This window comes from Sphingobacterium faecale, from assembly GCF_016746095.1.
In the GTDB taxonomy this organism is placed as follows: domain Bacteria; phylum Bacteroidota; class Bacteroidia; order Sphingobacteriales; family Sphingobacteriaceae; genus Sphingobacterium; species Sphingobacterium faecale.
This window is the reverse complement of sequence record NZ_JAERTY010000010.1, coordinates 1-57671: the sequence shown is the minus strand read 5'-3', so window position 1 is coordinate 57671 and position 57671 is coordinate 1. Positions and strand designations below refer to the sequence as shown.

44 protein-coding genes (1 of these 44 running past the window's edge) are annotated in these 57671 nt (G+C 39.2%); 28 read left to right on the top strand and 16 right to left on the bottom strand.

Annotated elements, in window-relative coordinates; translation table 11 throughout:
* From JKG61_RS17720 to JKG61_RS17700, 5 genes are all read right to left on the bottom strand, one after another.
* A protein-coding gene (locus JKG61_RS17720) for a DNA repair ATPase (RefSeq protein WP_202104294.1) crosses the window boundary here: on the bottom strand, positions 1-750 show its 5' end (the start). It extends 4092 nt beyond the left edge of the window; only the first 750 of its 4842 coding nucleotides appear in the window; it begins with the start codon at positions 748-750; its stop codon lies off the left edge, out of view.
* A gap of 48 nt (positions 751-798) precedes the next feature.
* Positions 799-2814 (bottom strand): flotillin family protein, encoded by a 2016-nt coding sequence (locus JKG61_RS17715; protein WP_237249534.1) that lies wholly within the window; start codon positions 2812-2814, stop codon positions 799-801.
* Between the two features lie 127 nt (positions 2815-2941).
* Entirely contained in the window at positions 2942-3625 is a 684-nt protein-coding gene (locus tag JKG61_RS17710) for an OB-fold-containig protein (RefSeq protein WP_202104292.1), read from the bottom strand.
* Between the two features lie 12 nt (positions 3626-3637).
* The gene (locus JKG61_RS17705; protein ID WP_202104291.1) at positions 3638-4336 is read right to left on the bottom strand and encodes a PspA/IM30 family protein; all 699 of its coding nucleotides are present in this window, start codon (positions 4334-4336) and stop codon (positions 3638-3640) included.
* Between the two features lie 8 nt (positions 4337-4344).
* Entirely contained in the window at positions 4345-4734 is a 390-nt protein-coding gene (locus JKG61_RS17700; RefSeq protein WP_202104290.1) for a type III secretion system chaperone family protein, read from the bottom strand.
* Between the two features lie 182 nt (positions 4735-4916).
* Between JKG61_RS17700 and JKG61_RS17695 the strand changes: the two genes are divergently transcribed.
* Positions 4917-5576, top strand: a complete 660-nt coding sequence (locus tag JKG61_RS17695; protein ID WP_202104289.1) for a helix-turn-helix domain-containing protein — start codon at positions 4917-4919, stop codon at positions 5574-5576.
* 49 nt (positions 5577-5625) lie between these two features.
* Here the strand turns inward: JKG61_RS17695 and JKG61_RS17690 are convergent, their stop codons facing one another.
* The 3 genes from JKG61_RS17690 to JKG61_RS17680 form a co-directional block, all read right to left on the bottom strand.
* Entirely contained in the window at positions 5626-5952 is a 327-nt protein-coding gene (locus tag JKG61_RS17690; RefSeq protein WP_202104288.1) for a c-type cytochrome, read from the bottom strand.
* A gap of 68 nt (positions 5953-6020) precedes the next feature.
* A complete protein-coding gene (locus JKG61_RS17685; RefSeq protein ID WP_202104287.1) occupies positions 6021-7037 on the bottom strand; it encodes an asparaginase in 1017 nt (338 codons plus the stop codon).
* 6 nt (positions 7038-7043) lie between these two features.
* Complete coding sequence (locus JKG61_RS17680) at positions 7044-7823, bottom strand: TatD family hydrolase (RefSeq protein ID WP_202104286.1); 780 nt, start codon at positions 7821-7823, stop codon at positions 7044-7046.
* A 319-nt stretch (positions 7824-8142) separates the two neighbouring features.
* Between JKG61_RS17680 and JKG61_RS17675 the strand changes: the two genes are divergently transcribed.
* The 10 genes from JKG61_RS17675 to JKG61_RS17630 all read left to right on the top strand — a co-directional run bounded on the left by JKG61_RS17675 (position 8143) and on the right by JKG61_RS17630 (position 23314).
* On the top strand, positions 8143-8736 hold the full coding sequence (locus JKG61_RS17675; protein WP_202104285.1) for an RNA polymerase sigma factor: 594 nt from the start codon (positions 8143-8145) through the stop codon (positions 8734-8736).
* 82 nt (positions 8737-8818) lie between these two features.
* Positions 8819-9991, top strand: coding sequence for a FecR domain-containing protein (locus JKG61_RS17670; RefSeq protein WP_202104284.1), 1173 nt, complete (start codon positions 8819-8821; stop codon positions 9989-9991).
* 185 nt (positions 9992-10176) lie between these two features.
* Positions 10177-13578, top strand: coding sequence for a SusC/RagA family TonB-linked outer membrane protein (locus JKG61_RS17665; RefSeq protein ID WP_202104283.1), 3402 nt, complete (start codon positions 10177-10179; stop codon positions 13576-13578).
* Between the two features lie 11 nt (positions 13579-13589).
* Positions 13590-15017 (top strand): RagB/SusD family nutrient uptake outer membrane protein, encoded by a 1428-nt coding sequence (locus tag JKG61_RS17660; RefSeq protein WP_202104282.1) that lies wholly within the window; start codon positions 13590-13592, stop codon positions 15015-15017.
* Positions 15018-15025: 8 nt separating this feature from the next.
* Positions 15026-15802 carry a DUF4843 domain-containing protein gene (locus JKG61_RS17655; protein ID WP_202104281.1) on the top strand — a complete coding sequence of 259 codons (777 nt, stop codon included), beginning with the start codon at positions 15026-15028 and terminating at the stop codon, positions 15800-15802.
* 17 nt (positions 15803-15819) lie between these two features.
* Entirely contained in the window at positions 15820-17343 is a 1524-nt protein-coding gene (locus JKG61_RS17650; protein ID WP_202104280.1) for a PKD-like family lipoprotein, read from the top strand.
* 36 nt (positions 17344-17379) lie between these two features.
* On the top strand, positions 17380-18330 hold the full coding sequence (locus tag JKG61_RS17645) for an ABC transporter ATP-binding protein (RefSeq protein ID WP_202104279.1): 951 nt from the start codon (positions 17380-17382) through the stop codon (positions 18328-18330).
* Between the two features lie 4 nt (positions 18331-18334).
* Positions 18335-20635: a Gldg family protein gene (locus tag JKG61_RS17640; RefSeq protein ID WP_202104278.1), complete on the top strand. Its 2301-nt coding sequence runs from the start codon at positions 18335-18337 to the stop codon at positions 20633-20635.
* An 8-nt stretch (positions 20636-20643) separates the two neighbouring features.
* Positions 20644-21984, top strand: a complete 1341-nt coding sequence (locus JKG61_RS17635; RefSeq protein WP_202104277.1) for a MutS-related protein — start codon at positions 20644-20646, stop codon at positions 21982-21984.
* Between the two features lie 10 nt (positions 21985-21994).
* The gene (locus JKG61_RS17630) at positions 21995-23314 is read left to right on the top strand and encodes a MutS-related protein (RefSeq protein WP_202104276.1); all 1320 of its coding nucleotides are present in this window, start codon (positions 21995-21997) and stop codon (positions 23312-23314) included.
* Positions 23315-23371: 57 nt separating this feature from the next.
* Here the strand turns inward: JKG61_RS17630 and JKG61_RS17625 are convergent, their stop codons facing one another.
* The 3 genes from JKG61_RS17625 to JKG61_RS17615 all read right to left on the bottom strand — a co-directional run bounded on the left by JKG61_RS17625 (position 23372) and on the right by JKG61_RS17615 (position 28135).
* The gene (locus JKG61_RS17625) at positions 23372-24367 is read right to left on the bottom strand and encodes an FKBP-type peptidyl-prolyl cis-trans isomerase (protein WP_202104275.1); all 996 of its coding nucleotides are present in this window, start codon (positions 24365-24367) and stop codon (positions 23372-23374) included.
* Between the two features lie 19 nt (positions 24368-24386).
* Complete coding sequence (locus tag JKG61_RS17620; protein ID WP_202104274.1) at positions 24387-25397, bottom strand: DHH family phosphoesterase; 1011 nt, start codon at positions 25395-25397, stop codon at positions 24387-24389.
* 125 nt (positions 25398-25522) lie between these two features.
* Complete coding sequence (locus JKG61_RS17615) at positions 25523-28135, bottom strand: PQQ-binding-like beta-propeller repeat protein (RefSeq protein WP_202104273.1); 2613 nt, start codon at positions 28133-28135, stop codon at positions 25523-25525.
* A 253-nt stretch (positions 28136-28388) separates the two neighbouring features.
* On the opposite strand from JKG61_RS17615, the gene JKG61_RS17610 reads away from it, so the two are divergent.
* Together JKG61_RS17610 and priA are read left to right on the top strand one after the other, a co-directional pair.
* A complete protein-coding gene (locus JKG61_RS17610; protein WP_021068490.1) occupies positions 28389-28778 on the top strand; it encodes a DUF423 domain-containing protein in 390 nt (129 codons plus the stop codon).
* 76 nt (positions 28779-28854) lie between these two features.
* On the top strand, positions 28855-31332 hold the full coding sequence (priA, locus tag JKG61_RS17605; RefSeq protein WP_202104272.1) for a replication restart helicase PriA: 2478 nt from the start codon (positions 28855-28857) through the stop codon (positions 31330-31332).
* 11 nt (positions 31333-31343) lie between these two features.
* Here priA and JKG61_RS17600 read toward each other — a convergent pair whose 3' ends face one another.
* Together JKG61_RS17600 and blaOXA are read right to left on the bottom strand one after the other, a co-directional pair.
* Positions 31344-32186: a DUF4886 domain-containing protein gene (locus tag JKG61_RS17600; protein WP_202104271.1), complete on the bottom strand. Its 843-nt coding sequence runs from the start codon at positions 32184-32186 to the stop codon at positions 31344-31346.
* Between the two features lie 67 nt (positions 32187-32253).
* On the bottom strand, positions 32254-33069 hold the full coding sequence (blaOXA, locus tag JKG61_RS17595; RefSeq protein WP_202104270.1) for a class D beta-lactamase: 816 nt from the start codon (positions 33067-33069) through the stop codon (positions 32254-32256).
* A gap of 256 nt (positions 33070-33325) precedes the next feature.
* On the opposite strand from blaOXA, the gene JKG61_RS17590 reads away from it, so the two are divergent.
* Genes JKG61_RS17590 through JKG61_RS17580 form a run of 3 tightly spaced genes read left to right on the top strand, consistent with a single transcriptional unit; the run spans position 33326 to position 36241 of the window.
* Entirely contained in the window at positions 33326-33982 is a 657-nt protein-coding gene (locus JKG61_RS17590; protein ID WP_202104269.1) for a protein-L-isoaspartate(D-aspartate) O-methyltransferase, read from the top strand.
* A gap of 14 nt (positions 33983-33996) precedes the next feature.
* Positions 33997-35799 (top strand): MutS-related protein, encoded by a 1803-nt coding sequence (locus tag JKG61_RS17585; RefSeq protein ID WP_202104268.1) that lies wholly within the window; start codon positions 33997-33999, stop codon positions 35797-35799.
* A 34-nt stretch (positions 35800-35833) separates the two neighbouring features.
* Entirely contained in the window at positions 35834-36241 is a 408-nt protein-coding gene (locus JKG61_RS17580; RefSeq protein ID WP_202104267.1) for an acyl-CoA thioesterase, read from the top strand.
* A 27-nt stretch (positions 36242-36268) separates the two neighbouring features.
* Here the strand turns inward: JKG61_RS17580 and JKG61_RS17575 are convergent, their stop codons facing one another.
* Together JKG61_RS17575 and JKG61_RS17570 are read right to left on the bottom strand one after the other, a co-directional pair.
* A complete protein-coding gene (locus JKG61_RS17575) occupies positions 36269-36643 on the bottom strand; it encodes a DUF779 domain-containing protein (protein ID WP_202104266.1) in 375 nt (124 codons plus the stop codon).
* A gap of 81 nt (positions 36644-36724) precedes the next feature.
* Complete coding sequence (locus tag JKG61_RS17570; RefSeq protein WP_202104265.1) at positions 36725-38227, bottom strand: aldehyde dehydrogenase family protein; 1503 nt, start codon at positions 38225-38227, stop codon at positions 36725-36727.
* A 173-nt stretch (positions 38228-38400) separates the two neighbouring features.
* Between JKG61_RS17570 and JKG61_RS17565 the strand changes: the two genes are divergently transcribed.
* Positions 38401-39303: an AraC family transcriptional regulator gene (locus JKG61_RS17565; RefSeq protein ID WP_202104264.1), complete on the top strand. Its 903-nt coding sequence runs from the start codon at positions 38401-38403 to the stop codon at positions 39301-39303.
* A 1-nt stretch (position 39304) separates the two neighbouring features.
* On the opposite strand, the gene smpB is transcribed toward JKG61_RS17565, so the two are convergent.
* A complete protein-coding gene (gene smpB / locus JKG61_RS17560; RefSeq protein WP_202104263.1) occupies positions 39305-39760 on the bottom strand; it encodes an SsrA-binding protein SmpB in 456 nt (151 codons plus the stop codon).
* 331 nt (positions 39761-40091) lie between these two features.
* Between smpB and spt the strand changes: the two genes are divergently transcribed.
* The 11 genes from spt to JKG61_RS17505 all read left to right on the top strand — a co-directional run bounded on the left by spt (position 40092) and on the right by JKG61_RS17505 (position 56901).
* On the top strand, positions 40092-41306 hold the full coding sequence (gene spt / locus JKG61_RS17555) for a serine palmitoyltransferase (RefSeq protein WP_202104262.1): 1215 nt from the start codon (positions 40092-40094) through the stop codon (positions 41304-41306).
* 33 nt (positions 41307-41339) lie between these two features.
* The gene (locus JKG61_RS17550) at positions 41340-42461 is read left to right on the top strand and encodes a hypothetical protein (protein WP_202104261.1); all 1122 of its coding nucleotides are present in this window, start codon (positions 41340-41342) and stop codon (positions 42459-42461) included.
* The gene (locus JKG61_RS17545; RefSeq protein WP_202104260.1) at positions 42458-43456 is read left to right on the top strand and encodes an NAD-dependent epimerase/dehydratase family protein; all 999 of its coding nucleotides are present in this window, start codon (positions 42458-42460) and stop codon (positions 43454-43456) included. Before JKG61_RS17550 ends, JKG61_RS17545 begins: the two co-directional genes overlap by 4 nt.
* 11 nt (positions 43457-43467) lie before the next feature.
* Complete coding sequence (locus JKG61_RS17540) at positions 43468-44181, top strand: CDP-alcohol phosphatidyltransferase family protein (protein WP_202104259.1); 714 nt, start codon at positions 43468-43470, stop codon at positions 44179-44181.
* Entirely contained in the window at positions 44165-44551 is a 387-nt protein-coding gene (locus JKG61_RS17535) for a GtrA family protein (RefSeq protein ID WP_202104258.1), read from the top strand. The genes JKG61_RS17540 and JKG61_RS17535 overlap by 17 nt, the downstream gene beginning before the upstream one ends.
* Before the next feature lie 137 nt (positions 44552-44688).
* Complete coding sequence (locus JKG61_RS17530; RefSeq protein WP_202104257.1) at positions 44689-45054, top strand: hypothetical protein; 366 nt, start codon at positions 44689-44691, stop codon at positions 45052-45054.
* 112 nt (positions 45055-45166) lie between these two features.
* Positions 45167-46273 (top strand): efflux RND transporter periplasmic adaptor subunit, encoded by a 1107-nt coding sequence (locus JKG61_RS17525; protein ID WP_202104256.1) that lies wholly within the window; start codon positions 45167-45169, stop codon positions 46271-46273.
* A 16-nt stretch (positions 46274-46289) separates the two neighbouring features.
* On the top strand, positions 46290-50840 hold the full coding sequence (locus JKG61_RS17520; protein WP_202104255.1) for an efflux RND transporter permease subunit: 4551 nt from the start codon (positions 46290-46292) through the stop codon (positions 50838-50840).
* Between the two features lie 201 nt (positions 50841-51041).
* Positions 51042-52202, top strand: a complete 1161-nt coding sequence (locus JKG61_RS17515; protein WP_202104254.1) for an efflux RND transporter periplasmic adaptor subunit — start codon at positions 51042-51044, stop codon at positions 52200-52202.
* A gap of 77 nt (positions 52203-52279) precedes the next feature.
* On the top strand, positions 52280-55438 hold the full coding sequence (locus tag JKG61_RS17510) for an efflux RND transporter permease subunit (protein ID WP_202104253.1): 3159 nt from the start codon (positions 52280-52282) through the stop codon (positions 55436-55438).
* Positions 55439-55449: 11 nt separating this feature from the next.
* On the top strand, positions 55450-56901 hold the full coding sequence (locus tag JKG61_RS17505) for an efflux transporter outer membrane subunit (protein WP_237249533.1): 1452 nt from the start codon (positions 55450-55452) through the stop codon (positions 56899-56901).
* The last annotated feature ends 770 nt before the right edge of the window (positions 56902-57671 follow it).

The following is a 57671-nucleotide window of genomic DNA, read 5'->3' as shown; positions in this document are numbered from 1 at the left end:
ATCTAGCTGTTGGTCCGTATTAGCGACTTTCTCCGAATATATCCCTTTGCCTGACTCAGTATTGTTTTCTATTTTGAATGTGATATCTCCATGCAAGGCCTCGATAAATACCTTGTCCATGATGGAGATATGGGAGAATTTCCCTAAACGTCTGTCTTCCAGAGAAGTCTTCGTCCATTCAAACTCAAACTGAGCAGGAGGTTTTACCTCGTGTACACTTCTATCATCTTGATAGATTAATTGTTCCCCTTTTATTAACCATTTGAAGGCTTTGAGATCCTCGTTGTTCTTACTGGTCTGGAAAATCATGTACAGATAGTTTTCTGTACGTCTGAATTTAGAGAAAATAGAATCTCTATAATATTTGTAGAGATTCTGATAATCAGATACGAAAGTATCGTTATTTAATAGATCTAAAGGTTGCGGTACAAATTGGTTGTTTTCGAAACGATAAATGCTAAAAACATCTTCCAGTTTGATTTCTGTACGTAATCCAAAATGTACGTTGTAACCGAAAATACAGATGTTATCTACAGCAATAATCCCGCGGGCCACACAATTATTTTCTGTGCTGATCCGCTGATTTGCTTTGAGCACAAAATTTGTTGAATTGAATACCTCTCTACGAGCCTCGTTGAGGTCTCGTAGGTTTTTCATCAGTTCATCCTTTTGGACAATAAGTCTTTTGCGGATAATCTCGTAGGTCCCCGAATCTAGACTCGCATTTTGAAGTTCTGTTTTCTCTGTCATTAGATGCTGTTAAAACCTGCTAGTTTTTGTGTCGATTTAAAATTGGAGTTATAAAGTGATTTTTTTATTTGAAATGCCCAAATTTCTTGCTAATCCAAAAAGCGAATTGATAAAACCTGTATCTTCTTCATCTTCTTTTGCTGTTGCCGCTTGTTGTAGCTTGATGAGTGCTGCAGAAACCGTCAAGTTCTTGATGTCATTGGAGGAAATTCCGTATTTGTCGGCTAGGTTTCTTATCTTTTCGGCAATATCTCCGTTTCCTTCAGGGGATAATAAGGAGTTTTTGATAGCTGTAGCATGTTGTGAATTGTTGATTAAGTGATCAAAGCCTTTAGCGTTGGAAACTTGTTTCACAATGTTTTCGAAGAATAGTGTTTCTCCTCCTACAATGTCTATTTTAGCCGATTTTAAGGCCTCTGATAGGACTTGTGCCTGTGCGTGAGCAATGTCCTTTTGAATGCCGATATGCGCTAATTCAATGTCACGTTCTTTTTGAAGCTGAAGTTTGAACTCTTCGTGCTCTTTTCCTACACCATCCAGCTGTTTCATGGCGGCCGCTTTTTCTTCGATTCCTTTGGCTTCAGCAAGCGCTTTTTCTCGCACTACTTCAGCCTGTGCCAATCCCTCTTTACGTAGTGCTTCTGCTTTTATCTCGATAACAGAGGCTTCCTTAGTACCTTGAATTTCCTCTGCTTCCGCTTTTGCGACCATTACTTCCGCCTCGGACAAACCTATAGCTGCTTCTTCCTTGGCCTGTGCTTCAGCAATAATTTTGCGCGCTTCTGCCTCTCTAGCTGAGGCTTCTTTCTTAGCATCAGCTTCTATTAATAGCTCCAGGGCTTTCTTTTCAGCGATTTTGCGCGATGCTTCTGCATCTATTACTTTTTTCTCGGCTTCTTGTTCCGCCGCAATTTTAGCTGCCTCTGCAGCTTTAACGGTGGCAATCAAGCGCTCTTCTGCTTCTTGTGATGCTGCTATAACTCCAGCCTGTTTCTTACGTTCTACGTCACGGAACACTTCGATATCCTTGACCGCTTGTTGTTCTTCGATAACCCCCTTTTCAAGTTGTACACGTTCTTTGATGACGTTTTGTATACTTTTTTGTTCTGTTTCAATAGAACGTTGTTTGTCTATTTGAGCCAAGGTTACGATACGCTCGCGTTCAGTAGCTTCTAAAGCACGGTCTTTTTCAACACGTTCTGTCTCTACAGCATCTGTACGGAGCTTGTTTTTCTCTGCTATAATAATCTGACGGAGTTTATTTTCTTCCTGAATAGCCAATTGCTCTTCCGTAGAAATACGTACTGTTTCGGATTTGAGACGCTCTTCTTCACGAACTTTCGCTATTTCCGCTTCTTCACGAGCGCGAATATTATCAATCTCCCGTCTTTGCTTTTCTTCTTTTTCCGAGAGCTGACGTTCTAATTCCAAAATTGCTTCTCGTGCTTCTACATCTTGTTTTTTTATTACTTTTTCTTCTTCCCTACGGATTAGATTGGCATTCATGTTCTGTTTTGCCGTAAGTTCCGTAATCTTTTTTATCCCTTCAGAGTCTAAAATATTATCTCTACTTAAAAATTTGAGATCAGTTTGTTCTAGGTAATCAATGGCGCAATCATCTAAGATGTATCCATTTAGGTCAGTGCCGATAATGTTCAGAATCTCATCTCTAAACTCTCGTCTAGCCTCATACAATTCGATGAAGTCAAATTTTTTGCCGACAGTTTTTAAAGCTTCTGAAAATTTAGATTCAAAGATACTTTTTAGTGTCTCAGGTTCGCTGGCACGGTCACAACCAAGGTTCTGGGCGACATTGATGACATCATCTACTGATTTATTGACTCGCACAAAAAAGGCAACTTTGATGTCTGCACGGATATTGTCCTTGCAAATAAGCCCATCATGCTCCATACGAGCTATCTCTATCTTTTTTACAGAGATGTCCATGATCTCCATTTTATGGAACACAGGAACGACATACATTCCTTTATTAAAGGCAACTTTTGATCCGCCTACACCGGTGCGGACAATCGCTTTGCCCTGTGCAATTTTTTTGTAGAACATGCTTAGGACTACAAAAAACGCAAAAATTATAAAAACAATTACGCCTATACCGATGAGGACAATCCCTGTGATTCCATCGATAAATAAAAATGTGTTGCTAGTCATCTGGCTATTTATAAGATTAATATTAAAAACTATTTAAGTTGATTGTTTTTTGAACGAGGTGAATTTTTTTATCTTCTGTTTCGTTGATGATGACAACTTCATCACCATACGCTATTTTAGATCCATCAACACTCTGTACGTTGAGCCGGATCACATCTTTGTCGATAATGACTTCTACAGAACCGATACTTTGCCCTTGTATGGACGATTTCATCTTGCCTGTCCTACCCAGAAACTCATGTGCTTCTTCTCCGGAGTAACCTACATTTTTATAGAGTTTCGCAACGGGAATGGTTACGTAATGCATTAAAAAGTAGGTCAGAACAAAGACTGGTATGAGTATGATAACTGATTTCCAGCCGTAGGAAGAGAGGTTGAAAGTCATAGAAGTTATAAGGGTAATTATCCAACCTATAAATTTGAATAAAGTGACTAGAACCATTAGCGGAGCTTTACCGATGTTGATATAATCCATAGTTTTTGAAAGAAAAGAAGGTTCAGCATGCTCTATGTTGCTATCGGTGTCGCCTGGGGTATCTAGGTCTTGAATGTCTGCCCCTTCAAACTCTAATCCGGATTGGCTTCCAAAATCAAATCCGTCTCCCATTAATAGGGTAAAGAGCCAATAGACTAACGATAACCCTGTTAATAGTGTCATTATAGCATTGGGAAGGGGGTTGAAGAGTATGTTAAGTACTTCGTCCATATTGTTTTTGTTTTATTCTAGCCCTAATTGTTTCTTTAAGTTCTCAAGTTCGTTCTTTACGCTTTCTTCATCAGGAGTAATTTCGGCGAACTGACTTGTTTTAAGTTTGTCCTGTACAAATTCACGACGTGCCGCAGCAAGAGCGTCATCATCTTCAGATTTGGCTTTCATTTGCTCCAGTAACTGTATCGTGCTGTTATGTTCGATATTTGCCATCTGCTTATTCATTAATATGGAAGTTGCACTGATTTGCTGTTTTGTCTTTAAAGTTGTCAATTCTTTTTCCCATTTCGAGATATTAAATTTCAACACTTCAAGGTGGATGTTTATTTCTTCAATAAATTTAGCATTATCGTCAAGTTGTGAGCCAAGTTCTTGGGTATCTTGTAATAGTTCTTTTTTTGCTTTTAAAGCATCAAAGGCTAGTTTTTTAGCTATATCAGCAGGTATTTCTCCTGTTTTTGATTTTTCTAAGATAAGTCTTGCTTTGTTTTCTAAGGTATCTGCCGCCTCTTTCTTTTGCCGAAGCATATTTTCAATACGGATGCCTGTCGCTCTGGTTCGGATATAGTTTTCTTCAATTTTCGTCAACTCTTCCTTCATGTCGCTAAGGCCTTGTGCTATTAATGTAATAGGGTTTTCCATTTTATCAACAATAGCATGAATTTCTGCTTGCCCTATTTTTAAAAGTCTTTTAAATATATTCATCATATGCTGGATTATAGTTTTGAGAATTCTATTAATTGCTGGTAATATTCACTTAGTAATAACGAAAGCGAGTTGATGGCGGCATCAAATTCATGTCGATCTAGGCTATGTAATTGAAGTGTATAACGGAATATAACCCGATTCCCATCCTCCGTTAGAGCGAATGCACCATGTATAATGTCTCTGTTTTTGATTAAAAGAGATTTGAATATATGTAAATTGTCTCGTTTTAAGGTGAATAAATATTGCTCAAATAGGATAATAGGAGAACTTACGCCTATTATTAGGTTCCGTATCCCATCTTCTTCATTCTCCACTACGAAAAGTCCTTCTTGTTCGTTTCTGTGAAGAATGGTGAAGTTGGAGTGTATAATGTATTTTTCAATCGTTAGAAAACTCATAATGTTTCGTTTTGTTTATGTCTTAAACAGCTGTCGATGATGTTTAAGAGCGACTAAATATATTTTTTATTATCAGCCTGTGACTGAATTGTAAATAAATTTATTTAGGTTTGCTTATATTATTTGCATAAAGATAATGAATGCAAAAATATTTTGCAAAATAAAATTTAATTTTTCTGCTAATGAGTCAAATTGGTGTTAATATTAAGAAACTTAGGAAGGTTAAGGGGCTTAGTCAACAAGCTTTTGCTGATCTTTTTAATCTTACGAGGGGTAATATCTCGTCTTACGAGGAATTAAGAGCAGAGCCTAAGATTGAAGTTGTTTTGCATATTGCAAAATATTTTTGCATACCGGTGTCTGAACTTTTAGAAAAACAACTAACTGTAAATGAAATTCTGAATTTTGGAGACCATTTTGAAGATAGCATAAAAGTCGATCAGAATAGCGGATTGAATGCTATTCCGTTTATTGGACGGGAGTATTTTCAACAACCTAAGACAACAGACGATTGGTCAATACTTCCGAAGATTATTTTTCCAGTTTATCACAAACAGCAGCTGCTCGCCGTAGAGAATAGTTCTTTAATTCCGAATCCGTCTAATTTCCCTTTCGAAGAGCATGCGATTCTTTTTTTTGAATCTGTAGAGATTGAGATACTGCATACATTGGATCAGAGTTACGGATTCTATTGTAAAGGAGAGGATCTTTTTTTTGGGGAGTATGTTGTTAACGGAACACAAATTGACTTAGTGTTGAATGCTTGGAGAAAGATTGCCTTCAAGCCAGAGCATAAAGCTGGTTTCTGGAAGTTGTTCGCTAAGTTTGAACGTGTTATATAGTTGTTTTTCAATACCTGAACGCACTTCAGCTGTTTATGCAGATAAACTATCAAATGTTCTTCGAATTCGCGATTACATAGGCGCGTACTAACTTCCCTTCCTCATCGCTAAGCTTAGCTTTTGGAATCATCCTTTTTATTATGGAATTCCATTTTTCCGCTGTTTGTGTTTCTGGTTGTTTTAGTTTGTGGCAGCTGCCACAACTGTTTTTGAAGATAGCATTGCCTTCTGCAATTTGTTGCTGATTATACTGCGCCAAAATCTGTTCTTTATTCTCTACTGGAAGTGAACGGATTAACTGACTGGCTTTTGGGAAGCAGCTCACCATAGATAATATGGCGATAGTGCTAAATATGATGATAATTTCTTTTCGCATGTTCTCTTTCTTTTTGTTGAAAACAATTGTTTTTGAAATTTTGTTTTATTTGGAACAAAAAATACTGATTAATCATTTATAGTTAATTCTCCCCGAATATCTTTTTCCACCCAATAAGCTACACTTTGTTGGTCTTCAAATTCACCTTGTAAGTACATGAGTTTTGTTACTGCGGCTTCAAAGGTCATGTCATAGCCATTTAATACACCAATAGCTTTCAGTCCCTGACTCGTTTCATAACGTCCAAGTTCTACAGATCCGACTTTACACTGAGAGATGTTGAGTATATTTTTACCGTTTTTAATAGCTCCTTCTAACAAATCCAAAAACCAAGGATCTGTAGTGGTATTGCCAGAGCCGAAGGTTTCCATGACAATAGACCGTACATTGGAATCTAAAATAGCCTTGATGGTATCGGGACGGATTCCAGGAAATAACTTGAGTACTCCTACCTGATCGTCTAGCTTATCATGTAAGACGAGTTCTTTATCCGTATTATTGAGGAGAGCCTCAAAGTTATATTTAAGGTGTATGCCTGCTTCCACTAGAACGGGATAGTTGGGTGAGCGAAAGGCCTCAAACTTAGCCGAATTATATTTAAAGGCGCGATTGCCTCGGAACAGTTTGTTGTCGAATAATATACACACTTCTTGTATGACGGATACGCCATTATGCTTCGTTGATGCGATTTCTAGTGCAGTCATCATATTTTCTCTAGCATCCGTGCGTATTTCTCCGATAGGGAGTTGGGAACCGGAAAGGATCACCGGTTTTTGTAGGCCTTCTAATAAAAAGCTTAGAATGGACGCGCTGAAAGCCATCGTATCTGAACCGTGGAGAATAACAAAACCATCATATTTGTCATAGTTATCCTGGATCAATTCGGCCATTTTCAGCCAAATCTCAGGGTTCATGTTGGAAGAATCAATTATGGGATCAAAAGAGTGTACGGTGAGATTGTAGTCTACGCGGCTTAAATCAGGAAGATTGGTCTTTATTAGGTCGAAGTCGAAGGGTACAAATGTGCCAGATTCGTCCTGAACCATACCTATGGTTCCTCCAGTATATATGATGAATATGTTCATAGTTATTTAGATACCAAAAATTGTTTTCGAATTTAGTGTAGTTATACGTGCCACTTCTTCCAACGTAGTTTCATGTAAGTCGGCGACTTTCTCAGCGATATAATATAAGTAGGAGCTTTCATTTTCCTTTCCTCGAAAAGGTACCGGAGCGAGGTATGGGGCATCAGTCTCCAATACGAGATGTTCGAGATCGATTTGTTTGACGACAGCATCTAGGCCTGCTTTTTTGAAAGTTACCACACCACCAATTCCTAGCTTAAAGCCAAGACCGATTGCCCGATGCGCTTGTTCCAGGTTGCCCGTGAAACAGTGGAATATGCCGAATAACTTATCGTCATGCAACTCGTCCAACAGTTCAAATGTCTCATCAAAAGCCTCCCGACAGTGGATATCAATCGGTAGTCCCAGGTCCTTCGCCCAAGCTACCTGTGTTCGGAATGCATCTTGTTGCCAGGCTAAAGTACTTTTGTCCCAGTAAAGGTCTATTCCGATTTCTCCGATAGCGTAGATTTTATGTTTCGCTATTGCCTTTTCGATTGTGGCCAATTCCTCTTTGTAGTTCTCCTTCACACTACAAGGATGTAGGCCTAGCATGGGGAAGCAGTGCTCTGGATAGGCGGCTACCGTATCCATCACCGCTGCTATAGATTCGCTATCGACATTGGGCAGGAAGAGGCGCTCGATGTTGTGATCTAGACATCGTCGGATCTGTTCCACTATCTTTTCAGTGTGTATATTATAGTAAAAATGCGTATGCGTATCGGTTAGGGTATAGGGTGATTGCATGATCAGCTTAATTTGAATTGCTCAAAAATAGCAAATTGTTAATAATAAGACTAATCTAAGCTGTAAAAAGATGATTAATTAAAAGGAAGTATTCTTTTTTTTGAAAAATGATAAAGCGTGACGGGATATGATGACTTAACTGCAATGTTTAAGCTGTTGTTTTGCAGTTCGATGTTTTTATTCCTTGACGGCCTACTTTATTGTTATAGAGAAAATAAAACTATATTTGTTGTACAATTATGTTAAATCCTAACACTTTTTGGGGTATTTAATTAGAGGAAATTTACCTGTTTTTTAGCACTAATCATCTAGAAGAGGCATGGGGCAAACTGAAATTAAGCGGCTGATGCAACTCGTTGAGCAATCTCCTGTTGAGGCATTTAATCTCGTTTTTGAAAAGTATTGGGAAGGTCTTTACAGGGTTGCATGTCGAAAAGTAAATGATAATGAGATCGCAAAAGACGTGGTTCAGGAAGTATTTATCGCGTTTTGGGATTTTTTACCCAGACTGTCTCTGTGTGATAAGATCGAGGGATATCTCTATTCCGTGTTACGTAATCAGATATTTAAGCTGTATGAAAAAGACGAAGTACGGTTAAGATATGCCATGAACTATGTTAAGGAAGAGCATGCACTGGAAGAAAGTCCACAAGAGAAGTTTTTGAACAGGGAGCTTGAAGGGGTGGTGCATGAAGAGATACAGCGTATGCCAGAGCGTATGCAGCTGATCTATCAACTTAAAAGTAAAGAAGGATACACGGTCAAAAGAATAGCTGAAGAACTTGGTCTTTCTGAGCAAACTGTTAAAAATCAACTGTATAATGCTAACGAAAGGCTAAGACAGCGAATTACAAAGTATGGCATGTTGATGATTATAACTGGCAATCTTCTGCTCCTCTACCAATCAAATTAATTTTTTTTATTTCTTATAGTACCTTACCGTCTGTTATCGTATATACTAATAAAGGCTGCTCTGTACAGCAGTATAATAATGTATGATGACTAACCAAGAAGAACTGCGAGAATTAATTGCTCGATATAATAATAACCAAGTTACCGAAGAGGAAAGACAGGCGCTTGAGCATTGGTACGCCACTATAGATAATGACGCTGCTGTCCAGGAGGAAAACAAAGACAGCGTCCGTAATGATTTACGCTTACGTCTTGGCGAAAATATACCGGAATTATCTGTAGATTCTAAATCCATGTATGCGCATTGGAAAAACTGGATACCCTATGTTGCCGCTTTATTGATAATGGGAGTTGTCTTTTCAATATGGAAGATTGCGTTTAAAACTAGAGAAAATATTTCCATTGCTACGGTATCCATTCAGCCTGGTGGTTATTATGCTACATTGGAGATTGAGGGTGGCTCCCGTGTCAATCTTAAATCTAATCAATATGGAGTTCAAACCGGCAAAGCTGTGTTGTATGCAGATGGCTCGTCTGTAGAAGGACTTGAACCGATAGTTGGAATCGACCCGAAGGAAATGCCTATCTATGTCTTAACAACTCCCAAAGGAGGAACCTATAAAGTCGCTTTACCTGATGGTAGTCTTGTTTGGCTTAATGCAGAATCTTCATTGCGATATCCTGCCGAGTTTGCGGTCGATCAAAGGTCCGTTGAGCTAGACGGAGAAGCTTATTTTGAAATAAAAGAAGTTAAGAGTGGTTCCTATAAAAAGCCCTTTATTGTGAAAAGTCAGCAGCAAGTAATAGAAGTTTTAGGTACAAAATTTAATGTAGCTGCTTATTCAGAAGATTTAAAAACAACGACAACTTTGGTAGAGGGACGGGTTAAGGTAAAATCTTTGATGGGTGGTAAGATTGAAGAAAGTTCAATGATACTTCAACCAGGTTACCAATCTACGCTTGACGAGAATAGACTCACATTGTTCAAATCTGTTAATGTTGAAGAGGCAATGGCGTGGAAAAATGGATTTTTTATCTTCGACGATGTACCTCTCAAAGCGGTTATGAAACAAATAGAGCGTTGGTATGATATTGAAGTTGAATATAAGGGAGAAGTTTCGGATGAACATTTTAATGGAAAGGTCTATCGAAATACCAAGCTAATGGAGCTGTTGGATATTCTTTCTTTTTCCAAGGTTAACTTTAAAATGGAAGGTAGAAAGATGATCATTTATTCAAAAAAAGAAACTAACTAATAGGATAAGATAACCTAAAAATGAAAGCGTATGATGAAATAGAGAAATTATAACCATCTGGAACGAAAGACTAAGAAGCGCAGAAGTGGTGGAGCACTCCTGCGCGGATGTCTGAGTTCCGAATTCTATTGATATCAATAGAAAACAAATGAAATTATCGTTAACCAGATAACCCAAACAATCAAATGTATAAAAAAAAGGCGATAGATAGGGCTGTTCAATGGGATTTCCCCGTGGGCGTGTCTAAAATTTTGAGAGTCATGAAGCTGACCGTGTTATTAACCATTTTGGCACTCGTACAAGTGAGTGCAAAAAGTTTTGGCCAAATATCCCTGAATAAAACCAATATTCCATTAGAAAAAGTCTTCTCCGAAATTGAGAAGCAAAGTGGGTATGTTTTTTTCTATAAGGGAAATCTTAAGAATATTTTTTTGAATGTAAACTTTAAAGATCAAGATATTAATCAAGCATTAGCTATATGTTTTAAAGGTTTACCACTCGAATATAGGATCGTAGATAAGAATGTGGTCGTTCATTATAAGGCCAATGCTGGACTTGGAACTGCCGATAGGCCTAATCGGATAGACGAACAACAGAAGGTTATTAAAGGAACGGTCAGAGATGTCTCCAGCAAACCCATGGTTAGTGCTTCCGTGTCCGTAAAAGGAAGAAAAGAACTCGTTACTGTTACTGACGGCAATGGTGAGTTTGTATTAAAGGATATGGAATTACCCGTGACTTTAGTGGTCTCCTATATTGGGTTTAAGAGTTTGGAAATACCCGTAAAGTCTTATGCAACAAATGTCAATATTATCCTGGAGGTGATTGACAATAAGATGGATGAATTAGTGATAAGCACAGGGATCTTTAAGAAAGCAGATAAAAGCTTTACCGGATCTTCTATTACGGTTAGTGCAGAAGAACTTAAATCATTCGGAAATAGAAACATGATCGTTTCTTTAAGTAATATAGATCCATCTTTCCGTATTATTGAAAATAACAATATGGGCTCTAACCCGAACATGCTTCCTGACATACAGATCCGGGGAAATTCGAGTCTGCCTAATATAAATAACCTAGACGATATTGTGGGCTTAAATACACCATTAATCATTTTAGACGGTTTTCAATCCTCGTTGCAAAAAATGCTGGATATCAATATCAACGAAGTGGAATCTGTTACTATTTTGAAAGATGCATCTGCTACTTCTATTTACGGGTCTCGGGGCTCGAATGGTGTTATTGTTATTACGACCAAACTCCCGAAGCCTGGGGCATTGCGGATAAGTTATGCTACGGACCTCAATCTGGAGGTTGCAGATCTTAGTGGTTATCGACTTCTTGACGCAAGGGAAAAACTAGAGCTAGAGCGTAAAGCAGGTTTATACAACAGTGGAATTATTCAATATGATCTCGGACTTAAAAATTATTATAATTCTATTTTAAATGATATCAACTCGGGGGTTAATACGGATTGGTTGTCTATACCACTTCGCACTGGGGTAGGGCAACGGCACAACCTTAGCTTGTCAGGGGGAGTTCCCATATTTCGTTATAGCGCTTCAGTACAGTTCAACAATATTGAGGGAGTGATGAAAGGATCAGCCAGAAATACCTTTAATGGCACCGTGAATCTTGCTTATTCATTGAAGAATTTTCGTCTGAGTAATCAGGTTATTATTAGTGAGGGCCGATCTGCCGAATCAAAGTACGGTGCTTTTCGGGATTATGTCAAAATGAACCCCTATTGGAATCCTTATGATTCAGATGGAAATGTATTGAAGTTATTAGGAGCTCCTAAAAGTGATGATTACACACAGATTCTATGGCCCAGACTTCCTGGCAATCCCATGTATAATGCTACACTAAATGGTTTCGACAAATCCAAACTGTCCGAAGTAACGAATAATACATCTTTGGAATGGTCTGTTTTTACGGGATTAACAGTTCGTGCGCAGCTAGGACTGACAAAGCTCACAGAACAGGGGGACAAATTTAGACCCGCGGATCATACCGCATTTGCAAATTACGCAGAGAGTGATTTGTTTAGAAGGGGGGATTACAACTATCGTATTGGTAACGGATTTAAATATGACGGTGCCTTGAATGTACAGTTCTCTAGGGTCTTTAAAGAAAAGCATATCCTGTTCAGTGGGGTAGATTTCGGTGTCCGACAGGATAGAAATTCAAGATATGGTTTCTTGGCTGAAGGATTTACCAACCCCAATTTTGACTTTATCTCCATGGCCTTACAATATGCTAAAGATCAGAAACCATCAGGAGACGAAAGTTTGGTCAATGCAGTAGCGCTGACCGGGAACGTAAACTACAGCTATGACGATAGATATTTCACAGATATCTCCGTCAGATTCGACGGTTCATCTCAGTTTGGGGTAAATAACAGAATTGCGCCATTTTGGTCTGCAGGTTTAGGATGGAATATTCATAATGAGGATTTTATGAAAGATCAGACTTTTGTCAACAGACTGAAATTGAGAGGGTCCACGGGGATCACGGGTTCACAGAGCTTTAATGCTTACCAAGCGCTCTCTACCTACCGGTATTATACGGACAAAAGGTATCATAATCTCATAGGGGCATACTTACTGGGGATAGGCAACGAAGACTTAAAATGGCAACAGTCCTTAAAACATGATGTGGGATTCGATGCTGAATTCATAGAAGGACGTTTTCGGGTTACCGCCGATTATTATTTATCTACAACAAGAGACTTAGTATCGTCTATTTCATTACCTGCATCCAATGGGTTCACAAGCTATGTCGAGAATATCGGTCGTATGAGAAATACGGGCATTGAATTCAGAACTACAGGAATTTTAGTTCAACAGCCTTCGAACGGTTGGTATTGGAGTGTTACAGCTGCATTTTCACACAATAGAAACAAAATTTTAAATATTTCTGATGCACTTAAAGACGCACAAAGGAATAGGCAGATGGAGAGCAGTGCTGCACCATCCCCATTGTACTATGAAGGGTTCTCGACGAATGCAATATGGGTAGTTCCTTCTTTAGGAATTGATCCGAGTAATGGAAAAGAAGTATATCTGGACAGAAATGATAAAACAACTTATGTATGGAGTGGTAACGATCTGAGGGTTATGGGGAACTCCGAACCTAAAGTGCAGGGGAACTTTAGCACTCTGGTTAGTTATCGGAATATCTCATTAAATGCTTCTTTTGGTTATCGATTTGGTGGGCAGCAATATAATCAGACTTTGATAAATATGGTTGAAAATGCGGATTATAAGTATAACGTGGATCGTAGAGTATATGAGGAACGTTGGCAAAAGCCGGGAGATGTGTCCTTTTTTAAAGGCCTGATGGTTGGGGGGACAACCTATAAATCGTCGCGGTTTGTTCAGGATGAAAAAACACTGGTCTGTCAGAATATAAATCTACAGTATGTGTTAAGAGGGGAAGCCTTGAAAAGAAAGTTGAAGATGGAATATTTACAAATCACGGCCAATGTTGCAGAACCTTTTCGGATTTCTTCCATTAAACAAGAGCGGGGCTTAGATTACCCATTTTCTAAACAGTTTTCATTGGGGCTGCAAGTTACATTTTAAACGTTAAAGAAATGAAAAAGATAATACATGTTATAATTGCGGTCTTGATCATAGGTATTAGTCTGTCATGCGAAAAATTTTTGACGGTTAACCCGAAGACTGATGTCGCGAGAGATGAGCTGTTTGCTAGCGAAAGTGGCTTCAAAGATGCCATGGCGGGAGTCTATATCAGGTTAATTGATGCTTCATCGTATGGTAAAGCGCTGAGTACAGGTGCTATAGAAGACTTGGTGTCGAGTTGGGATGCGGTCTCTACTAGCCCAGCAGGCCAGTTGGGCCTGTTTAATTATGGGCATCAGCAGGTCGAGCCTATTTTGTCCAATATATTTGGATATCAATATCAGACGATAGCGAATATCAATGCGATCCTGGATAAAATCGATGAAAGAAAGGCTGTTTTTGCACCAGGTATTTATGAAATTATTAAAGGAGAATGTTTAGCGCTACGGGCATATATACATCTCGATTTGCTACGATTGTTTGGGCCAATGCCAGCCAATAGTCAAGTTGGTAATAAACTTTCTTACATTATAACTTTATCTAAAGTGCCCTCTCCTCCGCTCGATTTCAATTCTTTTAGTACTCTTTTATTGAAAGATTTACAGGAAGCCGAAGTTCTTTTGAAAGGGGTTGACCCTATTCGCTCATACAGTCTTCTTGATTTTAAAAACGGAAATTTCAAGTCGGAAGATGAGTTTATGAAATATCGGTACTTGCGCATGAATTATTATGCAGTGAAAGCACTGCAGGCACGAGCGTATTTATGGTTTAACCAACCACAGAACGCTTATGATGCAGCTAAGTCCTTGATAATAACTGAAAATTTAGGAGGCGGTAAAAAGTTTAGACTAGGCGAATCAACCGATTTTAACAATGAAGATAATGTACTTACATGTGAACATATATTTGGATTATATGATTTTGAATTATACTCTAAATATCGAAGTAATTCCTTGATAAAAGGTAGAGATGAAGTAGTTGTTAAAAACCAGTTGTATGGGTCTACTGGTTTGGATATTAGGGAATTGAGACTTTGGGTGGAGACGAAGTCAAACTATCAGTCAGATTATGTTTTTAAGAAATATTACAGCCCTACTGATGGAGGCTTGTTAAAGGACTTTAAACAAATACCGTTGCTGAGAATAAGTGAGATGTATCTTATCGCCGTGGAAACTGCTGGACAATCTGAAGCAGAATCCTTATGGCGAGAATTTCAAAAAGCTAGAGGATTAGATGAAGCCTATCTGCCGAACGATGCGCTTCAGAAGAAGAAGCTCCTGATCAAGGAATATAGAAAAGAGTTTTATGGAGAAGGACAGGCTTTCTATGCTTATAAGCGTTTTGACGCAGCCGAGGAAGATATTGTATTTGTTCCTGTAGAGGCCGTAGTAAATTATTTGCCCCCTCTTCCGAAAATAGAAGGTACAACTTTAAACTAACCTAAGCGATGAGAACTAAAAATTATACTATTATCCTGTTAGCGGCTTTCTGTTTGATGGCGTGTCAAAAATCGAAAGAGTTGCTTTACACCGATATTGCGAGAATACAATTTGGTCCGGAACCAGCTAGAATTCCAGAAGTTTCGGTGCCTACTGCCGACACACTTAAAACACAGACATTTGTATACTTGCCCAGCACGGTTTTGATCGATACTGTTTTTTTTGATATCTATACCATGGGACATTTATCAGATAGAGATCGGCCGTTTAAGATTAAGCAGGAGCAAGTTAAAAATGCGAATAATGCGATTGCAAATGTACATTACAAATCCTTTGATAATTCTGATGCTCTAGCGCAGTATGTGATTAAAGCTGGAACCTCACATTCGCGTGTACCTATTGTTCTCTTGAGGGACGCTAGTCTCCGAGAACGGGCTTATGTATTGAAATTTGTGCTGGAGGAAAATGAATATTTTAAAGAAGGGCAAAGTGATTTATTATGGCGAAAAATCATATTCTCAGATGAAATGGTGAGACCGGCAATTTGGAACGAAATGTACTCTGATCTCTATTTCGGCACCTACAGCAAGGTTAAACACCAATTTATGGTGGATGTTACGGGACAACGCTGGGATCAAGATTTTATGGTAAAGCTTATTCCAGATGTAGAACGACTATCTTATTGGATGAGCATGCTAAAGTCCGCATTGATCAAAGAAAATAAGGGCAAAGAAATAAAAGATCATAAAAGAGATGAGTTTGGTAATTTGATTACGTTCCCATAAAAACAAGTATTACACATATGAAAACTATAAAGATTTTAATAACTCTTATGCTATCCGTATTGTTCTATTCTTGTAATAAGGAATTAGAAAATAGTCGGTTAGACGAGAGGGAGGATATAACGATAAAAGGGTTGGAATCCCATTATTCGGTAGTTAGTGGATTGGATACATTAATAATAGACCCCGTTTCTTCTTCGAATAAAGAAGCTGATTTTGAATACCTATGGGGTATTTACGAAATCAATACACAAGGTAAGAACCCCGTTATGGATACCATTGGAAGAAATAGAAAGATCGTCTATCCTGTTAATAAGACGGCAAAAGACTGGTTCTTGTCACTGCGTGTCAAAAATAAGAAAACGGGATATTCCGCATATTTCAAAAGTACAGTGGAAGTCGCAACGGAGTATACGAGGGGATGGTATGTGCTGAAGCAAGAAGCGGACGAGACCGATATGGATTTTTTTACAACTCCTAATAGTATTTTTCCAGATCATAAAGTGGAAAACGTATATAGTTTGGTCAATGGCTCAAAGCTCAAAGGAAGAGCTATTATGATTCGATTCTTCAATGATTTCAAAGCGCCTGCAGATGGAACTTATGCCAATACAAGATCTCTTTGTGTGGTAACGGATAAAGAGGTAGGGATAGTGAACCTTAGTAATTTAAATATAATCAAAAACTTTAATACTCTTTTTCACGGTGAGCCGGCTAGAGCTAATATGCAGATGATAGGGAATGATTTTTTATCCTACTATTTGGTCAATGACGGGCAGTTGCATAGCTTAATTGCACAAGGCCCCAGTACAGGTACCTTTGGAGGAAGGAAAATAAAGGGGACACAAGATGCTCCTTATTTTCTCTCTCCCTATCATCTTATGAATACAGCAAGCTCATTCTTTTTTGATGAGTTAAGTAGTTCATTTTTTGCTGGTAATAATAGAAATATGAACCTTCTGCCCGTTGGGGATTTTCCTGGGTCGACGCTATCCGCCAATAACAATAATAAGAAGTTACTGTATATGGGATTGAAAAATACCGGTCCATTCCATGGATACGCCATATTTGAAGATAAGACCGATCCTTCAAACAAATCGATTGCCCAGATTAATCCAATGGGTAATCAATTAAGAATTACTAATACAACAATCAATCCCCATGAAAAGCTATATAATGGTATAAACTACACACTAGTGTTTCAAGATGAGGATATTATGTATTTTTCCTTGGGCAAAGAGATTTGGTCAAGGAACCTAACCAATAAAATAGAACGCCTTCAATATACGGTGACCGGCGATGAGGAAATCACGTTTATCAGGCATCGTAAGTTTTCTGGAACTGGACCCGAAGCAGGTTATTCTTATAATTATGTGATGATCGGGACAAAACAAGGAGAAAGGTATAAGATACGGATGTTTAATAAAGCTAGTGGTAATCTTTTGCCAGATCCGGTAATTATTATGGAAGGGAAAGGTCGTGCTAGTGATGCTCTGTTCGTTGGTCCGGCAATTAATTACTTCAGCTATCCGTATACATTTTAAAGTTATTCATTAAACCGTTATCACCTTATATTTTATATGAGTAAAACTATTATTTCCGTGGAAGGACTATCTCATCGATATTCTACCTCATGGGCTATACAAGATATTAACTTCGAAATCAATAAAACCGGTATTTTAGGCTTGTTGGGATCGAATGGAGCGGGCAAATCGACCACAATGAATATTATGTGTGGCGTATTAAACCAGACTGCAGGACGGGTTATCATCAACGGAACAGATCTTCAGAAACACCCAGAAAAAGCAAAACAGGATATTGGATTTCTACCACAACAAGCTCCTTTATATTTAGACCTTACTGTTGAGGAGTATTTGGTTCATTGTGCTTATCTAAGACAGGTTCCGACAAGCAAAGTAAAGACAGCTGTGGCAATGGCTAAAGAACGGTGCGGGTTAAGCCACTTCAGCCATCGGCTTATGAAAAATCTTTCTGGTGGATATCAGCAGCGGGTAGGGATTGCTCAGGCTATTATACATGAACCTATGCTTGTGGTACTAGATGAGCCTACCAACGGACTCGACCCCAATCAGATTTTAGAGGTACGTACACTGATTAAAGATATTGCAGAAGAGCGAGCAGTAATATTCTCTACACATATTTTGTCAGAGGTCGAGGTGTTGTGTAAGGATATTCGAATGATTGATCAGGGGAGGTTAGTCTTTGCTGATACTATAGAAGCATTTAATAATTATATCGCTCCGCACAGTTTGAGAGTAAATTTGGATAACCCGCCACTAAAAGAAGATATCCTTAAAATCGAAGGAGTCGCTACCGTGGATTTTTTAACTGAAAGATCCCTAAGAATATTTTTCGACGGTGATAAGGATGTGACCAATCGAATTGTCCGGAAGAGCGTACAGGAAGGATGGGCCTTACAGGAAATCTATTTAGATAAGACCTCACTGGATGAAATTTTTGCTCAGTTATCTGGTAAAACTAAAGCGGAATCGAACAAAATACAAGACTGAGTTTATGAAGACAATATTAAGAATAGCACGTGTAGAATTAAGTACTTTATTTTACTCGCCGATTGCCTGGTTTTTATTGATTATATTTTTTGTCCAGATTTCTATTGCTTATTTAGGACTAATCGAATCGAATATTACAGTTCAAGAATTAGGGACCAAACAGCGTGACTTTACTTATTTGCTATTTGCAGATCAACGAAGGGGAGGCCTCTTTATTTCTACCGTATTACAGAATATCTATCTCTATATCCCCTTAATAACTATGGGGCTCATTAGTCGGGAGATGCAGACTGGAACGATTAAGCTTTTGTATTCTTCACCGGTTAAACTATCCAGTATACTGCTTGGAAAACAGCTAGCGATGTTGGCTTTTAGCCTATGTATGTTATTTTTATTGGCTATTATCGTTTGCTTTGCTTGTTTCCATATCGAGAATATTGACCTTGGTTTGATTTTTAGTGGCTTCTTCGCACTATTTCTATTGCTTAGTGCATATTCTGCTATAGGTCTATTTATGTCCTGCCTGACAAGTTACCAGGTGGTTGCCGCACTATCTACATTTGCTGTATTCGCATTCTTAAGATATATCGGTACGGTTTGGCAAGACTATGATTTTTTACGGAATATAACCGGCTATCTATCCATAGGAAACCGCACAGAACTTATGATTTCTGGCCTTATAACATCAAGGGATATAATCTATTATGTCTTGATCACTATCATGTTTTTGATGTTTGCTTGGCTGAAATTGAACGGTAAGAGAAAGTCTCAGAAAGCAATAATCTCATTGGGACAGCATTCGGCAGTAATAGTGGGGGTTTTAATTATTGGTTATGTAACTTCATCAGTTAGTCATATTGTGTTTTTTGATGCCAGTAGACCAAATAGAAATACAATCAGTGTGGATACTCAAAAAAGACTTAAAGATTTGGGTGAAGAGCCTTTGAAAGTGACCATGTACGTCAACCTTTTGGACAACACCTATTTTAGTGGAATGCCTCGGTATCGTGCATTGGATGTGCGTCGTTGGGAAGCCTTTCGTCGGTTTAAATCGAACATTGAAGTAGACTACGTTTACTATTATGATAAAGTAAATAACCCCGCTCTGTATACTGGAAATCCCAATGCAACTTTTGAGGAAACGGCACAGAATAGGGCGAAAATCCTGAAAACAGACCTTAGTAAGTTTTTAAAGCCCGATGAAATCCAAAAAATCGTCGATCTAGCTCCAGAGAAGAATCGATTGGTGATGCTCCTAGAATATAAAGGAAAGAAAGAGTTCCTGCGCACTTTTGAAGACATGATGATATGGCCTTCTGAAATAGAATTGGCTGCGGTATTGAATAGCCTTACTGATGGGGCACCTAGGATAGCATTTTTACAGGGGCAAGAGGAAAGAAGCGTTGATAATTTGGATGAGCGTGGTTATCATTTGGCAACTAAGGCTCTTAATGATAGGGCATCGTTGATTAATCAGGGATTCAAAATCGAGAATTTAGATTTGAGTGGCCAAGAAATTCCTGCGGGATTGGCAGCATTGGTCGTTGCTGACCCTCGAGCAGATTTCTCTCCAACTGTAGTATCCAAAATCGAACAATATATGGATCAAGGAGGAAATATTTTGTTCGCTGGAGAGCCAGGAAAGCAGTCTGTGCTTAATCCGATCTTAAAAAGGATTGGTGTTCAAATGATAGAAGGTACCTTAGTCGAGCAAGATGAAAAGCTATCTGCGGATCAGGTAAAATCTTATATCACAAACAAAGGGCTTGAATTTGGTAAAAGCATCTCTTCTTTATATAAAAGACAGGTGCCTATAATGACTCGAGGAGTGGTAGGATTAACGTATGAACAGTATACGGATTTTGACGTGAGTCCATTGCTGGAGACAAAAGCGGATGCTTCTTGGAATAAAAAGGGCATTGTTGTGTTGGATTCGGCTAGACTGATCTATAATCCTCAAGAAGGAGATGAGTTGAAGTCGTATCCAACGGCTCTAGCTATAACGCGAAACATGAAGGATAGAGAGCAACGAATTCTAGTGATAGGAGATGCTGATTTTATGAGCAATGGTGAGCTAGAAAAAAGCTCTTCATTGGTCGGGAATACCGAGTTTTACAAAGGGTTTATTGGCTGGTTTACTTACGGTAAGTTGCCAATTGAGGTTACTATGCAAAAACCTATAGACGATAAAATCAATCTTTCGGGATCGCAAATAGGACCGCTTAAATGGATTTTCTTAGGGCTTATCCCAGGGATGATGGCTTTAATAGGAACAATTTTATTGATTAGGAGAAAACGTAAATAGTGAAGGGTATGTATTTTTCGACTGATCAGCAAACATGGAATGATCTGAAGGTCTTTGGTAAGAACGGAGAACGCTCTCTATTTAGTCTATTTGATAAAACGCTAACCCGAGGAGGAGCGGAACAGCTAGAAAATATGTTCCGCTACCCCCTTGCTGATGAAAATAAAATAAAGGATCGGCAGCAGATTTTAGCCTATTTCACTGCGAGTGAGCAAAAATTTCCATGTGATCCAGGCCTTTTAGAGGTCATTGAGCAATATTTGGCAAATAATGACGAACGCTCCAGGTTAAAGGAAAAGGAGGAAAGTTCTCTCGTTGAGAAGCTAAAAGGTTTTGTAGCTGCGGATCCTCAGGTGAAGACTATGGAAAGTGGCCTATACGCATTGCATGAACTTTCGATAGTGATATCCGGATTTTTAAATGAAAAACTCAAAAAAAGTATAGAAACTGATTCAGCATTTTATAAAACAGAATTGGAGCCTATGCAACAATGGGTGAATGATGAGGATCTGAGATCATTTCTTGAAGAGAAATCTATTCGAACAGCAACCTATAATACCTTGGTGGGATATGATTCACTTCTTCGCTTTAAAAAAAGAGACGCTGCATATCGACTGCTTAAGCGCGTTTATATGTGGGATGCTTATCTCTCGGTGACAAAGGTAGCCAAAGAACGTAATTTCTGTTATGCGGAGGTAAAGCCAGCATCGGCTCGAGAGTTTATGTTGGAGGGAGTATATCATCCCTATCTGGATAATCCAGTCGCGAATAATCTGATGATGGATTCGTCAGGAAACGTATTATTTCTGACCGGTGCGAATATGGCAGGTAAATCCACATTGATGAAAACTATTGGAATGGCCTTATATCTCGCACATATGGGATTTCCTATTCCAGCAAAAGCGATGTCTTTTTCTGTGAAGGAGGGGATTTTTACGAGTATCAATCTTCCAGATAGTCTAAATAAGGGAATCAGCCACTTTTATGCAGAAGTGTTACGTATTAAAAAAGTCGCTATGGAGGTAGGGCTAGGTAAGCATCTTCTGGTTATTGTTGACGAATTGTTTCGTGGTACCAATGTTAAAGATGCTTATGAGGCTACCGTAGCTATTACAGAAGCCTTTGCGAAGAAGACCAATTGTATGTTTGTGGTATCTACACATATTATGGAGGCGGGTACGATACTGAAAGAAGCTAATCTTCCTATACAATTTTGTTATTTGCCGACAGAGATGGAGGGTATGGCGCCGGTATATACATACAAGTTAAATGCAGGTATTACGGAGGATCGTCATGGGATGGTGATTGTAGAAAATTCAGGTATCCTTGATTTGTTAAAAATAAAATAGTTAGAAAAGCATGAGTTTCATTATTGACAAACAAAGTTTAGAAGACTTGAATTTACTCGGAAAGTACAAAACTAATTCTATTTATAGCATTTTTAATACCGTTACAACTTCTGGTGGCGAAAAGTTATTGGAATCCATGTTTCTTACTCCAATGCATGATCCTGAGGTTATTAATCAACGAGCTGCCACTTTCCAGTTTTTTCAAAAACAGGAATTGGCCTTTTCCTTCGACAAACAGAATGTGGCAGATTTTGAACAATATCTTACCTCAGGCAAACAGGGAAGTTGGTTTAATACAGCGACCGGTGTAATCCAAGAAAAAATAGCAGAAATAGCAATTCGATCGATTGGTTATAGTGAGATCTGTAAAGGGATAGAAGCAGCAATAAGATTTTTGAATGATTTTTCGATATTTTGGAAGCAATTGAAAATGATTGGAGCACATCCTTATCAAAAAGATTACAACTGGCTAGATGATCTGCTCGATGATCCTAAAGTCTTACAAGCGATGTCGACAGATTCCTCAAACTCGATATGGGATAATATTCGTTTTCACTTTTTATTTAAGAATACCATTTATTCTCATTTGAAGAGATTGCTACAAACATTCTATGAGCTAGATGTATATATTTCGGTAGCCGCTATGGCGAGAAGAAAGGGAATGGGATATGCTACCGCGTGTGCAGGTTCTAGCAATCGACTTAGGGCTGTAGGTTTAAGACATCCTGCTCTTGATAAAGCTGTCTGCAACTCGATCTCACTGCACCAATCGGAAAATGTCCTTTTTCTGACCGGAGCCAATATGGCAGGTAAATCTACATGGATGAAAACTATAGGAGTGACTATGTATCTCGCACATTTGGGCATGCCCGTTGCGGCAAGTGAGTTTGAATTCTCAGTGCGAGATGGGATATATTCATCGATAAATGTCCCCGATGATATTGATCAGGGATACAGCCATTTTTATGCGGAGGTACTTCGGGTGAAGACTGTAGCACAAAAGGTGAGTGATGGAAAGAATCTACTCATATTATTTGACGAGCTTTTTAAAGGAACGAATGTCAAAGATGCCTTCGATGCAACACTGGCCGTCACCAAAGCATTTGCTGTTCATAGCAATTGTCTGTTTGTTATTTCTACGCATATTTTAGAAGTTGGAGAGGAGTTGGCAAGGACAAGTGCAAATATTCAATTTAGATATTTACCAACGGTGTTGGAGGGAACTAGTCCTAGATATACTTATTATCTTACTGAGGGAATCTCTAGTGATAGGCAGGGAATGATGATTATTGAAAATGAAGGGATACTGGGTATTATAGCGGGAGAATGAGTAATTAAAAAAAGCGCCCGAGAAATAGGGCGCTTTATATTTATAATCTTTTTACTCTTAGTTTGTAGGCTCAGTTATTGTTGGAGCTGTGGCATTGGGAGTAGCTGGTGCTTGTGCTGGAGCTACGCCTTTAATTACGTCAACTAGTTCTACATCAAAGATCAACGGTGCATAAGGAGGAATCTTTTGTCCTGCAGGGCGATCTCCGTATGCCAACGATGATGGAATGATAAGTGTCGCTTTTGTTCCCTTACCAAACAATAAGAGACCCTCAGTCCACCCCTGAATAACAGGTTGATTTCCAATACTGAATTTTAATGGCTCAAAAGTGCGCATAGGATCCATTGGAAGCTTTGCTTTGATTGCATTCTCTTTAATCGAAGAATCAAAGACAGTACCGTTAGTCAGCATACCTGTGTAGTTAACGACTACTGTATCTCCTAATACCGGTTTAGCGCCTTTCCCTTCTTCAGTTACTACGTATTGTAAACCAGATGCCGTCTTTTTAGGTTCTAGTTTGTTGTCAGCAACATATTTTGAAATCTTTCCTTCTTCTGCTTTTTTCAAGCCTTCTAATTCTCCTTTGAAATAATTGTCGATTTCGGCGTATAAAGCAGAGTCCGTTAATTGACCTTTTTTGAAGTGCTTTCTGACCTTAACTGTAAACGTAACAAATTTGTCTGCGAATTCTGGTTTAGGTTGTCCAGTTTTAGCGGCCATGGTGTCCATATTCAATTTGAATACAGCAGAGTCACCTTCACCTAAAAATTTAAACATGGAATTGTAATCTCCTTTATAGGCTCCAGGAATAGTATCGGGTGCGATTTGTATAGGTTGAGGCATATTCAAATCATATGTACTATTTAAAACAGAGTCATTTCTGTCTGATCTGATCGTTAGATCGACCATTAAAAAGTCACCTGATTGCGCTTTCTCTTTGGCTACATCGTCTACTAGATTGTATTCTAGACCGCCTTCACCTTTTTTGAAGCTCTGGCATGAAGCAGCTAGTAACATTGCAGCTGCTGATAAAAATAAAACTGATTTCTTCATTTTATTGATTAATACTTATTTACTTTGTTAATATGTCGTTATATTCTGGTAATATAGATTTAAATGTATTTACAACAGAGGCTAAATCAGCTGTCGAACTACCTCCAGATGCATTCAAATGTCCGCCCCCGTTGAAATACTTTTTACATATCTCATTGCAAGGAATTTCGCCAATTGAGCGTAAAGATAATTTAATTAATTCAGTTCTGTCAATAATTAATGCAGCTAAACGAATACCTTTTATCGATAATGCATAATTTACTAGTCCCTCGGTATCACCAGTAGTGATTTCGAATTGTGCAAGGTCTTCCTTACTTATTGCAAAAAGAGCTGTGTTGTACTTCGGTACAACCTCGAGACAGTTGAGTAGGGCATAGCCTAAAAATTTTAACCGGCGTTCTGTCGAGCTGTTATAGATGTGTTCATGGATTTCCCAGTTCCGTGCTCCGGCCTCGATTAGATTGGCTATAATGTGATGCACAGCGGCGGTCGTAGAACGGAAGCGGAAAGAGCCGGTATCGGTCATAATACCTGCATATAAACAAGTCGCTATATCGGCATTTATTTCTTCGCGTGCGCCGATTACGTCTGTTATAAAAGTATAAATCAACTGCGCAGTTGCAGCAGCCGAAGAATCCCAATAAACCAACGATGCGAAATCTTCTGGGTCTAAATGATGGTCAATCATCCACTTTTGACCAGGAGATGCGGTAATAAACTGTTCGAGAATATTTGTTCGAGAAAGTGCACTGTAGTCCAGACAGAATACAATTTCAGCATTAGCCAATAGCTCCTTTGCAGACTTGGTCTGTTCGGGATAGATAATGACATCTGAACGTCCCGGCATCCAGTCCAAAAAAGAAGGGAAATCTGATGATAGTACTACAGAAACATCATGATTCCTTTTTTTTAGCCAATGATATAGCGCTAGGGATGAACCTAAAGCGTCTCCATCGGGCTTGTGATGTGTTGTGATGACAATACGTCTAGGTTGGGTCAGTAATGTTAAATTATTTTCTCCTCGTAACATAAAAAATATAAGAATACAAACGTACAAATTATTCGTTTGGCAAGAAAATTATTTTTAATGCAATTACACTGTGTTTTTGCAATGAAAAAAGAGACAATTGTCCTTTCTCTAACATCGAGTCTTAGCTATTTTTGATGTTTAAAAGCATATAGTTTATGGTCGCGTCGCATACATAATAAATAAGTGTCACTATTATAGTTTATTCGGCCATAATGGAACAATGGTTGTCCTTCCACTGGGAATCCATTTTCTAAACCACCCTCGCTATTAAAAAGATAAATAAGGTTTGTGGCCTTTGACGCAACTCCGATTCGGAATCCTCCGTTGTTGGGCAGTTGAAAATACTGTGGACGATCATTGATTGTCTTCGTAAAGTTGTACTCAAAAAGAAGACGTGTGCTGTCTGCAATGTCATAAACGCGCAGGAGATCATTGTTGATATTGACAAGTTCCGAGTGGGGCGACGTATTTATATTTACAAAGTCTGCTAGACTGGATGCAGCCATTCGATCCGGTAAAAAGGACTTGCTTGCTCCCTCAGTGGGTATTATGTACAAGCGACCTGTAGTATCTATTGCGAGAAAATCACTGTTAGGGCTATTCTCTTGTAGCAAGCCGATAGGATTTCGGAGTTGGATGTTATTTCCTATTCGAATTTCACTTGATTTTTGTCCGTTCTCATTGATAAGATATATTTTTCCGGAGGTAGTGCCTATAGCAATTTGATTATGGGCCTTGAACACAGGACCTAATATATCGCCTTCTATCTCCAAAGTCCCCCAATTATTCTGGTGGGTACCATCCATCTCAAAAGCATGGATCTTCTTTCGGGTAGGTACCAAGATTATTGTTTTTCCTTGTAGGGTCACCACAGAAGGTTGAGCTATGGGCTCATCCGGAATTTCCACAGAAAACCCTTTTAGCGGTTTTCCGTTTGTGTCAAAGCGATATAATCGATTGCGATCTGTTACTAACAGCATGCTGCGATCTTCCAGCTGTTGAATATCGCCGACAACTCGACCAGCGAATACTGTAGACCATAGTTTCTGGCCTTGCGGGCTGATTGCATGGACGGTGTGGTCCAGTTCTTGGATGAGTATAAACTGACTCGTGTCGGAATGCTCAAATATGTATGGTTTTGTGATGGCCTTGTTCTCAAAAGAGTAGGTCCATTCTGGCGTAGCTCCCAGGGCATTCTTGCTTTTGAATAGTGCATAAAGCTGTGAGGTGAATTTACCTGCATTACCAGACAATTGTACGGACCAGGAATAGAAATCCTGAAAACCAAAATTTTCTTTGTCTTTAAAGTTGTTTTGGAAAGGTTGGTTCAAGGAGTTTAATAGCTTAGAGTTTGCATTTCTGGTGTGTACAAAAAGTGTAACGTTGGCCTCATTTCCCTGTAATTTTTCAAAGTTTTTAAATCCTAACGTTCCTGTTAAGAAGTCTCTTCTTTCCACATCGTCTTTGTAATCTTTTAATGTCCTGCTACTGTTGGCTAGGACCAGCACATCGTCAATGCGTGTTACATAAGGGCGGGGTAGCTCTTTAAAAAGGTCGCCAAATTGCGCATACAGTAAGCCTGATGATTTAAAACGATATATAGAGTCTTGTAGATTCTCTAAGAAATCTTTCTCTAGCTCCACCCAGGCTTCCTTGTTCTCCAATCTAATATAGCCTATAAAACTGCTGGAAGCCGTTTCGACAAAAGCAATATCATTACCCATTAAGCTTGTAAGCTGTTCTCGTCTTCCTGTCGTGTCGATTTCTTCTGCAATTTTTTCCTTTCTTCTTTTAAAGAGATCCTTTAGATCTTTTTGAAAACGAGTACGATCACTTATACTGCACTCCATATACACTGCTGTGCTAGAAGGGAAGTAGGTGTATAGACGCTGACTTGTCTTTTCCTGATTTTTAAATAAAGATACGTAGTTTTCCGAGTATTGGTCAAGTTCACTTTCTCCTGTAAGCATTAACGCATCTTGTTTGAAGTTGATGTTCCAAACGGACTGTCCCTGCATATTTTTGAATAAATCTAAAAAAGCACCATTGTTTCTGCGTTGATATAAATTTACGATACTGTCATATTGCTGGTGTGGAAAGTAAATACTTAACGCTGTGTTGCGTGAATCACCTTTCAGAAAGAAATCGATCTGGGAGTCGGGAAGATGTTTGCTATGCTTGTCGAGTATTCTGGTAAGCAGATTCATAGACTTGGTAGCAAAGAAAATGTTGTTGTAATAAACAGAAAACAGGGTAGAATCTTTTGCCCCGTATTGTATCTGATATACTTTATGCCCTAAGGTGTCTATGTCGTTAATTTTGTATTGTTTACGAATTGTATTTAATATAGTAGCAAATTCGGATGAAGCGATAGCTGTAGAAGTCGGGATAGTGAGTATACTTTCTGTTTTCTTGCCTTCAGGATGGAAGGAAATGTATACTTCGGAGTCGTCCACATATTTTTTTAGAGCTTCATGGCGCAGCAGGTTACTCTTGAACTGACTTATCAAGTCAAAATCCTGTTTCCCTAGTAGAGCTTCAAAAATCTCAAAGTCTTTAAAGATATTATCCGAGGCTTCATTGTTTCCAACAGCAGCAATTAGAAGCGCATTGTCAGGGAGATAACGTAGCGGCTTGGCTGCTCGGTTATGTTCACCATCAAGATCACGGAAGTAATATATGGAAGCAGCGACAACCGCTACAAATAGAATTACCGAAAGGATAATAGTATTTCGCATATTGCAAACCTACTTATTTCACTGCTATTTTATAAATAACGTAACAAAAACTTTTCATCATTGTTTGAATTCATTTAATCACGTGAATATTTTCTATTGGTAATAGAATGTGTCGTGAATGCCAATATTCGACGCAAATACTGATCTTTTAACAGTCTTTAGCTGTAAAAAAATAAAAATGCCTAATTTATAGGGGATATTTTATACATTTATAAACAAAAGTTCAACATAAGTAGTTTCTGAATAAAAATACATGAATAAGCAAATCATTTTAACTGCTTCGTTTTTGGGTTTGATCGCTGTGGCTTTAGGAGCATTTGGAGCACATGGTCTTGAGGGAAAAATCAGTGATTATCATCTAGGCACTTGGAAGACTGCCAATCAATATCATTTTTATCACGTTTTTGCCTTGCTGTTTCTTTCTACTTTTTCCAGAGCCAAGAGTCAATCCATCCGTGTATCCTTTATAGCTTTTACTATTGGAATTCTTCTGTTTTCAGGGTCATTGTATCTACTTAGTGTTCGCTCTTTACTGGGAATAGAGGGGTGGAAGTTCCTGGGGCCGGTGACACCATTAGGTGGTCTTTGTTTTATGATCGGTTGGATAGGCCTGTTTGTAGCAGCTGTCAAACATAGAGCATAGTCTTTTTCTCTCGATTTCGTATCCGTCACATCTTTACCGCAGTGTGCTACTGTGGGTTTTTACCTATCTTTGTTAGATGCATAATATTGATTTGTTCGCCGAGCGTAATACTTTATTTGTAGAAGTGGTGTTACCACTTTTCATAGCGAAGACCTACACCTATCGAGTACCCTTTGAATGGAATGAAAAAATCAGGATAGGGATAAGGGTAATCGTTCAGTTTGGAAAGAATAAAGTGTATTCGGCCATTGTGAAAGATGTCTCGACAGAAGCACCCTTGAAATATGAAGCAAAGTATATTTTAGAGGTTGTCGATGACAACGCTATTGTCGACGGGACGCAACTAAAACTGTGGCAATGGATGTCGGACTATTATATGTGCCAATTGGGAGAGGTGATGCAGGCTGCATTGCCGGCAGCTCTTAAAATGGCTTCTGAGACTAAGATTGTAGCAGCTGAGAATCCTGACCTAGACAGGACGATACTTTCCGATAAAGGGTATTTGGTCTTAGAAGCACTTGATATTGCAGGAGAGCTTCGTGTAGCGGATGTGACTAAGATATTAGGACAGAAATCTGTCTTTCCATTATTGAGGTCACTTTTTGAGCAAGGGTTTATTCTCATTTCGGAAGAGATAAAAGAAAAGTATAAGCCTAAAACAAAATCGTTCCTTTCTATGGCTTCTGAATATAATGATTCTGAAGGAAAAAGGTTGCTATTGGACAGTCTGAATAGAGCGCCGAAACAGCAGGATGCCGTATTGGGTTTTTTACAACTTGTAAAGAATAAGCAGGATATAACCCGACAAGATTTACAGGAAGCAACAGCTTGTGGGGCAGGTGCAATTACAGCGCTGATCGATAAAGGTGTCTTTGTGATAAGGGAGAAGGTAGTGAGTAGGTTTGAAGGGGTAGATATGCAGATGACTAAGGAATTTGATTTCAGCAACGATCAAAAACATGCTTTTGATGAAATTGGTAGCCTTTTTAGACAAAAGGAAGTGGTCCTCCTGCATGGCGTTACTGCATCTGGAAAAACCCAACTTTATATTCGGTTGATTGAAGAGATGCTTGCGGGGGGTAAAAACGCTCTTTATCTTTTGCCTGAGATTGCTTTGACTGCCCAGATTACAGAACGATTGAGACTTCACTTTGGAAATCAGTTAGGAGTTTATCATTCCAAATTTAATGACAATGAGCGGGCAGAGGTATGGCATAAAGTTTTAAAAAATGAGTTCCGTGTTATTATTGGGGCTCGATCCTCCGTGTTTTTGCCCTTTCAAAATTTGGGACTTATCATCGTGGATGAAGAGCACGAGAACTCCTATAAACAGTTTGATCCAGCGCCAAGGTATCACGCACGCGATACAGCCATATATCTAGGACATCTTCATGGAGCTAAGGTTCTTTTGGGATCAGCTACACCATCAGTGGAGAGTTATTATAATGCGAAAGCGGGCAAATATGGACTGGTACAACTGTTGAGACGCTATGGGGAAGCACAATTGCCTGAAATTGAGATTGTAGATATTCCTGAAGAAAGCAGGAAAAACAAAATGCACTCCTATTTCAGTGAAACCTTGCTGAATGGAATTAAAGAGGCCGTAGGGCGTAAAGAGCAAGTCATCCTATTTCAAAACCGAAGAGGACATACTCCTTTCGTACAGTGTAGTACTTGTGGATATGTGGCTAAGTGTGTGAATTGTGATGTAAGTCTTACCTATCATAAAACATCTCACTTACTACATTGTCATTATTGTGGACATTCAGAGGTTCCTATTAATGTGTGTCCAGCTTGTGGTATGCCACATATGGAGAGTAAAGGTTTTGGAACAGAGCGAGTGGAGGAAGAGTTGGAAATCCTAATGCCAGAGCTTCGTATTGGTCGGCTAGATTTAGATTCTACACGGGGCAAGTATGGTTTTGATAAAATCATTACGGCATTTGATGATCATGAGTATGATGTGTTGATTGGTACACAGATGGTGGCCAAGGGACTAGACTTTGGTCGAGTGAGCTTAATCGGAATTATTAATGCGGATACGATTATCAACTTTCCGGACTTCAGAGCCTATGAAAGAGCTTTCTCATTGTTCTCACAGGTTGCCGGAAGGGCGGGTCGTAGAGATGCCCTGGGTAAAGTCGTAATACAGACTTATACACCTAATCATCGCGTTATAGAGCAGGTTGTTCAGCATGACTATGAAGGGATGTTTATGAAAGAAGTTACAGAACGTAAAAACTTTCATTATCCACCGTTTTATAGGTTGATACGTTTGGATGTCAAGCATCCGGATCAACAACAGACATTGGATTCTGCTCAAAAACTTGCAGTTCTGTTGCGCGCACAATTGGGGGATAGAGTGTTGGGGCCTGAGCCTCCCTTGGTCTCTAGAGTGCGTAATAATTATATACAGACCATTACCTTAAAGGTCGAGCGTGGTCACGTAAGTATTGTAAAGGTCAAGGAGCTTATCCGTGCAGCTATACTTTCCTTCGAACTGGATAAGCTCAATTCAGGAGTACGGATCCAGTTGGATATAGATCCGTACTAGGTAGAGATAAGCTATAAGTTTATTTTAGAGACCTTAAATGGCTTTTTGACCGCTTTATGAGCAGCTTCTTTAGCAATTCTTGCTTGTAGGTCACTCACCTTTTCAGGTTTGTAGCTGTTCTCGCGTACATCTAGCTTGAATAGCATCTCGTACCAGGTGCAAGCGGCCGTAAAGCGACCGTAATCTAATTGCAGGTGGTAGCCGTCACGTGTATATTTGTCTCCGATAGAAGAAGTTCTTGCGTTTTGTATAGCTGTTCCCGCAGGTACTACGAAAGCAAAAACACCTGACTTGTTGATTTTCTTCGTTGTTTGAGCTATGTGTTTATACATGATTTCTTGACTCCTTTCATAATTGCTAAAGCCTTTGTGATCTGAGTCATTTTGGTAGGCCCATGTCTGGTGATAAATAAGCTGGGCGTTTGATGGTTTTAGGCTATTCACATAAGCGACTAATGCTGGTAAGCTCTCCATGATAATAGTGTGCTTTCCTGAATAGGGGCTCGCTTGTTGTAGGCTGATATAATCCCAGTCTTCATCTTTTAAAGCTTGTGCGATGCTTGTGCTTTTAGTAGAAGATTTTGTTCCATCTATATTTGTTTTACGGTAACTATAACTTGCTTTGTCGGTTTTAGCATTTTCAACATGGAGTTTTAAAGGAGCTCCCCCAATATAGAGGTTTCCTATTATCATTTTTTTGTTATTGGTTTTAGCCAGATCGTACAAGTAGTTTTCGATAGCATCCTCGGAAAAACTATTGCCTATGGCCAATATTTTGAGTGTGCCAGCTTCTTGAGCGAATAAGGCATGGCAGAAAGTAGCGAATAAGATTAAGGTTAGGGTGATTTTGTTCATAAGTGTTTAATTGTTTAATAATGCGCTGTTAGCGGATCGATTTTGAGTTTCAGTTATTTGTTGTGATTTACATTAGTTTCATTGTTTTGAGCGCATCATATACGGCTTGTTTGCGACCCTCAGTGAATTTTTCCATTCTCTTAGGATCTTTAGGTGTAGCGTTTAAAGCAAAATAGTATTTTTTTTCGTCTTTTTCTAGAAAGCCTACAAACCAACCGTTATTGTCGATTTCGTTATAAGACCAACCTGTTTTACCTGACAGCTTGTAGTTTTTGCCTTCTTCTATAAGAAATACCCTTAACATGGTCTCTCGGGTTGTATTGAGTATGGGGAGTTTTTTTGATATAAAACGTTCTAAAAAATCGATTTGCTCGAAGCAGGATATCTGTGAGTTTCCTTTGAGCCAAAAAGAATCCATATTCTCTGTCCGAACATCCATGCCATTGTAATGAAGTTTGTTGAGGTAGGTTTTCATATTTGCTACACCAATCTTACGTGCGATTTCCTGAAAACAGGGGACACAGGATGTTTGGAAAGCCTCTCGTAAAGTGAGATCCTTCTCCCAATTTTCAAAATCTCTTTTTTGGCCATCCCATTTGAGGATAGAAGTATCACTTCTTAGGACCGAAGACTCTAGAGCGATGATGCTATTCGGGATTTTAAAAGTCGATGCGGGTAGGAAACCTCGATCGGCCCATTCGAAATCGTTAGAATAATATTCCTGTTCCTGTGGATCATAGATGAGTATGCTCCCCTTTAAATCATAGTTGTTTAAAATAGAGGTGAAATCATTTTTATACTTGTCGTTTTGATTACTGTTTCTAGATGCAGTTCCGCATGCAAGACAGAAGGATAGTAAAGAAAGAAAAAAAAGTTTGTACATTGACTATTTGCTTTTGAAGTGAGAAAGATACTAAAAATCAAAATATTTATGTTTTATTATTGAAGTAATCTGTGCGCAAGCTCTATAGTTATTAGATCGGCACGGAGGGGTGGAATGCCTAGCAATATGGAGTTTGGTGTCCAACAGTTGGGCGTTGTTTGATAAAGAAGAATGTTTTATTTGGGAAGATGCTGACTTCAAACATTTTGTATTTATTCCTTAAAATATCCGTTAATTAGGGTATTTTTGAGGAATAATGGCATATAAGTTTGTAGATAATTATAGGGAAAAAGGTGCAAGGAACAAGCTTGTAAAGCACCTTGAAGGCAGAGGTATTCAGGATAGAAGAGTGCTTGAGGCCATGGGAAAGGTGCCGAGACATTATTTCTTTGATGAAACATTCTGGAATCAGGCGTATAAAGATATCGCCTTTCCAATAGGAGACGGACAGACGATATCCCAGCCCTATACAGTTGCTTATCAATCTGAATTATTGCATGTCAAAAGAGGAGATAAAATCTTAGAGATTGGAACAGGCTCTGGGTATCAGACTTGTATTTTATTAGAGCTGGGAGCAGAGGTGTTTACGATCGAGCGACAAGAGAGTTTGTATAATAGAACGATTCAAGTTCTTCCCTATATGGGATATAAACCCCATTTCTTTTTAGGCGATGGCTCGAAAGGAATTGTACAGCATGCACCTTATGATAAGATTATTGTTACAGCTGGAGCTCCCTTTGTGCCAGAAATTATGCTACAACAATTGAAGCTGGGAGGCCTTTTGGTGATACCCGTCGGAGATGAGAAAAGTCAGAAGATGGTAACTATCCTGCGTATTGGAGAAAATGATTTTGAACGAATAGAATTAGATACTTTTAGATTTGTACCATTAGTAGGTGATAGAGCCTGGTAAACCTAATTAATCATATGAGAGAACTTTATCAAGACAATATACAGCGAGCTGAGATAGAGCTTTCTTCCTTAGAGAAAAAAATAAATAAAAATAGTCTTTTACGGTTGGCTGTTATTTTGGTCGGTGGAGCTGCCCTTTTCAAAATATTTCAATGGAATAACATCTGGTTATTATTGATTGCCGTTCTAATGATTGTTTTGTCTTTTGCCTATTTGGTCTTGCGACAGAGTAGGTTAGAAAAAGCAAAAGCTGATGCACAGGCCTTTTTACGGATCAATACAAATGAGGTCGCTTTAGGGGAAGGGAAGCCCAATATATATAGCGAAGGAGAGGCGCATGATGAGGGCAAGCATCCCTATGTCTCTGACTTGGATGTTTTTGGAGCGAAGTCTCTTTTTGCAAAAATTAATAGAGCGGCTACTCCCGATGGCGTTGAACGTTTGGTGTCTTGGTTTGTCAAGTCAACGAGCAAAGAGGAAATACTGTTGCGTCAGCAGGCCAGTACTGAGTTGCGTGATAAGGGAGAATGGATACAACAACTGCAGACTAAATTGCTTTTCAATTTAGGACAAACAACCAATATTCGCATTTTTTTATCCAGATATCTCCAGGATGGAGGACTTGATTTTGGTTCTGTTTTACTACGGACTTATGTGCCGATTGCTCCTTACTTATTTGTTGCTGGTGTTTTATTTTCTCTTCTTGTGTTTCCGATTTGGAATATCCTACTCTTGCTGGGGCTGATGCATCTCGGATGGACGCTTGCTTTAGCAGGTAAGGTGAGTCACTTTTCGTCCCGTATAGATAAGATTGGGGCGACCTTGATTGCGTACTCCGATGCGGTCAAGATGATTGAGGAAGAGAATTTTTCCAGTAAGATGAATCAAAACCTGCAACAGAACCTAAAGACGAAACAGCAAGAGAATCTTTCTGTTGCATTTCGACGTTTGGGAACTTTGGTAGACAAGCTGGATGCCCGCAATAATATTTTGATCGGTTCTTTGTTGAATATCATCTTTTTGTGGGACTTCAAGCAAGTGATGGCTATTGTACGTTGGAAGAAAAGCTATGAAGGCAACATATTAAATACGTTTAATATCATGGCCGACTTTGAAGCATTGATAAGCTTGGCTGTTTTACAACGAAATCATCCTCAATGGACGGTTCCCGTTATACTGGATGACGTCAATAAGGACCCTATAGTAGCAAATAAGTTGAATCATCCATTAATTCCGGTCGATAAGGCTGTAGCGAATGATTATAATTCGGAAGATCATAGAATAGCACTGATTACTGGATCTAATATGGCTGGCAAGAGTACTTTTTTGCGGACGTTGGGAATCAATGCAGTGCTCGCTTATGCGGGAGCTGTTGTCTGTGCGGACCGATTCGAACTGCCTATATATAGGATCGTATCTTATATGCGAATCAAAGACGATTTAAATGAGAGTACTTCTACTTTTAAAGCCGAGTTGGATAGGATGAAATTTATTTTAGATTTAGTAGCGGCAGAAAAGGATACTTTTGTTTTGATTGATGAGATGTTGAGGGGTACTAATTCGGTGGATAAGTATTTGGGATCTAGGGCTATAATTAAGAAGTTGATAGCGATGGGAGGAAGAGGTATGGTGGCTACCCATGATCTACAATTGGCATCCTTGCAAGACGATTATCCTGGTATTTTGAAAAACTATCATTTCGATATTCAAGTGGAGCAAGGAGAGATGCTCTTTGATTATAAGTTAAAAGACGGTAAATGTACCGTATTCAATGCGTCATTGTTATTAAAAGGGATAGGGGTGGAAGTAGGTAATTGATAAAATACTACCTTTGTGAAAATTTATTCCAAAAATGACGTTAGAAGAAAAGATCGAAGCTTCGGAGACCCGTGTATGTACAACTGTGTTTCCTTTTTTAACCAATCACCATGATACCTTATTCGGTGGAAAGGCGATGGCTATTATGGATGAGGTTTCCTTTATGGCAGCAACACGTTTTTGTCGTAAGCGTTTGGTCACTGTTTCGACCGACCGCATAGATTTTAAAAAAGCTATCCCATCCGGTAGTATTATCGAAGCGATTGCTAGGGTTGACAGTGTAGGTCGTACCAGTTTAAAAATAAAAGTAGAGATCTATCTTGAACATATGTACGAAGAAGGACGGGAATTAGCAATCCAAGGGATGTTTACATTTGTGGCATTAGATGATGATAAAAATCCAATACCCGTGCTAGAAGGGCTAAATGTCACAGCAGAATAGAGTATAATGTTATTATAGTCTTACTTGTTATTGGTTCCGTATTACGGGAGCTAATTGTTGGAGCTCTTGCTCATCAAAGAGGCGATAGTGAACTTTAAAAGTTTTTCCTAGGGGGCTCTCTAAAGAGAAACCGCCAGGGCCAAAGCCATCTAGGACATCTAATGTAAAGTGAGCGTGTTGCCAATATTCAAATAGATCTCTGTCTACCCAAAATTCAAACCCCTCCACAAGGCCGATCATGGCATCATTGGTGCGTGGAAAGAAGGTCCCCTTTTCGAAACATTGAGGCTGCGTGCCTTCGCAGCAACCGCCAGCTTGGTAGAACATAAGATCTCCATGTTTTTCTGCCAATTCCTTAATAAGGACTTTAGCAGTTTCTGTGGTGTCTAGTCTATTGCTCATTTTTATTTTTGTTGTGAAGATATACTAAACACAGCCACCTTGTTTAATAAAGACAAGAGGGCTGTGTTTTTTTTGTGGCTGTTAGAAGAATCCTAGTTTTTCCTTGTTATAAGAGATCAGCATGTTTTTGGTCTGTCTGTAATGACCAAGCATCATCTTATGGTTCTCGCGACCGATACCAGATTGTTTGTATCCGCCAAAAGGCGCGCCTGCAGGATAAGCATGATATTGGTTGACCCATACCCGACCTGCCTGAATGGCGCGAGGTACCTGATAGAGCTGATGAGCATCTCGGGTCCATACTCCTGCACCTAAGCCATAAATGGTGTCGTTAGCAATTTCTATAGCTTCTTTTTCGTCTTTAAAAGTTGTTACCGCAAGCACAGGGCCGAAAATCTCCTCTTGGAAAATCCGCATTTTATTGTGTCCCTTGAATAAAGTAGGCTTGATATAGTAGCCTTCTTCAAACCCAACGCCGACATTGTTTTGATCACCACCAGTCAGCACCTCAGCACCTTCTTCTTTACCCAATTGGATGTAAGACATAATCTTGTCCTTTTGGATTTTTGAAGCTTGCGCTCCCATCATTGTTGATGGATCTAGCGGGTCACCTACCTTTATTTGGTTTACACGGTCAATGACTTTGGCGATAAAGCGCTCGTAGATATCTTCTTGTATTAACAATCGTGATGGACATGTACATATTTCTCCTTGGTTTAATGCAAATAGTACTGCACCCTCTATAGCCTTGTCTAAGAAGGCGTCATCCCCGTCCATCACCGAGTTGAAAAAGATATTGGGGGATTTTCCGCCAAGTTCTAGTGTTACAGGGATAATGTTTTCTGTTGCATATTGCATGACTAGGCGTCCTGTGGCAGTAGAACCTGTGAAAGCCGCCTTGGCAACTTTAGGATTGGTTACTAGCGCGCGGCCTAGTTCAGACCCAAAGCCATTTACTATATTAACCACGCCGGCAGGGATAAGATCACCGATTAATTCCATGAGAACGAGGATAGAGGTAGGTGTACTCTCTGCGGGTTTTAATACCACGGTATTTCCTGCGGCGAGTGCAGGAGCAAGTTTCCATACAGCCATTAGGATAGGGAAGTTCCAGGGAATAATCTGTGCGACGACACCAATCGGTTCGTGTACAATCAATGATACGGTGTTCGCGTCTAGTTCTGTTAGAGAGCCTTCTTCAGCCCGTATTACACCCGCAAAATACCTGAAATGATCAATCGCTAGGGGGATATCGGCGTTAAGAGTCTCGCGTACTGCTTTTCCATTATCTATGGTTTCGACTGCTGCTATGTATTCTAGGTTCTCCTCTATACGATCCGCAATTTTGTTAAGGATAATGCTTCGTTCTGTAGCAGAGGTTTTGCCCCAAGTCTCGAATGCTTTTGCTGCTGCATTGACCGCGAGATCAAGATCTTCTTTTGTAGAATGTGCCACTTGGGTGAATACTTTTCCATCTACCGGAGATATGTTGTCAAAATATTTGCCGAGAACAGGCGCAACGAATTTCCCGCCTATGTAGTTGTCGTAACGATCTTTGAACGTTGGTTTTTTAATAGCACTCATATTAATTAATGTTTATTGTTTAAATTCTTGTTTATCAAATTTAGCCAACCATTTTTCAGAAATATAGCATTATCTATCCAAAGGATAGCACTATGTAGTCAACGTTCAGTTAGGGAGATTTGTTGTGTTTTTTTATTATATTTGATTGACTGCCAATTGTAAAGTTTTGTGATATGATAAATAATAATCAAATACAGCTATTGCCTTTTGCAAGAGGGCGGGAATTATCCACTCTTGTGGAAAATAAGCGTGCGTTTACATTAGATAGTTTAGAGCTTCATGTTTATGAAACCTATAAGGTCTCGGAACAGGTTCCGTTGCGTTTTGATGATATCGTAATGATTAATATGATACAAGGTAAAAAGGTAATGCATATAAATAATATAGATTCTTTTGAATATCTCCCAGGGGAGATGATTGTATTGCCGGCTTCTGTTGGAATGAATATCGATTTTCCAGAGGCCACGTTTGGTAATCCGACCCAATGTACGGCGCTTACGGTAAGTAGAGAACGCATTGGTAAGGTGATGGATTATTTAAATGAGTTTTACCCCAAAGTTAGCCTGTCGGGCGCTTGGAAGCTAGATGACGATCAGTACCATTTGTATAATACACCAGAGCTTGCTGATTTGTTGGATAAGCTGTTCCAGATCATGATCAGTACAAATCCGCTTAAGAATGCGTTGGCTGATCTGACCTTTAAAGAATTGATGATCCGATTGTTGCAGACCCAGTCGTTGTTAACATTGGAGTTGGGGAACGCATCCAATACGACTTTAGACCATCTTAAGGAGTTTGTACATAGGCATATTACTGAAAAGTTGACTCTCGATACGCTCGAGAAAGTGGCCAACATGAGCAAATCAAGTATAGCAAGAATGTTCAAGCAGGAGTTGGGAGTGAGTCCAATGGAGTATGTTATAAGACAACGTCTTGTTAAAGCAAAGGAATTGTTGATGTCGGCGAGGAGCGTAAAAGAAGCTTGTTTCGGTGCAGGCTTTAACGATGTTAATTATTTTGTACGGCTTTTTAAAAGTAGAGAGGGAATTACACCTGGTGCATTTATGCTCACTTAAACTAGTACTTCATAACCCTATCCAATTCACGTTTTGTTTCACGCTCTTTGATCGTCTCCCTTTTGTCAAAGTCTTTCTTTCCTTGAGCTAATGCAATTTCCACCTTGGCAAACCCTCTTTCGCTGATAAAGATACGTAGCGGGACTATAGTGAAGCCTTTCTCTTCGCCTTTGTCTCTAAGTTTCTTTAGTTCTTTTTTTGTTAAGAGGAGCTTTCTGTCTCGTTTGGATTCGTGGTTGTAAAATGATCCAAAGGAGTATTCGGCAATATGCATGTTACGTATGTAAAGACCATCGTCAAAGAAAGAACAAAAACTATCATTGATATTTGCTTTTCCCTCTCGGATGGATTTGATCTCTGTACCTAATAATTGTATTCCTGCTACATACCTGTCAATCAGGTGGTATTCAAACGATGCTTTTTTGTTTTTTATATTGATTTGAGACGATAATGCCATAAAGATAACTGTGTAATATGCAAATGTAGCAAATTTGGGGATTCATAATGCGAAAACCTGTTGTTTGTTTATTAACAATAATTTAACTTTATGATATTTATCTAGTTTTTGGTTGCGGTTTATATTTCAAAGTTTTGTAAGTTTGCACGTTTTGTAGCTAGATTGGAGATAGCGTGTAATTATGAGAAGTACATACTAAGGCAATGTTAGATTAACGTCATTTGTTGATAAAAATTGTTTACCTTAATATAGATTTCATATTTTTGACGATTATTTCAGTTTGGTCAGAAAGTAAAAATAGTAAAGGCGTAAAATTAGAAATACCTATAGCATGAGCAAGGGAAAGTTAAGTGAAAGAACATCAAGTTTTCTAAAGAAGGAACTAGAGCCAATAAAAGCCAACGATTTGTATGCTTATTTTAGGCCTATCCAATCAAAGCAAGATACGGAAGTCATTATAGACGGAAAACGTGTATTGATGTTTGGATCAAACTCTTATTTAGGATTAACCACTGATCCTCGTATTATCGAAGCCTCACAAGATGCTTTGGCAAAGTATGGGACTGGTTGCGCTGGATCCAGATTTTTAAACGGTACGTTAGATATCCATGTGGAGCTGGAAGAAAAGCTGGCGGAATATGTGGGTAAAGATGCGGCTGTATTATTTAGTACTGGCTTTCAGTCGAATTTAGGTCCTCTGTCATGTCTTACGGGTAGAAATGATTACATTCTATTGGACGAGAGAAACCATGCTTCTATCATTGACGGAAGTAGACTTTCTTTTTCGAAGGTAATCAAATATGCGCACAATGATATGGAGGATCTTCGTGCTAAGCTGACGAGGCTTCCAGAAGACAGCTTGAAGTTGATCGCTACGGATGGAATTTTCAGCATGGAAGGTGATATTGTCAAATTACCTGAAATGGTTAAAGTAGCAGAAGAGTTCGATGCTGCGATTCTATGTGATGATGCACATAGTTTGGGGGTAATCGGTGAGAAAGGTGCAGGAACAGGTAGTCACTTTGGATTGACTGATCAAGTAGATCTTATCATGGGAACTTTTAGTAAATCTTTAGCTTCGCTTGGTGGTTTCGTTGCAGCAGATAAAGATACTATTGAATATCTTAAGCATCGTGCACGCTCTTTAATGTTTAGCGCAAGTATGACGCCTGCTTCGGTTGCATCCACATTGAAGGCTTTGGAAATCATCCAAACAGAACCGGAGCATATCGAAAAATTGTGGGCTAATACACACTATGCAAAAAAATTATTGATTGAAAACGGTTTTGATTTGGGGGATACAGAGAGTCCTATTCTACCGATTTTTGTTCGCAATAATGATAAAACCTATATTGTTACCAAAATGCTTCAGGATAATGGAGTATTTGTTAACCCGGTAGTAGCTCCAGCTGTTCCTGCTGAAGAATCATTGATTCGTTTTTCATTGATGGCAACACATACTTTTGATCAAATCGATGAAGCTATCGATAAGATGTCTAAAGTATTTAAAGAGTTGGAAGTAGAACGGTACAAAAAGGTCATTTAACGATCAGGTGTTCAACCTATTTTAAATAAGGAAATGATAACAATCATACCTGTAGAAACAAAAAAACAACGTGCGGAATTCATAGATTTTCCGCATGATTTGTATTTGGGGAATGCTAACTACGTTCCTGAGTTATTCATTGCCCAAAGTGATTTGTTAAATCCTAAAAAGCATCCTTTTTATAAGCATTCGTCGGCCCAATTGTTCCTAGCTTATCGTGAACATAAGGTAGTCGGGCGGATTGCTGCCATTTGGAATACCAATCATAATACATTTAATAAGGTTAGCGAAGGACAATTTGGTTACTTTGATTGTATAAATGACCAAGAAGTTGCTTCTGCATTATTCAATGCTGCGCTTTCGTGGGTTAAAGCCAAAGGTGGCAACAATATTGTTGGCCCAATTAATCTATCTACCAACGAAACCTGCGGGCTATTAGTGGAGGGGTTTGATACGCCGCCTATGGCAATGATGCCTTATAATAGTCCTTATTATCTCGATTTAATAAGCAATTATGGCTTTGATAAAAAAGTGGACCTCTTAGCTTATAACGTGAGAACGGAAACTGCGAATACGCGTGCTGTTCAACTTATGGATAGACTAGAGGAACGTTTAGGTAGATCAGGAATAAAGCTAAGAACGATCAACTTGAAAGACTTTAAAAGCGAAGCCGCTAAGATTCGGGAAGTGTATAACAAGGCATGGGATAAGAATCTCGGATTTGTCCCTATGACTGATGAAGAGTTTGATTATATTGCCAAAGACTTGAAAATGATTGTTGATCCTCGTTTCTGTATTATAGCAGAAAAAGGAGAAGAAATAATCGGTTTCGCGGTAGGAATTCCCAATATTAATGAGATCCAAATCAATATAAAACGTGGACGCTTGTTGCCAACAGGAATTTTTAAACTGTTATTTGGTAAGAAGAATATCAAATCATTACGCGTTTTAATGCTAGGTGTTTTGGAAAAATATCGCAAATTGGGTATAGAAGCCTGTTTATACGGTCGGATTATTAGGAATGCTAAGCCTGCAGGTATACGCGGTGCGGAATGCTCTTGGATGTTAGAAACCAACTACTTAATGAATCACGCCATTGAACAAATTAATGGTGAACTATACAAACGCTATCGTTTATACGAGAAGGCGATATGAGGAAAAAAGTATTTATAACAGGTGCTAGTGGTTTTGTGGGGTCTCATCTGGTAGAAGAGGCAAGACGAAGAGGGTATGAGGTCCACGCTGCTGTAAGGAAAACCAGTAAGATTGATGCTATTCAGTATGCTGTTGATAAATTCGTGTTTCCGAATATGGATGATTCTGATGAGCTAATCTCCTTATTTCAGCAAGAGCAATACAGTTGTATCATACATGCCGCAGCGATGACTAAAGCAAAGCGCGAAAGCGATATGTTGAAGGTTAACGTCGGATATACTGAGAATATTTTAAAGGCTTCGTTAGCAATAAAGGATGTTTTAGAAAGAATTGTATACGTTAGTAGCTTAGCTGCCGTAGGTCCAATTGATTTTGAAAGTCCATTTTTAATTACAGAAAATACACCTTACAATCCCCTGACTGTATACGGCCGTAGTAAGAGAACTTCGGAAGAAATGATTAAGACTAACTTTTCTGATAGTCCTATTTCCGTACTGAGGCCTACAGCAGTGTATGGACCGCGAGAGAAGGACTTATTTATTCTTTTTGATACCTTAAGTAAGGGATTTGATCCGTATATTGGTAGCAAACCTCAAAAGTTGAGCTTTGTCTATGTAAAGGATCTTGTTGATGTTATTCTTGATGCGTGTACGCAACCACAGGAAGGTCTACAGTTTTATAATATTACAGATGGTCAGGTCTATTCGAGGTATGCCATGGCTGATATTTTTAGAAATACGTTTAATAAAAAGTCTTTTCGTCTGCATATCCCTTATGCTCTAGTAGCTTTTGCTGCCAAAATTTCACAATCACTTTATGCACGATCTGAAAAAACTCCAGTTTTATATCCTGAGCGCTTGGCAGAACTCACCGCTGAAAATTGGGGATGTAATATAGAAAAAGCCCAGAACGATTTAGCGTTCAAAGCTAAATATGATTTGTCCTCCGGATTGAAGGAAACGTTGTCATGGTATAAATCAAATAATTGGTTGTAATAAAGAGAGATATGAGCGAGCAAAAAATCAATAAGAAACTGTTTCAAGACAGAAAGCGTACTAACATATTAAGTAATCCAGAACAACGATTTATCAGCTATCTGGTACCACGGATACCAGACTGGATCACTTCGGATGGGCTCACCGCTATTGGTTTTTTAGGCTCTTTAATTATTCTGGGAAGTTTTTTATTGGCAGAATATGTTGATCGAGATTTGTTGTTATTGGCTATTCCAGGGTTTTTTATTCAATGGTTCGGAGATTCATTGGATGGCCGTATCGCTTATTATCGTAATAAATCTAGAAAGTGGTACGGCTTTGCATTAGACATTGTAATGGATTGGGTGAGTACGGTTTTTATTGGATTAGGTTATGTGTTATATACCGTTGGAGATTTCAAATATCTGGGCTTTACATTAGTGGCACTTTACGGTTGGGCAATGATAATATCCCAATTGCGATATAGAATTACCGATAAATATACAATTGATGCAGGGCTATTGGGACCAACAGAAATACGTGTTATTATTTGTTTGGTCTTGCTTTTTGAGGTAATATTCAAAGGGTCAATTGATTATAGTGTGTTGGGGATTTGTGTGATCTTGTTTTTTATCAATGTTGGAGATACACTAAAGCTATTGGCTGTAGGTGATGCCAAAGATAAAGAAGAAAAACTAGCTAAACAGAAGGCGGAACAAGATACTGTGGATGACATTCAAGCCTAAAGAGTTTTTGAAAGCACAGCTTTCCGCGTTTGTGGGAGGGGGCTTTGATTTTGGAATTTATTCTTTCTGCTACAAAGTTCTTCTAATTTCTGCTCCTTTTTCTAATGTTATTAGTGGAAGTCTAGGAGCAATTGTCAATTTTACCATTAATAGGTATTGGTCGTTTAATAGTACAGAAGTTCCTTTAGCAAACCAACTCTGGAAGTTTATTATCGTAGTTGCTGGAAGTATTTTTCTTAAATCTACCGGTATCCATTTTTTAGTGGATGTTTGGGGTTTTCATTTTCTGCTGTCTAAAGGAATTGTGGAGATAATCGTGTCTTTAGGATTTAATTTTACTTTACAAAAGTACTGGGTCTTTAAAAAGTAGTTTTCAGAGGTATTTATTCCACATGCAAAGAAAATTGTCACAGGAAAGTCTGAACCGCAGATATCTGACATCTTCATAACATTTTTTTTACAGAGCGCTGCACCTTTCTGTTTTTTGCTTTTCTATATTTGCAGCATATGTTGCGTATACTACATTTTTTAGTGCTTTTTGGCTACCTCAATGTCCTCTGTTATGAGGTACAGTATTGCAATATATTGGACTTCAGGCCGGTTGTTTCTGGAGAAACCTTTCTCGAAGTGGTTTTAGAAGAAATCCTAGATATCACAGATTCAGAACACCAAGAGACCGCGCCACAAATTTTCTTTGACGACTATCGTATTTTCTTTCTTTCTTTAGGCGTACTCCCTACTATTCTTTTTGTTGTTTGGTTATTACGAAAGCTATTTCTCTTTACCAAGACGATAAAGCACCCTCGCTATGAATCGAAGAGGCTCTGCTTACCTGGGTACTATACATTTCTGTATAGGTTCAGACCTTTCTAATTTTTACAATCCCATCTTATTTGTTTAATAAATGCTTATGAGGCTAGTTTTAGTTCTCGTAGGTCGCTCTATTTTTATCGATTTTTAATATTTAATTCAGTCATATTTAGCTATGAAGAAAAATAAACTCATGTATCCAATATTTGGGTGCCTGTTATTTGCCGCGTCCTGTACTGCTAGCAGCAGTGAAAATAAATCCGAAGAACAAGCCAAGGTTGTGCCTGTGACTGGTCTCCTACAGATGGATACCATTATCTACAAAGAGTATATTGCCGATATTCAGTCCCAAAGGAACGTAGAGTTGCGCTCTAGACTGTCGGGATTTTTAAATAGAATTTATGTTGATGAGGGGGCTTTCGTCAGAAGGGGGCAGGTTTTGTTTAGTCTTAATGATGAAGAGTATAAGGCCGATTTTGCGCGTGCAGAAGCGGGTTTAAATACAGCAAAAGCGGAGGTGAAGAAAGTGGAACTAGAGTTAGAAAGGACAGCAAAGCTGGTACAAAAAGGTATCATCAGTACCACAGAGCAGGATTTGCTCAAAGTACAGCTTAAAGCCGCTATTTCAAAGGTGCAGGAAGCTGAAGCAATATTGAACCAAGCACGAACCAAGCTAAGCCATACCCAGATTAGAGCGCCTTTTGATGGTCGTATTGACCGCATTTTGCTTAAGGAAGGTTCGTTGTTGAATGAAGGTGCATTGATCACTTCCATTTCTGATTTAGAAAAAGTAAACGTTTATTATAATATTTCGGAATCTGAATATCTTGCTATTGCATCTGATTCTTCATTTAACAGAAATAAATTCCAGCAAGAAGTACGCTTGATATTAGCCAATGGCGAGGTGTATCCTTATACAGGGATAGCCGAGATCGTTGAAAGTGAGTTTGAGGCTAGTACAGGATCCATTTCTTTGCGCGCCAAGTTCGATAACCCCAAGGGATTACTAAAGCACGGTGCTTCAGGACGTATTGGAGTGCCGACGCAGACAGGAAATCTGACATTCGTACATCAAAAGTCCGTATTTGAAATTCAGGACAAAGCTTATGTTTATGCGGTAGAGGGTAATAAAGTTAAGATGATGCCATTTAAGAATGGCCAGCGCGTTGGACATTATTATGTGGTAGAAGACGGGTTGCCTGCGGACACAAAGGTCGTTTTTGAAGGCGTACAGTCTTTGCGAGATGGTATGAGCATACAACCGAAATCGATTAATAACTAGAACGGAGGCGATTTAGATGTTTGAAACGTATATTAGAAAGCCGGTGTTATCACTGGTAATCTCAATTTTTATCACCCTTTTGGGTTTGTTGGCATTATTTACCTTGCCAATTACACAATTCCCTGATATTGTTCCGCCCTCTGTTGTCGTAACAGCTAATTATACTGGAGCCAATGCGGAGGTGAGTACCAATGCTGTGGCTATTCCTTTGGAACGTGCTATCAACGGAGTCGCGGGGATGACCTATATGAATAGCGTCTCCACCAACAATGGTACTACATTAATTCAGGTGTTTTTTAAAGTAGGAGTTGATCCGGATATTGCAGCGGTAAACGTTCAGAATAGGGTTACGACCGTATTGGACGAGTTGCCCGAAGAAGTAATCAAGGCGGGAGTCACCACCGAGAAAGAGGTGAATAGTATGTTGATGTACCTCAATCTGTATACAGACGATGAGACGGCAGACGAAAGATTCATTTATAACTTTACAGATATTAATGTTCTTAAAGAGCTGAAACGTATTGAAGGGGTAGGTTTTGCACAAATTATGGGAATGAAGGATTATGCAATGCGCATCTGGGTAAAACCTGATCGGCTTTCTGCTTATTCTATTTCTACAGAAGAACTTGTTGCAGCGTTGAGGAGACAAAATATAGAAGCAGCGCCTGGTCAGACTGGAATAAGTTCCGATAAGGCAGTGAATATGCAGCAATATGTGCTCCGTTACCCTGGTAAGTTTACGGAGGTAAGTGAGTACGAAAATGTGCCTATCCGGGCAAATGCAGACGGTTCGATAATCCGTATCAAGGATATTGCTGATGTTGAATTTGGATCCTTAGATTACGAAATGGTATCTAAGACAGATGGTAGACCTTCTGCTTCCATCATGTTAAAGCAGTTGCCTGGTTCGAATGCTCAGGATGTAATTCAGAGTGTAAAAGATAGAATGGAAGAGCTCAAAGGAGCGACCTTCCCCCCAGGGATGACGTATACCATGGGATATGATGTGTCGAGATTCCTGAATGCTTCGATATCTAGCGTACTTATCACGCTATTGGAAGCTTTTATTCTCGTGTTTCTAGTTGTGTTTATCTTCCTTCAAGATTTTAGGGCAACCGTAATTCCTATTCTTGCAGTTCCTGTTAGTTTAATTGGAGCCTTGTTTTTTATGCAGATGATGGGATTCTCTATCAACCTTTTGACGTTGTTCGCGTTAGTGCTAGCCATCGGTATTGTCGTCGATAATGGTATTGTTGTGGTCGAGGCTGTGTATGCCAAGATGGAGGATGAACATCTTCCCCCGCTGGAAGCAACCATTGCGGCGATGAAGGAAGTTGGTAGTGCCGTAATTGCAATTACGTTGGTCATGTCGGCGGTATTCATACCTGTTGCTTTTCTTTCAGGACCGGTAGGTATTTTCTATAGACAGTTTTCATTGACATTGGCTGCATCTATTGTTATATCCGGAATTAATGCCCTCACGCTTACACCAGCGTTGTGTGCCTTGATTCTGAAATCACCTCATGATAAAAAGGAAAGCAACGGTTTGCTAGCCCGTTTTTTCAAAGGTTTTAACGCTGTATACGATCGAATAGGGGGAGGTTATAAAAATTTATTGACACGTATAGCAGGACGGAGAGTCGTTACATTGGGGGCGCTAGCCTTGATGTTTGTACTTACTTGGGGATCTGCTGCGATTCTACCTACTGGATTTATTCCAACAGAAGATCAGGGAATGATTTATGTTGCTGTGACTACGCCTCCTGGAGCTACGGTGGATCGTACCGAAAAGGTTCTTGATGAGGTAGATAGGATTGCTCGAGAGTTGGATATCGTAGAGACTGTATCCACATTAGCCGGATATAGTATTGTGACTGAGGTATCGGGGGCATCCTATGGTATGGGGATGATTAACCTGAAGGCATGGGATCAGCGTGACGAAAGTGTGCACGACGTAATGACGATTCTTAGAGAGAAAACTAGCCATATCGCAGATGCAACAATAGAGTTTTTTCCACCGCCAACAGTCCCAGGATTCGGTAACTCTTCCGGATTTGAGCTGCGTTTGTTAGATAAAAGTGGTAATGAAGATTTATCAAAAACGAGTATTGTACTGAATGATTTTATTAAAGAGTTGAACAACGACGATGTAATAGAGAGCACTAGTACTACTTTTGATGTTAATTTTCCACAGTACATGCTTGAAATCGATTATGATTTAGCAGCTAAAAAAGGCATTTCTGTTGAGAATTCGATGAATACCCTACAGACCCTTTTAGGGAGTCAGTACGCTACCAATTTTATCCGTTACGGACAGATGTATAAAGTGATGGTTCAGTCTGATGCATTTTCCCGTCAAAAACCAGAAGATGTTTTGGCACTATATGTAAAGACCGCAGAAGGAGAGATGGTTCCTTATTCCTCATTTATGACTATGAAGCGCGTATATGGGCCAGAACAGATTACACGATATAATATGTTTAGTTCTGCGATGATTACTGGTCAAGCTGCTGCAGGGTTTAGTTCTGGACAGGCTATTGAAGCGGTAGAGCGTATTGCGGAGAATCTCCCGCAGGGATACGAAATCGAATGGTCGGGAATGACAAGAGAGCAAAAGATATCAGGTAACCAGGCCGGATATATCTTCTTACTCTGTCTTGTATTCGTGTATTTGCTCTTGGCAGCGCAGTATGAGAGCTTCCTGCTTCCACTGCCCGTCATTTTATGTTTACCGGCCGGAATCTTTGGGGCCTTTATCTTCTTGAAGATCTTTGGTCTTGAAAATAATATTTATGCGCAGGTCGCATTAGTAATGCTTATTGGATTGTTAGGTAAAAATGCCATCCTAATTGTGGAATATGCCAACTTGAAGTACAAGCAGGGGATGGATATTTTTACAGCTTCCGTAGAAGGAGCGGTGGCGAGATTACGTCCAATCTTAATGACTTCTTTTGCATTTGCTGCAGGACTTATTCCATTGATGTTGGCAAATGGTGCAGGTGCCGTTGGTAACAGGACTATTGGCACGGCTTCAGTGGGAGGGATGGTAATTGGAACCATTTTGGGAGTTATTGTAATTCCTGGGTTAGTGGTTTTATTTGCCAAGCGTAATAAGCCTAAAAAAACAGGTCAGGTAGTAGCTGTGTTAGCAGCTCTGTTGTTGGTGTCTTCTTGTACTGTTCCTAAGAAAGTCACAAAATCTGAGTTAAGTCAAGATGTAAAAGTCAATGCTCAAACGGTATTGGCAGACAGTATTTCCTTAGGAGATATTCCTTGGCAGCAGGTGTTTTCTGATCCTTATTTAAAAGGCCTTATTGATACTGTTTTAGTAAATAATAGAGACCTCAAGCAAGCTATCCACCGTATTGAAGTGGCGCAAGCTAATTTTAGGCAACGTAAGGCCGCATTGTTGCCAACGTTGGATGGAGCCATAGAGGCCGGACTTCGGAAATATGGCCACTATACTGAATCTGGTATTGGTAATTACGATTCTAATTTTTCGGATAATTTGACGTCAGACGAAAAACTACCCGAGCCATTTATTCCAGACTATTTCGTTGGTGTGCGTTCATCGTGGGAAATAGATCTTTGGGGAAAATTACGAAATAGAAGAGAAGCTGCTTTTATGGGGTTGTTAGCAGAAAGCGAAACTAAGCGGTTATTACAAACCGAACTCATTAGTAGCGTTGCTGCAGCATACTTTGAACTGATCGCGTTGGATCAGAAAGTAAAGGTATATGAGCAGAATATACTATTGCATGAACGAGCTTTAAGTATTATTGAAGCACAGAAAGAGGCTGGCCGGGCAGACGAACTAGGTGTACAACAGTTTAAATCTATTCTAGCTGAATCTAAGGGACGCAGGGCTTTGGCTATGCAAGAAATAGTCGGATACGAACACCAGGTAAACCAACTTTTAGGAAGAGTGTATCAACCTATTGCGAGGACAAAAGAACATGTCCCAAATCATGAGATATTCCAAGAACTCCATGTTGGTAACATTGATTTACTTTTTAACAACCGTATCGATATCCGAAGGGCAGCATTGGAATTGCAGGGTAACTATAGCGACTTGGAAGTTGCTAGGCTCTCCTTTCTTCCTTCTGTTGCGATCAGTCCCTATTTTGGATTACAGACTTTTAGTATAGACCAACTTTTCAATTTGGACAAGTCTGTTGCTTATGGAGTTTTAGGTAGTGTCACAGTCCCAATTTTCAGACAACGGGAATTGAAGTCGCAGTATGAAGTCATGAAAGCAAATTATGGAATAGCATTTTTGGAGTATGAAAAAGTGATTTTGAATGCCGTGAATGAAATTTCTTTGGCACTGCATACACAAGGTGCTATTGCAGAACGTGAAGTGTTAGTTCATAATCAGGTAGAAGCTTTAGAATCTGCTATTATTGCGGCTGAAGAGCTTTTTATTGCAGGACGAGTCAATTATTTGGATATTGTAACAGCACAGAAAGATGTTATAGGAGCTCAGGAAGCACAGGTGGATGTATTGAAGGAAAAGATGCTAAATCAAGTTGTTTTGTACAAAGCCCTAGGTGGTGGTTGGAAATAGTAGCTTAAATCTTTGAAAATGAAAGGACTCTCCAGTTTTGGAGAGTCTTTTTTTTGCCTTTTAGCCTAATAATAGGTCTTTTTATTCTGTTAAAGACTGTTAAAAGAAACAAGGAAAGGCCCAAACTTGCATTGTTTTTGCGTTCTTGAGTGTAACAGATCAGTTACGTTTTATTAATTTGCTAAAATCTAGTTAAGTAATATGAGAAAAAGGAAAGTGAGTTTTTATATTTCAATTGTTTCAATGACAGCTTTAGTCATTGCTACATTTTACAGTTGTTTTATCGGTAAGTCCGAAGAGAATGAAGTTACAGCCAAGCCCTTAGCACTCCCTGTATATACGGTCAATGCGAGTGATGCAACGACGATAAAGACGTATTTGGGGACTATCGAGGGGAAGGTAAACGTAGAAGTACGACCTCAGGTAGAGGGACTTTTACAGGAAATCTATGTAGATGAAGGTTCCTTTGTCGAGAAGGGACAGAAGCTATTTAAGGTAGATGCATCAGCTTACCAAGAATTGTTGAATAATAGTGTCGCTAATCAGAATGTTGCCAAAGCAAAGTTAAAGAATGCACGTTTAGAGATAGAGCGATTGAAGCCCTTGGTTGACAACGATGTTATTTCTGAGGTTCGCCTGCGGTCAGCTCAATCCGATTATGATGTTGCTAAAGCTTCTTTAGACCAGGCTACAGCTGCAGTTCGTAGTGCCGAAATCAATCAAGGTTTTACTATAATCACAGCACCGGTTAGTGGATATATTGGTCGTATTCCGAAGCGAATCGGTAATCTTGTGGGTAAAGGTGATAAGGAGCCATTGACTGTATTGTCCGATGTGCAGGATGTATACGTTTATTTTTCTATGAATGAGTCTGATTTTTTATACTTCTCAAAATTAAAGGTCAAAGAGGATAGTATCAATGGAATTCCAAAAAGCAGGAATGCGTTAAGCTTTCCAGACGCTGTCTTGATTTTGGCGGATGGTGAAGAATACACGAACAAAGGAGCTGTCGACGCAATCAATGGGCAGGTAGATCGTACGACTGGGGCAATTTCATTAAGAGCTTCTTTTCCGAATACAGACAATATGTTGCGAAGTGGAAGTACTGGAACTTTAAAAATATCCGAAGTAAAGAAAAATGTAATTCAGATTCCCCAAATAGCAACCAGCGAATTACAAGACAAAACTTTTGTCTATGTGTTGGACAAGGAAGACAAAGTGCGCCGCCGTGTTGTTACGATAGGTGGCAAGAGTAAAGATAATTATATCATCGCGGACGGTCTTACCGTAGGCGAACGTGTCTTACTGACCGGCCTGGATAAGATTACTGAAGGATCTACAGTAACCCCAATTCAACAATAATTTTCAATGTAGCAAAGTTTCTCGCGCCGTCTTAACTGATGGCGCTTGAAAACTATTGCTCCTTAAATCCAAACAGTATGTTAAAAACCTTCATAAACAAACCTGTATTAGCTACGGTGATGTCCCTAATCTTAGTGATTTTAGGACTGGTGGGACTAAAGACTCTACCGATCACCCGGTTTCCAGAGATAGCTCCACCAAGTGTTGTTGTTTCATTGAGCTATCCAGGAGCGAACTCGGAGACCGTTGCGGAGAGTGTCTTACTGCCTATTGAAGAAGCCATTAATGGGGTAGAAGATATGACGTATATCAAATCGTCTGCTACTAACTCGGGGTCAGGTTCTGTACAGGTGTTTTTTAAAACAGGAACTAATCCCGATATCGCTTCGGTAAATGTACAGACACGAATATCAAAAGCTATTAGTGCTATACCTGCAGAAGTCAATGAAAACGGAATTACAGTGCAACCGCGACAAAGTGGTGCTATTATGACTATAAATATCTTCTCGGATCATCAGGATTCTGTATACGATGAGACATTTCTACAAGCTTTCTCGCAGATTAATATGATACGACCTCTACTACGTGTGGACGGTGTTGCTCAAGTCTCTCGATTAGGTGCACGGGATTATTCTATGCGGGTATGGCTGAATCCAGAAAAGCTAGCACTTTATGATATTATCCCGCAGGATGTTACTAAGGCTTTGAATGATCAGAACTTTGAGATTGCTCCAGGTAAATTTGGAGAGACCTCAGATGAGGTCTTTGAAACGGTTATCAAACATAAAGGAAGGTTCAGTAAGCCAGAAGAATTTGAAAACATGGTCATCAAAACGAATAAAGATGGCTCTATACTTTACCTCAAAGATATTGCACGCATTGAATTTGGAGCAACCAATTTAGGAAGTGATAATAAAGTCGATGGTAATCCAGGTCTGACTTTGAATATTACACAAACGAGCGGTTCGAATGCGCATCAGATTGATATAGAGGTTCGGAAAGTGCTTGAGGAATTGTCAAAATCTTTTCCAGAAGGCATTCATTATGAGATTTCCTATAGCGTCAGAGATCAGATTGATCAGTCGATTAATCAAGTGAAGACCACTTTGTTTGAAGCTTTTATTTTAGTTTTTATCATCGTGTTTATTTTTCTACAGGATTTCCGATCTACTTTGATACCTGCGATTGCGATTCCTGTTTCTTTGATAGGAACTTTCTTTTTCCTTAGTCTGTTTGGTTTTTCGCTTAATGTACTAACAATGTTTGCCCTTGTACTGGCTATTGGTATTGTTGTCGATGATGCGATTGTCGTAGTGGAAGCGATTCATCAAAAAATGCACGAGACTGGAATGCGGGCAAAAGATGCTACCGTGCAGACAATGTCCGAAATTACAGGAGCAATATTGTCTATAACAATGGTGATGGCCGCAGTATTTCTACCTGTAGGATTTATGGAAGGACCTGTTGGTATTTTTTATAGACAGTTTGCTTATACACTTGCTACCGCTATTTTGATTTCAGCTTTCAATGCATTGACTCTTTCACCTGCGTTGTGTGCATTGCTTTTAAAGCCGATCCACCCTAAGGATATCGAAGCTGAACAGGATTTGAGTAAAGTACAAAAATACAAGCAACGATTCTTTAATGCCTTCAATGCATCTTTTGATAGATTCACAGACAAATATATTGTTGGGGTAAAATATTTGATTGGGCATAAGAAAATTGCATTTGGTGGATTATTGCTAGTTACTGTTATAGGTATTCTATTCTTGTTTTATACACCAAAGAGTTTTATTCCTACTGAGGACGATAGTTTTGTTACTTATTCCTTGGCAATGCCTCCTGGGGCTTCTTTGTCGAGAACCACTGCCGTTTTGCGTCAGGCAGATAGTATTCTACAAAAACGCGAAGATATTGCCGGTATGACCACTGTTTCTGGTTTTAATGTTTTGGGGGGAGGGACAAGCCCTGCATTTGCAGCGGGTTATATTAATGTGAAACCTCATGCAGAACGAAAACAAATTAAAAATATAAATGCATTTATGGATACGGTCCGCAAAGATTTGTCCGTGATCAATGAGGCAACATTTAAAGTTTTTCCAAGGCCCACAGTACAGGGGTTTGGTGATTTTGCCGGCGTAGAGTTAGTTCTTCAAGACAGGTTGGGAGGAGATATTCGAGATTTTGATATTGTTGCGGACTCCTTTATCAATAAAATCAATGCGCTGAAAGAGGTGGATAATGCATATACCTCATTTAAATCCAATTTTCCACAGTACGAAGCAGATATTGATGTGGTGAAGGCAAAAAGTATGGGTGTAGACATTAAAGAAATGATGAATACAATCCGGATGTACTTTGCGCGAGTGAGTGCAGGAGATTTCAATCGCTTTGGACGTACCTATCGGGTATATATGCAGTCCGATTTTGAGCATCGTACAGATCCAGAATCGTTAAACTCCATTTTTGTCCGCAATAAGGAAGGAAAAATGGTTCCTGTCGGCACATTAATGACACTCAATAAAGTAGTGGGACCAGAGACCATAGCACGATATAATCTCTACAATGCCATTACGGTAAATATTAATCCTTCATCCGGTTATAGTACAGGAGATGTGATGCAGGCAATAGAAAAATTGGCGGTTCAACAATTGCCAGGTAATTTTGGATATGAATGGACTGGAATGTCTTACGAAGAGAGTAAATCTGGTTCGCAGACTGTACTAATCTTCGGTTTAAGTATTTTGTTTATTTATTTCTTGTTAGCTGCACAATATGAAAGTTATATTTTACCATGGGCAGTGTTGCTTTCTGTTCCTGTTGGATTAGTCGGTGTTTTCGCTACAGTTTTAATGGCTGGTTTAGAAAATAATATTTACGTGCAGGTTGGGCTTATTATGTTGATAGGCTTGTTAGCAAAAAATGCAATTCTTATTGTCGAGTTTGCCGTTCAGCAGCGGGATAAAGGAATGAGTATATACAATGCCGCTATTGAGGGGGCAAAGTTGAGATTGAGACCTATTTTAATGACCTCTTTAGCATTTGTGGCAGGTTTAGTGCCTCTTATGTGGTCTGTTGGGCCATCGGCTATTGGTAACCATTCTATTAGTTTTAGTGCTGCAGGTGGTATGCTTGCTGGGGTTGCTTTTGGTATTTTTATTATCCCAGTACTCTTTGTTGTTTTTAAAACACTAGATGAGCGAGTCAAATTGAAATTTAAGTCAGAGGAGGATTAATTATGAATAATATGTCGATAAAAACAATTTTATATCTATTTGCGGGTGTTTTTTTTCTGACAGGGTGCAAAGTTGGAGAGAAATATAAACAACCTAATTTGAATACGCCTGATTCATTCCGCTCCGCCTGGACAACAGATGAAGGAGATTCTTTACTAAGTCAAATTGAGTGGAGGAACTTCTTTAACGATAGTAATCTGATTACTCTGATTGATAGTGGCCTTTCCCACAATTATGATATACGGATTGCGTTAAAAAATATAGAAATAGCGAATCGGAATCTAAGGATCAATAAGTTAAACTATTTACCTACTGTAGACGCTAATATTGCGACAGTGAATCAACAGTATCGCTCAAAAGATTTTTATGGCTCCGCCTCATCCAAATGGTATGAACAAAAAGGGAAAAAGGCTCCAGAATCTATGGCTAAATATCAATCACAGTACGCTACAGGGCTAGAGTTTAGTTGGGAGTTGGATATTTGGGGTAAGATAGGGCAAGAGGGCGATGTTTTGAAAGCAAGTTGGCTGGATACGAAAGAAGCGAAAACAGCAATTCAGACGAAACTTATTGCGGATATTGCGACCGGCTATTTTAATCTATTAATGTTGGATGCACAGATTGAAGTCGCTAAAAGGAATCTACAATTGAATGACAGTACGTTGCGGATGATAAAATTACAGTTTGACGCTGGTGAAATCACAGCATTGGCCATCCAACAGACCGAGTCACAGCGATTGGTGGCGGCTTCATTGATCCCGGATTTAGAAAAGGAAATTACAATTCAAGAAAATTCGTTGAGAATGCTGGTTGGAGATATGCCTGCTGCGGTAACTAGAAATAATACATTAAATGATAGTCTCATCAAATTTGATCAAGATATCTCTCTAGGAAGCCCGTTGGATATTATCCGTAATCGACCGGACATCAAGCAGGCTGAGTATGCTCTGGTTGCGGCCAATGCTCAGATGAATGTAGCGCAGATTATGCGATATCCAAGTATAAGTTTAAGTGGAGTTTTTGGAGTAAATGCCATGTTGGCAAAAAATTGGTTTAATATACCTGGTGCATTACTTGGGGGGATAGCAGGTGGAGTAACAGCTCCTGTATTTCGGAATAAAAAACTTAAGAATCAGTATGAGGTAGCAAAAATAGAGCGGGAGAAGGTGGAACTCGATTTTCAGCGTCAGGTTATGGAGGCTGTTGGAGAAGTATCGAATACAATTATAACTGTAGAAAAGCAGAAGGAACAGTTAAACTTAGCGGAAGAGCGGGTTTCAAACTCAGAACTCGCCGTGAAAAATGCCTCTTTATTATTTAAAAGTGGGTATGCTACCTATTTGGAGGTAATTACGGCGCAGAGTAATGCTTTAAAGAGTGAATTGGATTTAGTAGAGTTGAAGCAAAGACAATTGAACGCATGTGTGACCTTGTATAGGTCGTTAGGTGGTGGATGGAGATAGTTCGCTACTTCCTTTTATATGCTTCCGTACCTGCTTTGAATTTTGTAGAGATTATTTAGGGACATAATAGAGGTTTTATAGAGGGTTCATAGAGGTAAATCACTATAAAAGCTCAGTTATGCCAGGCTTAAATCCCTGCTGATCCTGCCCGATGATAGGAATAGTATGCCTTTTTTGCAGTCCCTGGTGCCTGTGTGCTTTCTTTTTTAAATTTTATTGCCCGCTGTTCCAGCGTTTTACGTTATATGCTGAAAAATAGTCTGTGTTATGTCTTTGAAATGTGGTTTTAAAGTTCCTATCTTTGCACCACTCCGCGAGGGAGGGACGGTTCTCCGGAACGATGACATAAGGTAGATAGAGCGGTTCTTTTGCGGTCTGATCCGTTAGATCCGATGCTCTGAAATCTTCTCCGGAAATTATTTTAAAATAAAATTTGGAGGTTTAAAAAAGATTCCTACCTTTGCAGTCCCAACGGAAACGAAGGGCGGCCGCCGCAAGGGAGGCCGGAAAAACAGAATGATAAGTCACATCTCCGGATGTCGGTAATAGAAGCAGAAGCGCGATGCGGATGCGAATAAAGTTCTTTAAGGAAATGATCATGTAACGTAACGAGTAGTGTTGAGAAACAACGAAAGTTAAAAATAACTCAACCTGTCAGTCATAGAATCAGAAATTATTTAAATAAAGACAATTCTATTTTTTATAAATAGTCTTGATCTTACACTTCATTTTACTATGGAGAGTTTGATCCTGGCTCAGGATGAACGCTA

Bases quoted from the DNA above. Each gene is read 5' to 3' on its own strand.
- JKG61_RS17715 (WP_237249534.1), bottom strand. From the start codon at position 2,814: ATGTTCTACAAAAAAATTGCACAGGGCAAAGCGATTGTCCGCACCGGT.
- JKG61_RS17710 (WP_202104292.1), bottom strand. From the start codon at position 3,625: ATGGACGAAGTACTTAACATACTCTTCAACCCCCTTCCCAATGCTATA.
- JKG61_RS17705 (WP_202104291.1), bottom strand. From the start codon at position 4,336: ATGATGAATATATTTAAAAGACTTTTAAAAATAGGGCAAGCAGAAATT.
- JKG61_RS17700 (WP_202104290.1), bottom strand. From the start codon at position 4,734: ATGAGTTTTCTAACGATTGAAAAATACATTATACACTCCAACTTCACC.
- JKG61_RS17695 (WP_202104289.1), top strand. From the start codon at position 4,917: ATGAGTCAAATTGGTGTTAATATTAAGAAACTTAGGAAGGTTAAGGGG.
- JKG61_RS17690 (WP_202104288.1), bottom strand. From the start codon at position 5,952: ATGCGAAAAGAAATTATCATCATATTTAGCACTATCGCCATATTATCT.
- JKG61_RS17685 (WP_202104287.1), bottom strand. From the start codon at position 7,037: ATGAACATATTCATCATATATACTGGAGGAACCATAGGTATGGTTCAG.
- JKG61_RS17680 (WP_202104286.1), bottom strand. From the start codon at position 7,823: ATGCAATCACCCTATACCCTAACCGATACGCATACGCATTTTTACTAT.
- JKG61_RS17675 (WP_202104285.1), top strand. From the start codon at position 8,143: ATGGGGCAAACTGAAATTAAGCGGCTGATGCAACTCGTTGAGCAATCT.
- JKG61_RS17670 (WP_202104284.1), top strand. From the start codon at position 8,819: ATGATGACTAACCAAGAAGAACTGCGAGAATTAATTGCTCGATATAAT.
- JKG61_RS17665 (WP_202104283.1), top strand. From the start codon at position 10,177: ATGTATAAAAAAAAGGCGATAGATAGGGCTGTTCAATGGGATTTCCCC.
- JKG61_RS17660 (WP_202104282.1), top strand. From the start codon at position 13,590: ATGAAAAAGATAATACATGTTATAATTGCGGTCTTGATCATAGGTATT.
- JKG61_RS17655 (WP_202104281.1), top strand. From the start codon at position 15,026: ATGAGAACTAAAAATTATACTATTATCCTGTTAGCGGCTTTCTGTTTG.
- JKG61_RS17650 (WP_202104280.1), top strand. From the start codon at position 15,820: ATGAAAACTATAAAGATTTTAATAACTCTTATGCTATCCGTATTGTTC.
- JKG61_RS17645 (WP_202104279.1), top strand. From the start codon at position 17,380: ATGAGTAAAACTATTATTTCCGTGGAAGGACTATCTCATCGATATTCT.
- JKG61_RS17640 (WP_202104278.1), top strand. From the start codon at position 18,335: ATGAAGACAATATTAAGAATAGCACGTGTAGAATTAAGTACTTTATTT.
- JKG61_RS17635 (WP_202104277.1), top strand. From the start codon at position 20,644: ATGTATTTTTCGACTGATCAGCAAACATGGAATGATCTGAAGGTCTTT.
- JKG61_RS17630 (WP_202104276.1), top strand. From the start codon at position 21,995: ATGAGTTTCATTATTGACAAACAAAGTTTAGAAGACTTGAATTTACTC.
- JKG61_RS17625 (WP_202104275.1), bottom strand. From the start codon at position 24,367: ATGAAGAAATCAGTTTTATTTTTATCAGCAGCTGCAATGTTACTAGCT.
- JKG61_RS17620 (WP_202104274.1), bottom strand. From the start codon at position 25,397: ATGTTACGAGGAGAAAATAATTTAACATTACTGACCCAACCTAGACGT.
- JKG61_RS17615 (WP_202104273.1), bottom strand. From the start codon at position 28,135: ATGCGAAATACTATTATCCTTTCGGTAATTCTATTTGTAGCGGTTGTC.
- JKG61_RS17610 (WP_021068490.1), top strand. From the start codon at position 28,389: ATGAATAAGCAAATCATTTTAACTGCTTCGTTTTTGGGTTTGATCGCT.
- priA (WP_202104272.1), top strand. From the start codon at position 28,855: ATGCATAATATTGATTTGTTCGCCGAGCGTAATACTTTATTTGTAGAA.
- JKG61_RS17600 (WP_202104271.1), bottom strand. From the start codon at position 32,186: ATGAACAAAATCACCCTAACCTTAATCTTATTCGCTACTTTCTGCCAT.
- blaOXA (WP_202104270.1), bottom strand. From the start codon at position 33,069: ATGTACAAACTTTTTTTTCTTTCTTTACTATCCTTCTGTCTTGCATGC.
- JKG61_RS17590 (WP_202104269.1), top strand. From the start codon at position 33,326: ATGGCATATAAGTTTGTAGATAATTATAGGGAAAAAGGTGCAAGGAAC.
- JKG61_RS17585 (WP_202104268.1), top strand. From the start codon at position 33,997: ATGAGAGAACTTTATCAAGACAATATACAGCGAGCTGAGATAGAGCTT.
- JKG61_RS17580 (WP_202104267.1), top strand. From the start codon at position 35,834: ATGACGTTAGAAGAAAAGATCGAAGCTTCGGAGACCCGTGTATGTACA.
- JKG61_RS17575 (WP_202104266.1), bottom strand. From the start codon at position 36,643: ATGAGCAATAGACTAGACACCACAGAAACTGCTAAAGTCCTTATTAAG.
- JKG61_RS17570 (WP_202104265.1), bottom strand. From the start codon at position 38,227: ATGAGTGCTATTAAAAAACCAACGTTCAAAGATCGTTACGACAACTAC.
- JKG61_RS17565 (WP_202104264.1), top strand. From the start codon at position 38,401: ATGATAAATAATAATCAAATACAGCTATTGCCTTTTGCAAGAGGGCGG.
- smpB (WP_202104263.1), bottom strand. From the start codon at position 39,760: ATGGCATTATCGTCTCAAATCAATATAAAAAACAAAAAAGCATCGTTT.
- spt (WP_202104262.1), top strand. From the start codon at position 40,092: ATGAGCAAGGGAAAGTTAAGTGAAAGAACATCAAGTTTTCTAAAGAAG.
- JKG61_RS17550 (WP_202104261.1), top strand. From the start codon at position 41,340: ATGATAACAATCATACCTGTAGAAACAAAAAAACAACGTGCGGAATTC.
- JKG61_RS17545 (WP_202104260.1), top strand. From the start codon at position 42,458: ATGAGGAAAAAAGTATTTATAACAGGTGCTAGTGGTTTTGTGGGGTCT.
- JKG61_RS17540 (WP_202104259.1), top strand. From the start codon at position 43,468: ATGAGCGAGCAAAAAATCAATAAGAAACTGTTTCAAGACAGAAAGCGT.
- JKG61_RS17535 (WP_202104258.1), top strand. From the start codon at position 44,165: ATGACATTCAAGCCTAAAGAGTTTTTGAAAGCACAGCTTTCCGCGTTT.
- JKG61_RS17530 (WP_202104257.1), top strand. From the start codon at position 44,689: ATGTTGCGTATACTACATTTTTTAGTGCTTTTTGGCTACCTCAATGTC.
- JKG61_RS17525 (WP_202104256.1), top strand. From the start codon at position 45,167: ATGAAGAAAAATAAACTCATGTATCCAATATTTGGGTGCCTGTTATTT.
- JKG61_RS17520 (WP_202104255.1), top strand. From the start codon at position 46,290: ATGTTTGAAACGTATATTAGAAAGCCGGTGTTATCACTGGTAATCTCA.
- JKG61_RS17515 (WP_202104254.1), top strand. From the start codon at position 51,042: ATGAGAAAAAGGAAAGTGAGTTTTTATATTTCAATTGTTTCAATGACA.
- JKG61_RS17510 (WP_202104253.1), top strand. From the start codon at position 52,280: ATGTTAAAAACCTTCATAAACAAACCTGTATTAGCTACGGTGATGTCC.
- JKG61_RS17505 (WP_237249533.1), top strand. From the start codon at position 55,450: ATGTCGATAAAAACAATTTTATATCTATTTGCGGGTGTTTTTTTTCTG.